The organism is Variovorax sp. TLI9-5A (assembly GCF_056867935.1).
In genome coordinates, this window is sequence record NZ_CP200310.1 from 6,140,872 (window position 1) to 6,196,753 (window position 55,882).

The 55,882-nt window shown below is 68.2% G+C and carries 51 protein-coding genes (2 of these 51 running past the window's edge); 33 read left to right on the forward strand and 18 right to left on the reverse strand.

Annotated features, from left to right (window positions below; translation table 11 throughout):
- Positions 1-481 carry the 5' portion of a 5-formyltetrahydrofolate cyclo-ligase gene (locus AC1VNX_RS29200; RefSeq protein ID WP_483161040.1) on the reverse strand. Its footprint begins 137 nt before the window's first position, so the window shows 481 of its 618 coding nt (coding positions 1-481); it begins with the start codon at positions 479-481; its stop codon lies off the left edge, out of view.
- Positions 482-490: 9 nt separating this feature from the next.
- On the opposite strand from AC1VNX_RS29200, the gene AC1VNX_RS29205 reads away from it, so the two are divergent.
- From AC1VNX_RS29205 to AC1VNX_RS29215, 3 genes are all read left to right on the forward strand, one after another.
- Positions 491-2,533 carry a lytic transglycosylase domain-containing protein gene (locus AC1VNX_RS29205; RefSeq protein WP_483161041.1) on the forward strand — a complete coding sequence of 681 codons (2,043 nt, stop codon included), beginning with the start codon at positions 491-493 and terminating at the stop codon, positions 2,531-2,533.
- A 30-nt stretch (positions 2,534-2,563) separates the two neighbouring features.
- Complete coding sequence (locus AC1VNX_RS29210) at positions 2,564-3,103, forward strand: MgtC/SapB family protein (RefSeq protein WP_483161042.1); 540 nt, start codon at positions 2,564-2,566, stop codon at positions 3,101-3,103.
- A 107-nt stretch (positions 3,104-3,210) separates the two neighbouring features.
- A complete protein-coding gene (locus AC1VNX_RS29215; protein WP_483161043.1) occupies positions 3,211-3,900 on the forward strand; it encodes a glutathione S-transferase family protein in 690 nt (229 codons plus the stop codon).
- 147 nt (positions 3,901-4,047) lie between these two features.
- Here the strand turns inward: AC1VNX_RS29215 and AC1VNX_RS29220 are convergent, their stop codons facing one another.
- Positions 4,048-4,773, reverse strand: a complete 726-nt coding sequence (locus AC1VNX_RS29220; protein ID WP_483161044.1) for an OmpW/AlkL family protein — start codon at positions 4,771-4,773, stop codon at positions 4,048-4,050.
- 161 nt (positions 4,774-4,934) lie between these two features.
- Here AC1VNX_RS29220 and AC1VNX_RS29225 point away from each other — a divergent pair, with 161 nt between their 5' ends.
- The 5 genes from AC1VNX_RS29225 to otsA all read left to right on the forward strand — a co-directional run bounded on the left by AC1VNX_RS29225 (position 4,935) and on the right by otsA (position 12,225).
- Complete coding sequence (locus tag AC1VNX_RS29225; protein ID WP_483161045.1) at positions 4,935-6,125, forward strand: multifunctional CCA addition/repair protein; 1,191 nt, start codon at positions 4,935-4,937, stop codon at positions 6,123-6,125.
- 77 nt (positions 6,126-6,202) lie between these two features.
- Positions 6,203-8,020, forward strand: coding sequence for an ATP-binding response regulator (locus tag AC1VNX_RS29230; protein ID WP_483161046.1), 1,818 nt, complete (start codon positions 6,203-6,205; stop codon positions 8,018-8,020).
- A 91-nt stretch (positions 8,021-8,111) separates the two neighbouring features.
- Entirely contained in the window at positions 8,112-8,915 is an 804-nt protein-coding gene (gene otsB, locus AC1VNX_RS29235; RefSeq protein ID WP_483161047.1) for a trehalose-phosphatase, read from the forward strand.
- On the forward strand, positions 8,912-10,843 hold the full coding sequence (locus tag AC1VNX_RS29240; RefSeq protein WP_483161048.1) for a glycoside hydrolase family 15 protein: 1,932 nt from the start codon (positions 8,912-8,914) through the stop codon (positions 10,841-10,843). Before otsB ends, AC1VNX_RS29240 begins: the two co-directional genes overlap by 4 nt.
- Complete coding sequence (gene otsA, locus AC1VNX_RS29245) at positions 10,840-12,225, forward strand: alpha,alpha-trehalose-phosphate synthase (UDP-forming) (RefSeq protein ID WP_483161049.1); 1,386 nt, start codon at positions 10,840-10,842, stop codon at positions 12,223-12,225. Before AC1VNX_RS29240 ends, otsA begins: the two co-directional genes overlap by 4 nt.
- Positions 12,226-12,241: 16 nt before the next feature.
- Here the strand turns inward: otsA and AC1VNX_RS29250 are convergent, their stop codons facing one another.
- Positions 12,242-12,574 (reverse strand): hypothetical protein, encoded by a 333-nt coding sequence (locus tag AC1VNX_RS29250; protein WP_483161051.1) that lies wholly within the window; start codon positions 12,572-12,574, stop codon positions 12,242-12,244.
- 192 nt (positions 12,575-12,766) lie between these two features.
- Between AC1VNX_RS29250 and AC1VNX_RS29255 the strand changes: the two genes are divergently transcribed.
- Positions 12,767-14,212, forward strand: a complete 1,446-nt coding sequence (locus AC1VNX_RS29255) for an aminotransferase-like domain-containing protein (RefSeq protein ID WP_483161052.1) — start codon at positions 12,767-12,769, stop codon at positions 14,210-14,212.
- Positions 14,213-14,233: 21 nt separating this feature from the next.
- Here the strand turns inward: AC1VNX_RS29255 and AC1VNX_RS29260 are convergent, their stop codons facing one another.
- From AC1VNX_RS29260 to hisN, 5 genes are read right to left on the reverse strand one after another with little or no spacing between them, the layout of a single operon-like run.
- Entirely contained in the window at positions 14,234-14,680 is a 447-nt protein-coding gene (locus tag AC1VNX_RS29260) for a DUF1877 family protein (RefSeq protein ID WP_483161053.1), read from the reverse strand.
- On the reverse strand, positions 14,677-16,215 hold the full coding sequence (locus AC1VNX_RS29265; RefSeq protein WP_483161054.1) for a tetratricopeptide repeat protein: 1,539 nt from the start codon (positions 16,213-16,215) through the stop codon (positions 14,677-14,679). Before AC1VNX_RS29265 ends, AC1VNX_RS29260 begins: the two co-directional genes overlap by 4 nt.
- Positions 16,216-16,262: 47 nt before the next feature.
- Entirely contained in the window at positions 16,263-17,189 is a 927-nt protein-coding gene (locus tag AC1VNX_RS29270; RefSeq protein ID WP_483161055.1) for an ROK family protein, read from the reverse strand.
- Positions 17,190-17,227: 38 nt separating this feature from the next.
- Positions 17,228-17,422, reverse strand: a complete 195-nt coding sequence (locus tag AC1VNX_RS29275) for a DUF2905 domain-containing protein (RefSeq protein WP_093196812.1) — start codon at positions 17,420-17,422, stop codon at positions 17,228-17,230.
- A gap of 12 nt (positions 17,423-17,434) precedes the next feature.
- Positions 17,435-18,211: a histidinol-phosphatase gene (gene hisN, locus AC1VNX_RS29280; RefSeq protein WP_483161056.1), complete on the reverse strand. Its 777-nt coding sequence runs from the start codon at positions 18,209-18,211 to the stop codon at positions 17,435-17,437.
- A 114-nt stretch (positions 18,212-18,325) separates the two neighbouring features.
- Here hisN and AC1VNX_RS29285 point away from each other — a divergent pair, with 114 nt between their 5' ends.
- A complete protein-coding gene (locus AC1VNX_RS29285; protein WP_483161057.1) occupies positions 18,326-18,724 on the forward strand; it encodes a DUF5329 family protein in 399 nt (132 codons plus the stop codon).
- An 8-nt stretch (positions 18,725-18,732) separates the two neighbouring features.
- On the opposite strand, the gene AC1VNX_RS29290 is transcribed toward AC1VNX_RS29285, so the two are convergent.
- From AC1VNX_RS29290 to AC1VNX_RS29310, 5 genes are all read right to left on the reverse strand, one after another.
- Positions 18,733-19,602, reverse strand: coding sequence for an ABC transporter permease (locus AC1VNX_RS29290; protein WP_483161058.1), 870 nt, complete (start codon positions 19,600-19,602; stop codon positions 18,733-18,735).
- Entirely contained in the window at positions 19,599-20,384 is a 786-nt protein-coding gene (locus AC1VNX_RS29295) for an ABC transporter ATP-binding protein (protein ID WP_483161059.1), read from the reverse strand. Before AC1VNX_RS29295 ends, AC1VNX_RS29290 begins: the two co-directional genes overlap by 4 nt.
- Before the next feature lie 134 nt (positions 20,385-20,518).
- Entirely contained in the window at positions 20,519-21,532 is a 1,014-nt protein-coding gene (locus tag AC1VNX_RS29300; protein WP_483161060.1) for an ABC transporter substrate-binding protein, read from the reverse strand.
- A gap of 25 nt (positions 21,533-21,557) precedes the next feature.
- Positions 21,558-22,448, reverse strand: coding sequence for a TauD/TfdA dioxygenase family protein (locus AC1VNX_RS29305; RefSeq protein ID WP_483161061.1), 891 nt, complete (start codon positions 22,446-22,448; stop codon positions 21,558-21,560).
- A gap of 142 nt (positions 22,449-22,590) precedes the next feature.
- Positions 22,591-23,706 carry a class I SAM-dependent methyltransferase gene (locus tag AC1VNX_RS29310; RefSeq protein WP_483161062.1) on the reverse strand — a complete coding sequence of 372 codons (1,116 nt, stop codon included), beginning with the start codon at positions 23,704-23,706 and terminating at the stop codon, positions 22,591-22,593.
- Between the two features lie 27 nt (positions 23,707-23,733).
- Between AC1VNX_RS29310 and AC1VNX_RS29315 the strand changes: the two genes are divergently transcribed.
- Together AC1VNX_RS29315 and AC1VNX_RS29320 are read left to right on the forward strand one after the other, a co-directional pair.
- Complete coding sequence (locus AC1VNX_RS29315) at positions 23,734-24,516, forward strand: SDR family oxidoreductase (RefSeq protein ID WP_483161063.1); 783 nt, start codon at positions 23,734-23,736, stop codon at positions 24,514-24,516.
- 11 nt (positions 24,517-24,527) lie between these two features.
- Complete coding sequence (locus AC1VNX_RS29320) at positions 24,528-24,902, forward strand: dihydroneopterin aldolase (RefSeq protein WP_483161064.1); 375 nt, start codon at positions 24,528-24,530, stop codon at positions 24,900-24,902.
- 23 nt (positions 24,903-24,925) lie between these two features.
- Here the strand turns inward: AC1VNX_RS29320 and AC1VNX_RS29325 are convergent, their stop codons facing one another.
- Positions 24,926-26,158, reverse strand: coding sequence for an MFS transporter (locus AC1VNX_RS29325; RefSeq protein ID WP_483161065.1), 1,233 nt, complete (start codon positions 26,156-26,158; stop codon positions 24,926-24,928).
- Positions 26,159-26,258: 100 nt separating this feature from the next.
- Here AC1VNX_RS29325 and AC1VNX_RS29330 point away from each other — a divergent pair, with 100 nt between their 5' ends.
- The 4 genes from AC1VNX_RS29330 (at position 26,259) to AC1VNX_RS29345 (ending at position 29,586) form a co-directional block, all read left to right on the forward strand.
- A complete protein-coding gene (locus AC1VNX_RS29330) occupies positions 26,259-27,230 on the forward strand; it encodes a LysR family transcriptional regulator (protein ID WP_483161066.1) in 972 nt (323 codons plus the stop codon).
- A 65-nt stretch (positions 27,231-27,295) separates the two neighbouring features.
- On the forward strand, positions 27,296-28,240 hold the full coding sequence (ttcA, locus tag AC1VNX_RS29335) for a tRNA 2-thiocytidine(32) synthetase TtcA (RefSeq protein WP_483161067.1): 945 nt from the start codon (positions 27,296-27,298) through the stop codon (positions 28,238-28,240).
- Between the two features lie 47 nt (positions 28,241-28,287).
- On the forward strand, positions 28,288-28,914 hold the full coding sequence (locus AC1VNX_RS29340) for a DUF4136 domain-containing protein (protein WP_483161068.1): 627 nt from the start codon (positions 28,288-28,290) through the stop codon (positions 28,912-28,914).
- 30 nt (positions 28,915-28,944) lie between these two features.
- Positions 28,945-29,586, forward strand: a complete 642-nt coding sequence (locus tag AC1VNX_RS29345; RefSeq protein ID WP_483161069.1) for a histidine phosphatase family protein — start codon at positions 28,945-28,947, stop codon at positions 29,584-29,586.
- A 45-nt stretch (positions 29,587-29,631) separates the two neighbouring features.
- On the opposite strand, the gene AC1VNX_RS29350 is transcribed toward AC1VNX_RS29345, so the two are convergent.
- A complete protein-coding gene (locus AC1VNX_RS29350; RefSeq protein ID WP_483161070.1) occupies positions 29,632-32,799 on the reverse strand; it encodes an efflux RND transporter permease subunit in 3,168 nt (1,055 codons plus the stop codon).
- On the reverse strand, positions 32,796-33,971 hold the full coding sequence (locus AC1VNX_RS29355) for an efflux RND transporter periplasmic adaptor subunit (RefSeq protein ID WP_483161071.1): 1,176 nt from the start codon (positions 33,969-33,971) through the stop codon (positions 32,796-32,798). Before AC1VNX_RS29355 ends, AC1VNX_RS29350 begins: the two co-directional genes overlap by 4 nt.
- A gap of 251 nt (positions 33,972-34,222) precedes the next feature.
- On the opposite strand from AC1VNX_RS29355, the gene AC1VNX_RS29360 reads away from it, so the two are divergent.
- From AC1VNX_RS29360 to mdoH, 7 genes are all read left to right on the forward strand, one after another.
- Positions 34,223-34,684 (forward strand): hypothetical protein, encoded by a 462-nt coding sequence (locus AC1VNX_RS29360; RefSeq protein WP_483161072.1) that lies wholly within the window; start codon positions 34,223-34,225, stop codon positions 34,682-34,684.
- Positions 34,685-34,776: 92 nt separating this feature from the next.
- The gene (miaB, locus tag AC1VNX_RS29365; RefSeq protein WP_483161073.1) at positions 34,777-36,126 is read left to right on the forward strand and encodes a tRNA (N6-isopentenyl adenosine(37)-C2)-methylthiotransferase MiaB; all 1,350 of its coding nucleotides are present in this window, start codon (positions 34,777-34,779) and stop codon (positions 36,124-36,126) included.
- On the forward strand, positions 36,126-37,553 hold the full coding sequence (locus tag AC1VNX_RS29370) for a sensor histidine kinase (RefSeq protein ID WP_483161074.1): 1,428 nt from the start codon (positions 36,126-36,128) through the stop codon (positions 37,551-37,553). The genes miaB and AC1VNX_RS29370 overlap by 1 nt, the downstream gene beginning before the upstream one ends.
- A gap of 57 nt (positions 37,554-37,610) precedes the next feature.
- Positions 37,611-38,276 (forward strand): hypothetical protein, encoded by a 666-nt coding sequence (locus AC1VNX_RS29375; RefSeq protein WP_483161075.1) that lies wholly within the window; start codon positions 37,611-37,613, stop codon positions 38,274-38,276.
- Positions 38,273-39,661, forward strand: a complete 1,389-nt coding sequence (locus AC1VNX_RS29380) for a sigma 54-interacting transcriptional regulator (protein WP_483161076.1) — start codon at positions 38,273-38,275, stop codon at positions 39,659-39,661. Before AC1VNX_RS29375 ends, AC1VNX_RS29380 begins: the two co-directional genes overlap by 4 nt.
- 193 nt (positions 39,662-39,854) lie before the next feature.
- Positions 39,855-40,058: a hypothetical protein gene (locus AC1VNX_RS29385; RefSeq protein ID WP_483161078.1), complete on the forward strand. Its 204-nt coding sequence runs from the start codon at positions 39,855-39,857 to the stop codon at positions 40,056-40,058.
- A gap of 5 nt (positions 40,059-40,063) precedes the next feature.
- The gene (mdoH, locus tag AC1VNX_RS29390) at positions 40,064-42,076 is read left to right on the forward strand and encodes a glucans biosynthesis glucosyltransferase MdoH (RefSeq protein WP_483161079.1); all 2,013 of its coding nucleotides are present in this window, start codon (positions 40,064-40,066) and stop codon (positions 42,074-42,076) included.
- A 56-nt stretch (positions 42,077-42,132) separates the two neighbouring features.
- Here the strand turns inward: mdoH and AC1VNX_RS29395 are convergent, their stop codons facing one another.
- Positions 42,133-42,270 carry a hypothetical protein gene (locus tag AC1VNX_RS29395; protein ID WP_483161080.1) on the reverse strand — a complete coding sequence of 46 codons (138 nt, stop codon included), beginning with the start codon at positions 42,268-42,270 and terminating at the stop codon, positions 42,133-42,135.
- Between AC1VNX_RS29395 and AC1VNX_RS29400 the strand changes: the two genes are divergently transcribed.
- Positions 42,269-43,285 carry an RNA ligase family protein gene (locus AC1VNX_RS29400; protein WP_483161081.1) on the forward strand — a complete coding sequence of 339 codons (1,017 nt, stop codon included), beginning with the start codon at positions 42,269-42,271 and terminating at the stop codon, positions 43,283-43,285. The genes AC1VNX_RS29395 and AC1VNX_RS29400 overlap by 2 nt on opposite strands.
- Positions 43,282-44,421: an AAA family ATPase gene (locus tag AC1VNX_RS29405; RefSeq protein WP_483161082.1), complete on the forward strand. Its 1,140-nt coding sequence runs from the start codon at positions 43,282-43,284 to the stop codon at positions 44,419-44,421. Before AC1VNX_RS29400 ends, AC1VNX_RS29405 begins: the two co-directional genes overlap by 4 nt.
- Positions 44,422-44,488: 67 nt before the next feature.
- Here AC1VNX_RS29405 and ffh read toward each other — a convergent pair whose 3' ends face one another.
- The gene (ffh, locus tag AC1VNX_RS29410; RefSeq protein WP_483161083.1) at positions 44,489-45,877 is read right to left on the reverse strand and encodes a signal recognition particle protein; all 1,389 of its coding nucleotides are present in this window, start codon (positions 45,875-45,877) and stop codon (positions 44,489-44,491) included.
- Positions 45,878-45,992: 115 nt separating this feature from the next.
- Between ffh and AC1VNX_RS29415 the strand changes: the two genes are divergently transcribed.
- The 8 genes from AC1VNX_RS29415 to AC1VNX_RS29450 all read left to right on the forward strand — a co-directional run.
- Positions 45,993-46,808 carry a cytochrome C assembly family protein gene (locus tag AC1VNX_RS29415; RefSeq protein WP_483161084.1) on the forward strand — a complete coding sequence of 272 codons (816 nt, stop codon included), beginning with the start codon at positions 45,993-45,995 and terminating at the stop codon, positions 46,806-46,808.
- 1 nt (position 46,809) lies between these two features.
- A complete protein-coding gene (locus AC1VNX_RS29420; protein WP_483161085.1) occupies positions 46,810-47,073 on the forward strand; it encodes a PP0621 family protein in 264 nt (87 codons plus the stop codon).
- Entirely contained in the window at positions 47,070-48,767 is a 1,698-nt protein-coding gene (locus tag AC1VNX_RS29425) for a two-component system sensor histidine kinase NtrB (RefSeq protein ID WP_483161086.1), read from the forward strand. The genes AC1VNX_RS29420 and AC1VNX_RS29425 overlap by 4 nt, the downstream gene beginning before the upstream one ends.
- Positions 48,768-48,772: 5 nt before the next feature.
- Positions 48,773-50,356 (forward strand): sigma-54-dependent transcriptional regulator, encoded by a 1,584-nt coding sequence (locus tag AC1VNX_RS29430; protein ID WP_483161087.1) that lies wholly within the window; start codon positions 48,773-48,775, stop codon positions 50,354-50,356.
- On the forward strand, positions 50,343-50,954 hold the full coding sequence (ampD, locus tag AC1VNX_RS29435) for a 1,6-anhydro-N-acetylmuramyl-L-alanine amidase AmpD (RefSeq protein ID WP_301507502.1): 612 nt from the start codon (positions 50,343-50,345) through the stop codon (positions 50,952-50,954). Before AC1VNX_RS29430 ends, ampD begins: the two co-directional genes overlap by 14 nt.
- A gap of 350 nt (positions 50,955-51,304) precedes the next feature.
- Positions 51,305-54,220 (forward strand): ribonucleoside-diphosphate reductase subunit alpha, encoded by a 2,916-nt coding sequence (locus tag AC1VNX_RS29440; RefSeq protein WP_483161088.1) that lies wholly within the window; start codon positions 51,305-51,307, stop codon positions 54,218-54,220.
- A gap of 203 nt (positions 54,221-54,423) precedes the next feature.
- Positions 54,424-55,683, forward strand: a complete 1,260-nt coding sequence (locus AC1VNX_RS29445) for a ribonucleotide-diphosphate reductase subunit beta (RefSeq protein ID WP_483161089.1) — start codon at positions 54,424-54,426, stop codon at positions 55,681-55,683.
- Positions 55,684-55,879: 196 nt separating this feature from the next.
- On the forward strand, positions 55,880-55,882 hold the beginning of the coding sequence (locus AC1VNX_RS29450; protein ID WP_019656794.1) for a histone H1-like DNA-binding protein. It continues 507 nt past the right edge of the window; 3 of the gene's 510 nt are visible here — the first part of the coding sequence; it begins with the start codon at positions 55,880-55,882; its stop codon lies off the right edge, out of view.

Here is a 55,882-nt window from a genome sequence, read left to right on the forward strand (position 1 = left end):
CCAGCGTCCGGTCATAGAAGCCGCCGCCGTAGCCCAGCCGGTAGCCGCCCGCGCTGTAGCCCACGCAGGGCACGAACAGCAGGGTGGGCACGATCAGCTCGGTGTCCTTGGGCTTGGGAATGCCGTAGGCATCCTCTTCCATCTGGCAGCCCGGATACCAGGCGTGGAAGGTCAGGGTCTTGTGAACTTTGTCGATCACCGGCAGTCCGATGCGGCGGCGCTGCGGCTCTTCCATCAGCTCGCCGTCTTCCTTCCAGCGGTGCAGTGCGGGCAGCGGATCGAACTCGCCCTTGATCGGCCAGTAGGCGCCGATCACGGTGTCGGGCCGGCCCACCAGCCAGATCCGCATGACGCGCTGCAGCAGGTCGGCGCGTGTCAGCCGGTCGGGCATCGCAAGACGTTGCTCGATGAGTGCCTTTCTCAACTGTTCCTTAAGAAAACTCGCCGTTGCCGAAGTGTCGGCACCCTTTGACTTGTCCATAATCCCCCGATGCAGTTCCCAAGCATTTTGGCATCCAAGCGCGCCCAACCGCACAGCCGTCCACGCACTGCTGCTCCCGCACTGGTTTTTTCCGCGGTCCTCGCCCTCGCCGCACTGCTCTCGCAGCAGCCCGTAGCGGCCCAGAGCAACACCAATGACGACGTCCTGATCCAGATGAAGCAGGCCTTCCAGCGCGGCGACAAGGCCCGGCTGACGGCCCTGCTGCCGCAGGCCCGCGGCCATGCGCTCGAACCCTGGGCCGCCTACTGGGAGCTCAAGGCCCGCCTGCAGGAAGCCGTCCCCAACGAGGTGCAGGACTTCTACGCCCGCTACCCCGGCACCTACCAGGAAGACCGCCTGCGCAACGACTGGCTGCTGCTGACCGGCCAGCGCCGCGACTGGGACAACTTCTCCGCCTCGCTCGACGGCTTCCGCATGGGTGACGACGCGCAGGTGCGCTGCTACGCGATCCTGGTCGACACACTGCGCACCGGCACCGCCACGCAGGCGCAGGCCGACGAGGTACGACGCAACTGGTTCGCGCAGAAAGACCTGGACGACGGCTGCCTCACCGCCGCCGACCGCATGACCGCCGCCCGCCTGATGTCGACCAACGACGTCTGGAAGAAGGCCCGCCTGGCCATGGAGGCCAACCGCCCGCAGGCCGCGCGCGCCGCCGTCACCATCGCCGCGCCCGACGCGCTGCCGCTCTTCGAGGAGCTCAACGCGAGCTCGGCCAAGTTCCTGACCGGCCGCGCCTTCGTGGCCGCCAAGTCGCGCAAGGAGCTGGTGGTGCTGGCCCTCATCAAGATCGCCATCGCCGACCCCGAGCTGGCCGCCTCGCAACTCGACAGCAAGTGGGGGCCGATGCTTTCCGCCGAGGAGCGCAACTGGCTCTGGGGCACCATCGGCCGCGCCTCCGCCATCAAGCTCTGGCCGCAGGCCGGCAGCTATTTCGCCAACGTCACGAAGAACAGCGACCTCTCCGACGACATGCTCGGCTGGCGCGTGCGCGCCGCGCTGCGCGCCGGCCAGTGGAAGGAGGTGGTGCCCGCCATCAACGCGATGAGCGAGACCGCACAGCTCGACCCCACCTGGGTCTACTGGAAGGCGCGCGGCCTGGCCAATTCCGGCGGCGACGAACGCCGCGCCCAGGCCCGCGAGCTCTACCAGAGCATCGCCGGCTCGCGCGGCTTCTACGAGATGCTGGCGCTCGAGGAACTGGGCCAGCGCACCGTGGTGCCCACGCGCCCCGCCCCGCTCACGCCCGAAGAGAAAGCCGCCGCGCGCAACAACCCGTCGCTGGCGCGCGGCCTCTACGCCATCGCCATCGGCCTGCGCTCCGAGGGCACGCGCGAGTGGAACTACGCCACCAACCTGCACGACAAGGGCGGCATGGACGACCGCGCGCTGCTGGCCGCGGCCGACTTCGCCTGCCAGCGCGAGGTGTGGGACCGCTGCATCAACACCAGCGAGCGCACCAAGGGCGTGGTCGACGTGGAGCAGCGCTTCCCGATGCCATTCCACGACACGGTGCTGCGCAAGAGCCAGGACATCGGCCTCGACCCGGCCTACGTCTACGGCCTGATCCGCCAGGAAAGCCGCTTCATCATGGACGCGCGCTCCGGAGTCGGCGCCTCGGGCCTGATGCAGGTCATGCCCGCCACCGCGCGCTGGACGGCCCGCAAGATCGGCATGACCGACTTCTCGCCCAGCCAGATCAACGACCGCGAGACCAACATCACCATCGGCACCAATTACCTGAAGCTTGCGCTCGACGACTTCGATGGTTCGATGGCGCTGGCGGCAGCCGCCTACAACGCCGGCCCGGGCCGTCCGCGCAGCTGGCGCAACGGCCCGGTGCTCGACGCCGCCATCTGGGCCGAGAACGTGCCCTTCAACGAGACGCGCGACTACGTGAAGAAGGTGCTGGCCAACACCACCAACTACGCCGCCATCATCAGCGGCCGGCCGCAGTCGCTGAAGGAGCGCCTGGGCCGCGTGGGCCCGCGCGATGCTTCCGAGCCCGAGCCGAACAAGGACCTTCCCTGAAGAAGCCAGCGGCCTGACCGAAATGCGGAAATGAGCTGGCGCGACGAGGTCCTCGACACCCTCGCGTCCGAGTTCTCGGACGTGGGCGACGTCGCCCAGCTCACGCGCATCGTGCTGCGCTTGACGCTGGCGGCCGCGCTGGGCTTCGTGCTCGGCTTCGAGCGCGAGCAGCAGGGCAAGGCGGCCGGCGTGCGCACCCACATGCTGGTGGCCATCGGCTCGGCGATGTTCGTGCTGATCCCGCAGCAGACCGGCATCGTGCCGGCCGACATGAGCCGCGTGATCCAGGGGCTGGTGGCCGGCGTGGGCTTCCTGTGCGCCGGCACCATCCTCAAGCAGGGCAAGGACGAGAGCCACGTACAGGGCCTGACCACCGCCGCGGGCCTGTGGATGACGGCCGCCATCGGCATGGCCTGCGGGCTGGGCCGCGAGGTGACCGCCGTGGTGAGCGCGCTGCTGGCGCTCTTCGTGCTGGCGCTGGTGCCACGCCTCGTGAGCCTGATCGAGCGGGTGGCCGGCGCGCCGAAGAGCGGCAACGGCGCCAAGGACGACGACGCTCCCTGTCACTGAACGTCCCCTCGCATCAATTCCGGCCTTGTTCGGCATCAATCGCCGCGCGGCGCACGGCTAGCATCTAAGGCTTTTTTCAGAACCCGCAACGGACCGGAGACCCTCTCATGCGCAAGCTCTACGTCGGCAACAAGAATTACTCGTCGTGGTCCATGCGGCCCTGGGTGCTGATGAAGCAGGCCGGCATCGACTTCGAGGAGGTTGCGGTGCGCTTCGATTCCTTCGAGGCCGACTCGCAATTCAAGAACACCATCGGCGCGCTGAACCCGGTGGCCAAGGTGCCGGTGCTGGTGGAAGACGGCGGCCTCGTCATCTGGGACACGCTGGCCATCGCCGAATACCTCGCCGAGACCTTCCCCGAGAAGCACCTGTGGCCCGGGGCCGCGGCCGACCGTGCACGCGCGCGCAGCGTCTGCGCCGAGATGCATTCCGGCTTCGGCGGCCTGCGCAACCATTGCGGCATGAACCTCGAAGCCTCGCTGCCCGAGGTGGGCGCGCGGCTGATGAAGGAAGTGCCCGAAGTCGCCAGCGACCTCGCGCGCATCGTGCAGATGTGGAGCGGCCTGCTCGAGGCCCATGGCGGCCCGATGCTGTTCGGGCGCGAGTTCGGCATCGCCGACGCCTACTTCGCGCCCGTGGGCACGCGCATCAGGACCTACGGCCTGCCGGTGCCGCCGCAGATCACGGCCTACATCGAGCGCGTGCAGGCGCTGCCGGGCGTGAAGGCCTGGATCGACGCGGGGCTGGCGGAGAAGGATTTCCTGCAGTTCGAAGAGCCCTACCGCACGGGGCGCTAGGGTCTCGGGAAGACCGCAAGGTGCTCAAAGAGAAGGATGCAAGTCGCGGAACACCGCGGAACCGGCTTTGCCGGGCCGCAGGTGTTGCCCCCGGTAGGGGGTTGGCGTAGCGACACGAAGTGCGCGCAGCCTGGGGGCGAGCCCGGTTCAGAACCTGTAGGTTGCCGACACGTAGGTGACGATCGGATTCAGCTTAAGGCTGGCTTCACTGGTGGCAACCGGCAGGCCGTAGACCGAGGTGGTCGTCAGCTTGGCCTTGGTCTTCAGCGGGATGTAGGAGACCGAGAAGGCGACGCCCCAGTGCTTGTCGAACTGGTAGGCCGCGCCCACGTTGATGACCGGCGCGAACTTGCTGTCCAGCTTGGCCGTGGTGTTGACCGCAAAGGGCGACTGGTGGAACTGCGAGGCTAGCGCGCTCTGCAGGTTCGGGGTCAGCTTGACGTCGCTGTACCAGACATAGGTGGCGCCCAGGCCCACGAAGGGACGGAAGGCGTCGTTGCCTTCGTTGAAGAAGTACTTGCCCAGGATCGTCGGGCTCCACTGGCGGGCCTCGCCGAGCTGGCCCACGCGGCCGAGGGTGCCGGTGCCGTTGAGCTTGAACTTGGGCGGCACGCCGAACACACCTTCCACCGCCCAGTGGCTGTCGATGAAGTAGGTGGCGTTGAGGCCCAGGGTGTCGGAATCGCTCACGCTGGCGCCCGAACCGGCCAGAACGCTCTGGACGGGCGAGGTCACGGTCAGCGGCTTGCTCGAATCCTGCGGAGACAGATGGAACCATCCTGCGCCGACGACCCAGTCGCCGGCCTGTTGCGCCATGGCACTGCCCGACGCCAGAGCGCCCAGAGCTGCCAGTGCAATCATTCTTTTCTTCATGATGTGAATCCTTTTGGTTGAATATCCCTCTGCGGATGCGGGCGCCGGCTGTGACCGCCGCTGAAGATCGCCCGAATGACGAACGATTGCCCGGTCTGCGCCGCGGATTATCGAACGACCGTTCTATTTTTTACAGGGGGGAGTATCCCTAAACTGCGGCCATGAAAATTTTTCTCGTCGGTGGCGCACTGCGCGACCGCCTGCTGCAGCGTCCGGTGTCCGACCACGACTGGCTGGTGGTGGGCGCCACGCCCGAGGAGATGGTGGCGCGCGGGTATCTGCCCGTGGGGCGCGACTTTCCGGTGTTCCTGCATCCCGAGACGCGCGAGGAATACGCGCTCGCCCGCACCGAGCGCAAGAGCGCGCCGGGTTACCGCGGCTTCACCGTGCATGCCGCGCCCGACGTCACGCTCGAACAGGACCTGGCGCGCCGCGACCTGACCGTCAACGCCATCGCGCTGCCCGCCGAACTGGTGAGCGCCGACGGCCGTTTCGACCCCACGCCCGAGACCCTGGCCGACCCCTTCCACGGCCAGCGCGACCTGCGTGACAAGGTGCTGCGCCACGTGACCGACGCCTTCCGCGAAGACCCGGTGCGCATCCTGCGCGTGGCGCGCTTCGCCGCCCGCTTCGACGATTTCAGCGTCGCCCCCGAAACCATGGCGCTGATGCGCGAGATGGTCGCGGCCGGCGAGGCCGATGCGCTGGTGGCCGAGCGCGTATGGCAGGAGCTCTCGCGCGGCCTGATGGAAACGCGCCCCTCGCGCATGTTCGACGTGCTGCGCGAATGCGGCGCGCTGGCCGTGCTGCTGCCGGAGATCGATGCAGGCGCGTGGACGTTGCGGGCGATCGACACCGCCGCGCGGCTGAAGGCATCGCTGGCCGTGCGCTTCGCCTGCCTGACCGGGGGCTTCGGCAACAGCAAGCGCAGCGTGGCCTCGCTTCAGGCGGCGTGCGAGCGCTGGCGCGTGCCCGTGGACATCCGCGAGTTGGCCGAGGTGGTGGCGCGCGAGCACGGCCACATCGACGGCAGCGGCGCGCTCGACGCCGCTGGGCTGGTGCGCCTGCTGGAGCGCTGCGATGCCTTCCGCAAGCCCGAGCGCTTCGCCGAGGCGCTGCTGGCTTGCGAGTGCGATGCGCGCAGCCGCCCCGACTTCGACCCCGACGCCGACAGCAGCGCCTTCTATCCGCAGCGCAGCCGCCTGCTCCTTGTATTGAAGACCGCGGCTGCCGTACCCACCGACGTGGTGGCCAAGGCCGCCCAGCAGTCCGGCGCCACCGGCCCGAAGATCGGCGAGGCCATCCACCGGGCCCGCGTCGAGGCCGTCTCGGCGTCGCCGGGCCAGGCTTGAGGTCGACTGAAGCCAGCCCGCCCGGGGCATGACTTACGACACTTCCATGCGCGAACCCGGCCGATAGCATCGGCCGGGTGAATGCCACCGCGCCAAAGCCGTCACACGAATCCGCCGATTTCCCGCGCCTGCCCGGGCCGGACGAGCTGGGCCTGCGCGTGCTGCGCGAGCACGTGGCATCGGTGTACGCGGCCTACAACGCGTCGGTGTTCGTGCACTTCGGCCTGGGCGCGGCGCTGGGCACGGCCATGTACCTGCACGAGCCCCGCACCTGGATTCTTGTGTGGATGGCGGCGCATCTCTCGCTCGGTCTCTTCCTCTTCCTGATGCCGCGCTGGCACCCCGGCGTGCCCCTGGCCGACACAAGGCGCTGGGCGCGCCGGCATTCGCGCACCGTCACCGTGGTGGGCGCGGCCATGGCCAGCGCGCCGCTGCTCTTCATCTCGCCCGGCGACCTGCCTGTGACCTCGGTCATCACGGTGGTCATCATCGGCAGCTGCGCGCGGGCCATGCAGTTGCTGTGGCCGCTCAAGCCGGCGCTGTATGGCTACACGCTGCCGATGATGCTGAGCCTGATCGTCGCGCTGGCCTGGCAGGGCGACGCCCTACACTTCTTCCTCGCGCTCTTCAGCCTGGGCTACCTGCTGTTCACGCTGCGCGTGAGCAACCAGCAGCACAGGCTGCTGACCGACTCGCTGGTACTGCGCTTCGAGAACGAGGCGCTGGCCGGCCAGCTCGGCAGGCAGATCGCCGCGGCCGAGCGTGCCAGCGCCGAGAAGACGCGCTTCCTCGCCACCGCCAGCCACGACCTGCGCCAGCCGCTGCATGCCATCGCCCTCTTCGGCGCCGCGCTGGAGAACGAGCTGCGCGAGCACCATGGCGGGCGCAACGCGCGGCAGCTGATGCGCGCGGTGGACGCGCTGGGCAATTCGCTGGACACCATGCTCGACGTGTCGCGCCTCGACGCCGGCGTGGTCACGCCGGCCATCGCGCCGGTGTCGCTGGACGCGCTCTTCCGCTCCCTCAACCACATGTTCGCGGCGCGGGCCGAGCAGCGCCAGCTGCAGCTGAGGGTGCGCGCCAGCGGCCTGTGGGTGCTCAGCGATGCGCAGCTGCTGTACCGCATGCTTTCCAACCTCGTCGACAACGCGCTGAAGTACACGACGCGCGGCGGCGTCGCGGTACGGGCCCGTTTGCGCGGCGGCATGGTGTGGGTCGAAGTGTTCGACACCGGCATCGGCATCGCGCCCGAGCAGCAGGAGCGCGTCTTCGAGGAGTACTACCAGATAGACAACCCGGGCCGCGACCGCGCGCAGGGGCTGGGCATCGGCCTGTCGATCGTGCAGAGGCTCTCGCGCCTGCTCGCACATCCGGTGCGGCTGCAGTCGCGGCCTGGCCGTGGCAGCCGCTTCCGCCTCGAATTGCCGGCCGCGGCGGAGACAGGGGAAGCGGCGATGTCCGGCACCGGCCTGACCAACCGGGGCCGCGCCGCGCAGGCCGTGCACGGCCGCGTCCTGCTGATCGACGACGAGGCGGAAATCCGCGAAGCCATGGCCGGCCTCTTCCAGGCCCACGACCTCGCTCTGGACGCCGTCGCGAGCGAGGCCGAGGCCGCCGAGCTGCTGGGCCGCCCCGACGCGCACGAGCGCCCCTTCTCTCTTTTGATGTGCGACTACCGCCTCTGCGACGGCGAGAACGGCCTCGACGTGGGCCTGCGCCTGCAGCGCCGCTTCGGGCTGCAGGCGCCGCTGCTGCTGGTGACGGGCGAGACCTCGCCCGAGCGGCTGCAGCGCGTGCGGGCCTCGGGCATTCCGGTGCTGTTCAAGCCGGTGAACCCGGCGATGCTGCTGCGCGCGCTCGCCGAGCTGGCGCCGGGTCCCTCGCCCGCGCACTGACCGACCGATCCCGCCCGCTGCGGAGCGGATCCGGGCACATTGGGCTTTGGCCGACATGCGCCGCGCGCGACGCGTGTTAAGGTTTTCCCCGATGCCAAAGTCCTCCAGCAACTCGCAGTTGCCTCCTCCGTTGGGCCGGGACTCAGCCCTCTTTCTCGACTTCGACGGTACGCTGGTCGGGCTTGCGCCCACGCCTGAAGCCATCGAGATTCCACCGGCCCTCGTGCCCCTGCTGGACGACCTGCGCGACCAGCTCGGCGGCGCGCTCGCCGTGGTGTCGGGTCGCCAGATCGATTCCATCGACCGTTTTCTCGCGCCGCTGCGGCTGCCCGCGGCCGGCGAGCACGGCGTGCAGCGCCGCGATGCCGCGGGCCACATGCAGGAACAGCGCGCGCCCGACCTCGTGCCCATCCTCGATATCGCCAACGAACTCGCGCGCGTGCACGAAGGCCTGCTGGTGGAGCGCAAGCACGCGGCCATCGCCCTGCACTACCGGCTCGCGCCGCAGCTCGAGGCGGTGTGCCGGGATGCGATGTCGCGCGCCATCGCGCACGACCCGATGCTGGAGCTGATGCACGGCAAGTTCGTCTTCGAAGTGAAGCCCGCGGGCATCAACAAGGGCATCGCCATCGACGCCTTCATGGCCGAGGCGCCCTTCGCCGGCCGCGTGCCCGTCTTTCTCGGCGACGACACCACCGACGAGAGCGGCTTTGCCGTGGTGCAGCCGCGCGGCGGCATCGCAGTCAAGGTCGGCTCCGGCCCGAGCCTGGCGCTGCACCGCCTCGAATCGCCGCTGGCCGTCTACGAATGGCTGGTGCAGGCACGCGACCTGCTCGCGGCACGCGACAGCAAGCCGGCCGTCAAGAACACGAAATCTCCGAGGAGCCCCGAATGAGCGCACAAGAAGAACAACAACTGTCGAAGGCCCCCGACGACCGCGCGGGTGCCGCGCTGGCCGGTGCCGCCGGCCCCGATGACAAGGCCCCGGTCGACGCGGCGGCCGCTGCCGCACCGGGCCCGCGCGGCTTCGCGCCGCCGGCCGATCCATCGCTGAACGTGGGCGTGATCGGCAACTGCGCCTACAGCGCACTCATCGACGCGCGCGGCCGTGCCGTGTGGTGCTGCCTGCCGCGCTTCGACGGCGACCCGGTGTTCAACGCCCTTCTGCACCCCGGTGAAGACGCCGGCGCCTGGAGCATCGACATCGAGGACTTCGCCGAAGCGAAGCAGTGGTACGAACCGAACACGGCCGTGCTGCGCACGCAGCTCTTCGACAGCGCGGGGCAGGGCATCGAGATCACCGACTTCGCGCCGCGCTTCTACAGCCGCTCGCGCTACTTCCGCCCGCTGATGATCGTGCGCCGCGTGCGGCCGATTGCCGGCGCGCCGCGCATCCGCGTGTCGCTCGACCCGCGCTTCCAGTGGGGCGCCTCGGCGCCGGTGGAGGTCACGCGCGGCAGCAACCACATCCGCTACGTCGGGCCCGACGTGACGCTGCGGCTGAACACCGACGCATCGATCTCGCACATCCTCTCGCGCCAGCCCTTCGTGCTCTCGCGCGAATACAACTTCATGTTCGGCGTGGACGAGACGCTGCTCGACGGCATTGCCGACACCGCGCGCAAGTTCGAGCAGGAAACCATCTCCTACTGGCGCACCTGGAGCAAGCGCCTGGCCATCCCCTTCGAGTACCAGGAGGCGGTGATCCGCGCGGCCATCACGCTGAAGCTCTCGCTGTACGAGGACACCGGCGCCATCGTCGCGGCCATGACCACCAGCATTCCCGAGGCGCCGGGCAGCCAGCGCAACTGGGACTACCGCTACTGCTGGCTGCGCGACGCCTTCTTCGTGGTGCGCGCGCTCAACTCGCTGAGCGAGGTGGGCACCATGGAGGACTACCTTCGCTGGCTGGGCAACGTGGTGATCGGCTCGCACGGCGAGCACATCCAGCCGCTGTACGGCATCGGGCTGGAGCGCGAGCTGCCCGAGTCTTTTGTCGAGAACCTGGCGGGCTATCGCGGCATGGGCCCGGTACGCGTGGGTAACCAGGCACAAGAGCATTTCCAGCACGACGTGTACGGCAACATCGTGCTCGGCGCGGCGCAGGCCTTTCACGATCACCGGCTGCTCAGCCGCGCGGGGCTCGCGGAGTTTCCGCACCTCGAGGCGGTGGGCGAACAGGCGGTGCGCGTCTACGGCACGCCCGACGCTGGCATGTGGGAGCTGCGCACGCGCGCACGCGTGCACACCAGCTCGGCGCTGATGAGCTGGGCGGCCTGCGACCGGCTCAGCAAGATCGCCCGCGCGCTGCACCTGCCCGAGCGCGCCGCCTACTGGCATGGCCATGCCGCGCGCATGAAGGAAGAGATCCTCGCCAAGTCGTGGTGCGAAGAGCGCCAGGCCTTTGCGGAGAGCTTCGGCGGGCACGAGCTCGACGCGAGCATCCTGCTGATGGTGGAAGTGGGCCTGATCGACGCACGCGACCCGCGCTTCATCTCGACGGTCGACGCAATGGAAAAGTCGCTGTGCGACGGCCCCTACATGCGCCGCTACGAGGCCGCCGACGATTTCGGCAAGCCCGAGACCGCGTTCAACATCTGCACCTTCTGGCGCATCGACGCACTTGCCAAGATCGGCCGCAAGGCCGAGGCGCGCCAGATCTTCGAGACCATGCTCGCGGCGCGCAACCCGCTGGGACTGCTGTCGGAAGACACGCACCCGGTCACGGGCGAGATGTGGGGCAACTTTCCGCAGACCTATTCGATGGTCGGCATCATCAACGCGGCCGTGCGCCTGTCCGCTCCCTGGGATTCGTGCATATGAGCCGTCTGGTCGTCGTTTCAAACCGCGTGGCGGACCCACGCAAGCCGGCCGCCGGCGGACTGGCCGTGGCGCTCGGCGAAAGCCTGCAGCAAAGCGGCGGCCTGTGGTTCGGCTGGAGCGGACAGGTCATCGAAGGCGGCCCCACGGGCGAAGGCGAACTGCACCGGCAGCAGGCCGGCAAGGTAACGCTGGCCACCATCGACCTGAGCCGCGAAGACCACGACAGCTACTACCTCGGCTACAGCAACGACGTGCTGTGGCCGGTGTTCCACAACCGGCTCGACCTGGCGCACTTCGACGCCGGCTTCATCGGCGGCTACCGGCGCGTGAACCAGCTGTTCGCACGCAAGCTGCTGCCGCTGCTGAAGGAAGACGACATCATCTGGGTGCACGACTACCACCTGATCCCGCTGGCAGCCGAGCTGCGCGCCATGGGCTGCAGGCAGCGCATCGGCTTCTTCCTGCACATTCCGCTGCCGCCGCAGATCATCACCGCGGCCATCCCGCAGCACGAATGGCTGATGCGCTCGCTGTTCTCGTACGACCTGATCGGCTTCCAGGCGCAGCAGGACGTGCAGCACTTCGAGCACTACGTGCGCAACGAGGCCCGTGGCGAGTACCTGGGCAACGACATGTACCGCGCCTACGGGCAGACGGTGCGAAGCGCGGCCTTTCCCATCGGCATCGACGTGGACGAGTTCGCGGCACTCACGCACGCGAAGGAATCGCGCGACATGTACGAGACCATGAAGCGCGAGTATTCGAGCCGCCGGCTGCTGCTGGGCATCGATCGGCTCGATTATTCGAAGGGCATTCCGCAGCGGGTGCGTTCGTTCCGCGAACTGCTGGCGAACTACCCCGAGAACCGGCGCAGCGCCACGCTGATCCAGATCGCCTCGCCCACGCGCGAGACGGTCGACGCGTATGCCGACATCCGGCGCGAACTCGAGTCGCTGTGCGGCGCCATCAACGGCGACTACGGCGAGCTCGACTGGATGCCGGTGCGCTACATCCACCGCATGGTGGCGCGCAAGCGGGTGCCGGGGTTGTGCCGCGCAGCGGCCGTGGGGCTGGTGACGCCGCTGCGCGACGGCATGAACCTCGTCGCCAAGGAATACATCGCGGCGCAGGACCCGGCCGACCCGGGCGTGCTGGTGCTGTCGCGCTTCGCCGGCGCCGCCGAGCAGCTGAAGGAAGCGCTGCTGGTGAACCCCTACGACACCCACGGCACCGCCGAGACGGTGCAGCAGGCGCTGCAGATGCCGCTGGAGGAGCGGCGCGAACGGCACCAGAAGCTGCTGTCGCGCATCCGCGAACAGGACATCCACTGGTGGCGGCGCAGCTTTCTCGAAGCGCTGCGCGAGGCGGCCAGCGAGCGCTGACCCCCTCACCGATCGGTCACCAGCCGGTCAGCAGCCGCACGAAGCGCATCACCGGCCGCGCCTGCGCGGGAGCGGCCGCCCTCGCAGCCATGGGCGCATGCACGCGCAGGTGCACCGGCGTCAGCGCCGACACCTCGATCCACCCTCCGTGCGGCAGGCGGTGGATGTCGCCCTCTTCGAGCGGCGTCTCGCTCATGAACACCGTCTCGCCAAACCAGCCCGGCGGCGACACCACCCGGGCGCGGCCCTCGGCCAACTGGAGCCAGGCGCCGGCCTCGACCGAGGTGCGCAGGGACTGTCCGGGTTCGAGAACGATGGAATCGGGCGCTTGGGAGAGTGTGGTGATCATGGCGGCGATGGCGACTATGGCGGCGTAGGTCGGTTGGATGAGGCTTCATCGTAGGAATCCTGCTGCCTGAAAAACAGGCACACGCCATGGCTATTGCGACCGGAACAGCAGGGCTGCGAACGCATCTGTTATGGTCGTTTCCCCAGGCAACTGCATCTGTTTTTGGATGCCCGATGCGGGGAACATCGATCCATGGACTCGCTACCGCTCTACCGCCAGCTTTCCGCGCACTACGTGGATGCGATCCACACCGGCTCGCTCAAGCAGGGCGACAAGCTGCCCTCGCTGCGCAGCCTGATGCGGCTGCACGACATCAGCCTGTCGACCGCGCTGCAGGTCTGCCGCGCCATGGAAAGCGACGGCTGGGTCGAGGCGCGCGACCGCTCCGGGTATTTCGTGCGGCGGCCGCAGCGGCTGGCCATCGCGCCGATGGAAGAGCCGACGGCCGACGTGCCACCCGATCCGGCCCAGTTCGTGAGCATGCGCGAGCGCATGGCCAACTTCATGGCGCGCGGGCGGCACACGGGCGTGAAGCTCAACTTCGCGATCGCCCGCGCGGCCCCCGAGCTGTATCCCGCAGAGGCCCTGCGCAACTCGATGACACGCGCGCTGCGCCAACGGCCCGAACTGCTGACCACAGCATCGTCGCAGAAGGGCCACGAGCAGTTCCGCGAGGCCGTCGCGCAGCGCAGCCTGCGCGTGGGCATGACGGTGGCGCCCGACGAGGTGCTCGTCACCAACGGCTGCATCGAGGCGCTGAACCTCGCGCTGCGCGCCATCGCCAAGCCCGGCGACACGGTGGCCGTTGAGTCGCCCACCTTCTACGGCCTGCTGCAGGTGCTCGAAAGCCTGGGCCTGCGCGCGCTCGAGATCCCGACCAGCCCGCAGACCGGCATCTCGCTGGAGGCGCTGGACCTGGCCATCCACACCTACGACGACATCAAGGCCGTGGTGGTGGTGCCGCACCTGCAGAACCCCATCGGCAGCGTGATGCCCGACAGCCACAAGCAGCGGCTCGCGCACCTGTGCGAGAGCCACGGCATCGCGCTGGTCGAGGACGACACCTACAGCGACCTGGTGGAAACCGATTCGCCGCTGCGTGCGCTGAAGTCGTGGGACCGCACCGGCAACGTGATCTATTGCGCCTCGCTGCACAAGGTGCTGGCGCCGGGGCTGCGGCTGGGCTGGATCACGGCCGGGCGCTGGCACGCGCAGGTGGAGATGCTCAAGTACGCGCAGACCCGCAACAACGAGGCGCTGGCGCAGATCGCCGCGGGCGAGTTCATCGCGGGCGGGCGCTACGACCGCCACCTGCGCCGGCTGCGCGAGCGGCTGCACATGCAGCGCGACCAGACGGCCGACGCCATCGCCCGCTACTTCCCGGCGGGCACGCGGCTGAACCTGCCGCGCGGCGGGCTGCAGCTGTGGGTGGAGCTGCCGCAGCAGCGCTCGTCGGTGAACGTGTTCGACGCCGCGCTGCGCGAGCAGATGCTGGTGGCGCCTGGCGCGCAGTTCTCGAACTCGGGGCGCTTTGACAACTACCTGCGCATCAACTGCGGCTGGCCGTATTCGAAGGCAGTGGACGCGGGGCTGCAGCGGCTGGGCGAGATCGTGTCGGCGGTGCAGCCGCCGCGCTAGCCGCCGGCGCTTCGGCGCGATTCAGACGATGTAGAACACGACGGCGTCGCGCCTTGCGGCCGCGCCGGCGAAGAAGCGCTTGACGCCGTCCATGAAGCCCGCGAGGTCCTGGGCGCCTTCCTGCCAGACCTTGGCCCAGTACAGCTCGCCGAACTTCGCCGGCTCGCCCGTGAAGCGGCCCACCAGCGCCGCCACGTCGCACTGAGCGAGCCGCGCCGCCGCGCGCTCCACGTGGGCGGCCGTGAGGTAAATGCAGCCCAGGCCGTCGGTGCCGTCGAGCTCCTCGCCGTCGACCACCTCGGGCATCAGCGTGCGCACCACGTCCCAGGCCTGCTCCACCGTCTGGCTGTCGTGGGGACCGCCCTGCGCGGCGGGCGAGTGCAGGAAGCCGGAGACGGTGGACGGATCGATCACCAGCGCGCGCAGCCGGTAGCGGTCGAGGGCGTAGAAGGCGGCGCCGATGCTCAAGTGCTGGGCTCCATGCGGGCGGCGCGCGCCACCGCCGCGAGCGCGATGCTCACGCTGTCGATGTTGCGCTGCGCGTTGTCGATGTTCCTGAAGTGGTCGGGCGCGCAGATCTGGTTGAGCAGCAGCGTGCGCTTGAAATGCACCAGCGCCTGGCGCAGCTCGCCCTCTTCCTGCGCGATCAGGCCCAGGTCGTTGTGCGCGTTGGCGGCCGACGACGAGATGCCGCGGCAGCTGCGCTGCTGGATGTCGAGCGAACGCTCGAACAGCTCCCGCGCGCGGGCGAAGTCGCGCCGCGCCATGAACAGGCTCGCGAAGTTGTTGAGCATGTCGGAATGCAGCTCGGCGTCGCCCTCGCCCGGCGGGAGCTTGTCGAGGTGCACCAGGGCACGGGCGTAGCAGAGCTCGGCCTTCGCCTCCTGGCCCGATTCGGCATAGAGGAACGCGAGGTTGTTGAAGGCGCGCACCACGCCGTCGCTGGAGCCGCCCCCGGCCTCGGCCACCGCCATGGCGATGGTCTTCTTGTAGAGCGCCTCCGCCTCGTCGGCGCGACCGGCCGCGGCATGCAGCAGCGCCAGCGTGTTGGTCGGCCCGCGCCGCCAGCTGTCGTCCAGCCCGAGCTCGGCGGCCACGGCCAGGGCCTCGTCGGCCGAGGCCTGGGCCTTCTCGTTCCAGCGCAGCCGGCGGCACAGCTCGGCATGGCTGGACAGGTGCAGCACCACGCTGCGATGCGCCCCGCCATGCAGGCGGCGGCTGGCGGCGATGGCCTGCGCGCAGAGTTTCTCGGCGCTTTGCAGGTCGCCCTGGGCGAGCGCATCGCGGTAGCGGGCCTCGCGGTCTTCGAGCAGGTTCAGCAGCACGCCCTGCTCGTCGGTGGTCGCGCCACGGGCCTTGCGCTGCTCGATGCCCACCAGCGTCAGGTCCAGCGCCTTGCGGGCGACGTCCATGTCCTCCGCGGGCATGCCGAGCTTGCGCCCGATGGACAGGCTCTCCTCGAGGCTGGCGCGCGCCTTGTCGAAGGCGTCGATCTGGTAGCAGGCTTGGCCGAGCATGCAAAGGGTCATGGCGAGGTTCTGATGCGGGCCCTTGAACACGCGGCGCGTGGCAGCGACGATCTGCTCGCCGATGGCGACGGCCTGCGTCCAGTCCCCCGCCTCGGCGGCGGCCACGAAGCGCTCCTGCAGCTTGTTGGCTTCGGCGAGGGCGGAGAGGTCGAAATCCTTGCCGGCCTCCCTCGGGGCGGGGCGGCGGGAAGCGTGGCGCGCTGACGCCGACGGGGCGTCGTCTTCCTCGGCCGGACCCTGCGCCTGCAGCTGGTTCATGCGCCGATGAATCCACCAGAGGTCGAACAGCATCCACGGCAGCAGCACCGCCAGGCAGAAGCGGCTGCCCGGCAGGCCGGCGACTCCGTACACCAGAAGCGCCAGTTGCCCCGCGCCGCCCAGGTAGCTGCCCAGATAGAAGCGGTGCGCGCCGATGAAACCGCCCACCACCCACAGCAGGTAGGCGAACGAGCGGCGGCGAGGCAGGGGGGTCATGGTTCGCCCGGGTGCGTGGGTTGCTTGCCTGTCTGTCTGTTGTCCGGTCAGTCGAGCAGCGCGAGCGCCGCGTAGTCGCCGACCTTGTCGCCCAGGCCGGCTGGCACGAGCATCACACCGCGCGTGAGCGGCAGCAGCTTGCCGTCGATCTGCGCCTGGAGGCGGGGCAGCACGAAGTCGCGGTGGTGCCAGAACACGCTGCCGCCAAGGCTGATGCGCTGCAGGTCGAGGATGATGACCATGTTGTAGAGCATCCGGCCGAACACACGGCACAGGGCTTCCGCCGTTTCCAGAGCCTTGGGGTCGCCGGCAGACGCAGCGGAAAACAGGTCGGCGGCGGATTGTCCGAAACGGTGGCCGATCGAATTCCCCCCGACGAGCGCCTCGACGTCGCCGAAGTTGCCGCAACCGCACAGCGCCCCGGTGGCATCGTCGACCACGAAGCTGTGTCCCGCGTGACCGGCATTCCCGTTCTTGCCGCGCAGGGCCTTGCCGTCGACGCACAGGCCCACGCCCACGCCGGTGCTCCAGGTGGCATAGGCGCAGTTGTCCAGGCCCTTGAGCGCGCCCCAGTGGCGTTCGGCCTCCAGCGCTGCCACGGCATCGTTCTCGACGCGGACGTTGCCGAAGCGCTTGACCAGCGGCGCCTCGATGATCGCGGTCATCCATGAATTGGGCAGGCCGCGCGATGGCCCGGCGATACCGCCGCAGATGTTGGGCGTGGCGAGTTCGACCAGCCCGTCGCGCAGCTCGAAGGGCCCCGTCGACGACACGCCCACACGGTCGATGGTGGCGGGGTCGACGCCCTGCTCCGCACAGATCTCGTCGATCATCCGCATGATCTGCACCGCCACCGCGTCGTTGTCGCCGGTCTTGGCCGTGGGTTCGCTGCGGCGGCCGACCAGCGGCGCGTCGCTCGAAGCGGAAAGGCTCACGGCCACCTTGGTGCCGCCGATGTCTACGCAGGCTCTCATTGCGGTTCGTCTTTTCCTTGTTTGGTTCTCTGCTCTGTCTACAGGAGGCGCGCCACCAGCGCCGCGATCATGCTGAGCACGATGGTGCTGGCGATCGGCAGCTGCCACTCGCGGCCGAAGGCGCGGAACTCGAAATCGCCGGGCAGCCGTCCGAAGCCGAAGCGGCGCAGCCAGGCGGTCAGGCCGCTCATGAGCACCAGCGCGAGGACGACGACGATCAGCCAGCGGAACATATGGGCGACAGTCTAGGCCGAGAGAATCGCCATCGCTTGCCGATGGAGTTCGGGCGTGGCCGCCGCGATCACCCGGCCGTCGGACTTCAGCCCCAGCGGCTGGCCCTGCCAGTCGGTGACCACGCCGCCGGCCGCCTCGATCAGGCCCGCCGGGCCGAGGTAGTCGTAGGGCTGCAGGCCGGTCTCGACCACGAGGTCGATGGTGCCGCCAGCCAGCTGGGCATAGCCGTAGCAGTCGCCGCCGAAGCGGCGCATCGCGCACTGGCGGCTGAGTTTGTCGAAGGCGCTCCAGTCGGCCGGCGCGAAGATGTCGGGCGAGGTGGTGACGATGCGGGCCTTGGCCACTTCGGTGCAGCCGCTCGCGCGCACCGGCTGGCCGTCGCGGCTGGCGCCCTTGCCCGCCACGCCGACCCAGCGCTCCTTGAGCACCGGCATGTCGATCATGCCCAGCACCACGCGCCCGCCCTGCAGCACGCCGATCAGCGTGCCCCACAGCGGCGAGCCGGTGATGAAGCTGCGCGTGCCGTCGATGGGGTCGAGCACCCAGACGCGCTCGGCATCGAGCCGCTCGGGGCCGTGCTCTTCGCCGTAGATGCCGTCCGCCGGGGCGCGCGCGGCGAGGATCTCGCGCATGGCCGTCTCGGCGGCGCGGTCGGCCAGCGTGACGGGGCTTTCGTCCGCCTTGGTGATGATGTCCAGCGGCGTGCGGAAGTAGTGCATCGACTTGGCGGCGGCGGCATCGGCCAGCGCTTGGGCGATCGGCGAGAGGTCGGAAGAGGAGGAGCTCATGAAAGAGTTGGAAACGCTTGCCAAAACCTGCAATTAGACCCGAGCCGGACCCTGTTTGACACAGCGGGGCCGCCAGCCCTAGCATGGCCCGGAAATTGCCACGAACTACGACAAATGGCTTCTTTCACCCACCTGCGCACAGCCCTGCTCGCCCTCGTGCTCGGCGCCTCGGCCCTGCTGGCCCACGCCACGCCCTCCGACACCGAAGACAAGCTGATCGACACGCTTATCCAGCGCGTCTCGAGGATGAGCTCGATGATCTTCCTGCGCAATGGCAGCGAGTACAACGCCTCCGACGCCGCCAAGCACATGCAGGCGAAGTACGACTACTTCAAAAAGGAACTGGTCACGGCCGAGGACTTCATCGAGCGCTGCGCCTCGCGCTCGGAGATGACGGGGCAGGCCTACAAGGTGAAGCTCACCAACGGTACGGTGCGCGACGCCAACGAGTTCCTCAACAGCGAGCTGCGCGCGCTGCGGCAGGCCACTGGCGCGAAGAAGCCCGGCGGCTAGCCAGCTACCTAGCGCTGCTGCCCCCAGCGGCGCACCGTCAGCCGCTCCAGCGTCCTGAAGCCCAGGCTCTCGACCAGCAGGCCGATCAACACCACCAGCGCGAGCCCAGCGAACACGCGGTCGGTATAGAGCTCGTTGCGGTTCTGGAAGATGTACCAGCCCAGGCCGCCCTTGCCCGAGGACGCCCCGAACACCAGCTCCGCCGCGATCAGCGTGCGCCACGCGAAGGCCCAGCCGATCTTCAGCCCCGACAGGATCGACGGCAGCGCCGCCGGCACCAGTATCTGCAGCACGTAGCGCAGCCCCCGGAGCCCGTAGTTGCGTCCGGCCATGCGCAGCGTGTCGGGCACGCCCTGGAAGCCCGCGTAGGTGTTGAGCGCCAGCGGCCACAGCACCGAATGGATCAGCACGAACACGAGGCTGCCGCGCCCCAGCCCGAACCACAGCAGCGCCAGCGGCAGCAGCGCGATGGCCGGCAGCGGGTTGAACATCGACGTGAGCGTGTCCAGCAGGTCGCGGCCGATGCGCGTCGACACTGCCAGCGTGGTGAGCGCGAAAGCCAGCAGCACGCCAGCGACGTAGCCCTGCAGCAGCACGGCCAGCGAGATGCGCACCTTCTCGATCAGCTCGCCGCTGGCAAGCCCCTCGAACAGCGCCGCCGCGGTGGCGGTGAAGGTGGGCAGCAGCAGGTCGTTGTTCTGCCGCCGCGCCGCCAGCTCCCACAGCACGGCGATGACGGCGAGGATCAGCCCCTTGCGCAGCCAGGCCTGCGACCAGATGCGCTCGCCCAGCGGCAGCGAACGCTCCACCGGCACCTCGATGAAGGGCTCCAGCGTGCGCTCGTACTCGGGGCGGACCGGCGGCACGACGGCGCTCATGCGACGGCCTCCTCTTCGAACAGCATGTCGTGGATGCGCTGCGCCGTGCCCTGGAATTCGGCGCCGCCCAGGCTATCGAGTGTGAAGGCGTGGCTATTGATCTCGGCGCGCATGCGCCCCGGATGCGGCGACAGCAGCGCGATGCGGTTGCCCACCACCAGCGCCTCCTCGATGGAATGGGTGACGAACAGCAGCGTGAAGCGCACCTCGTCCCACAGCTCGAGCAGCTCCTGCTGCATCCTGCGGCGGGTGAGCGCATCGAGCGCGGCGAAAGGCTCGTCCATCAGCAGTACGCGAGGCTGCATCGCCAGCGCGCGGGCGATCGCCACGCGCTGCTTCATGCCGCCCGAGAGCTGGTGCGGATGCACGTCAGCGAACTTCGACAGGCCGACCTTGTCGAGGTAGTGCAGCGCGCGCTCGGCCGCTTCCTTCTTCCCGAGCGTGCGCGAGGCCAGCAGCGGGAACATCACGTTCTGCTTCACCGTCTTCCACGGCGGCAGCTGGTCGAATTCCTGGAACACGACGATGCGGTCGGGGCCGGGCTGCGCCACGCGCCTTCCGTCGAGGCGGATCTCGCCCTCGACCGGTGGGATGAAGCCCGCCACTGCCTTCAGCAGCGTGGACTTGCCACAGCCCGAGGGGCCGAGCAGCACGAAGCGGTCGGCGGCATGGACGTCGAAGCTCACGCGGTGCGTGGCGCGGACCACGCGCTCGGGGGTGCGGTATTCGAGGCTGACGTTGTCGACCTGCAGCAGCGGCGCGCCGTCTTGCCCCCTCTCCATCTCCCTCTCCCGCTCGCGGGAGAGGGTTGGGGTGAGGGCCGGTGGCGATGCCAGAGGCTCCCCCCTCACCCCTGCCCTCTCCCGATGGGAGAGGGAGTCACCCCGCGAATCGAGGACCGCCGCCGTGCCGCTCATCAGTTCCCCGACACGTTCTGCGCGTCGTCGAAGAAATAGTCCTTCACCGAAGCCGGCTTGTTCTTGATCGCGCCCACGCGGTGCATGAACTCCGCCAGCGGATAGGTGTTCTGCGGCGTGGTCTTGAACTGCACCTCGGGGTTCTTGATGATCTTCAGCAGCAGCTCGCGGTCGAGCTTCGCGTTGCTCACCTTCAGGTAGATGTCGGCCGCCTTTTCAGGATTGGCCGTGACGAACTTCGCCGCCTCGTCGAGCGCGTCGACGAAGGCCTTGTACGTCTTCGGGTTCTCGCTGCGGAATTTCTCCGTCGCGTAGAGCACCGTCGCCGACGACGGCCCGCCCAGCACCTGGTACGAGTTGAGCACGATGCGCGCATTCGGATTGCCCGCGAGCTCCTGCTCCTGGAACGGCGGATTGCCGAAGTGCGCCGAGATCTCCGTGCCGCCCTTGATGATGGCCGCAGCCGCATCGGGGTGCGGCAGCGCCACGCTGATCCTGTCGAGCTTGTTGAACTCCTTGTCGCCCCACAGCTTGGCCGAGGCGAACTGCAGCACGCGCGACTGCACCGACACGCCCACGGCGGGCAGCGCGATGCGGTCCTTGTCCGTGAAGTCGGCGATCGTCTTCACGTTCGGGTTGTTGCTCACCAGGTAGTACGGGAAGTTGCCCAGCGAGGCCACGCCCTTCACGTTCTGCTTGCCCTTGGTGCGGTCCCACAGCGTGAGCAGCGGGCCCACGCCGGCGCCCGCGATCTCGATGTTGCCCGACAGCAGCGCGTCGTTCACCGCCGAGCCGCCCGAGAGCTTGACCCACTCGACCTTGGCGTCGATACCTGCAGCCTTCGCGTGCTTCTCGATGAGCTTCTGCTCCTGCGCCACATTGAGCAGCAGGTAGACGATGCCGAACTGCTCGGCGATGCGGATCTGGCCTTCTGCTGCATGCGCGGAAAGACTGCCGGCCAGGAGGCCAAGGCCGGCGGCGAGCGCGGCGGCTTTGCGGGTGAAACGGTTCATTGGAAGGAGGCTGGGAAGGAAGGAGTCAGAAAGGCGTGTCGCCGACGATGGTGGTGCGGTTGAGGCGCCGGCGCAGGTGATCGGGCGTGCCCGCTGCCAGGTGCATCAGCGAGCGGTTGTCCCAGAACACCAGGTCGTGCGGCGCCCACTGGTGGCGATACACGAACTCGGGCTTCACGCTGTGCGCAAACAGCTCTGCGAGCAGCGCGTCGCTTTCTTCCTTGGGCAGCCCGACGATGCGCGTCGTGAAATGCTCGCTGACGAAGAGCGCCTTGCGCCCCGTTTCCGGATGCGTGCGCACCACCGGTTGCACGGCGGGCGCGACCTGGTCGATCTGCGCCTGCGAGAGCTTCGGCCGCCATGGGTTCTTCGCGCGCAGCTCCTCGTACTTGGCGAGGTAGCTGTGCTCGGCCTTCAGCGGCAGGATGCGCTGCTGCAGCTCGGGGCTCAGCGACTCCCAAGCCAGATGCTGGTCGGCGAAGAGCGTGTCGCCGCCTTCGCTCGGCAGTTCCTGGGCGTGCAGCAGCGAGCCGAGGCTTGGTTTGGGCTTGTAGGAGATGTCGGAGTGCCAGTAGACGCCTGCATCGCCGAGGCCGATGGGCTCGCCGTTCTCCTTGATGTTGGAGACGATCAGGATCTCGGGGTGGTTCTTCAGCTGGAACTGGTGGAGGACGTGGATCTCCAGGGGGCCGAAGCGGCGGCTGAAGTCGATGTGTTCCTGGGGGGTGATCTGCTGGTTGCGGAAGATCAGGACGTGATGGTCGAGGTGGGCCTTGTGGAGGCGGGTGAAGTCTTCGGTGTTGATGGGCTTCGAGATGTCCAGGCCTACTACCTCGGCGCCGACCGGGGCATCGAAAGGGCGCACTTCGAAGTGCTGCGAAGGAGCATTTACCTCGCTGGTGGGGGCGGCTGTCATGCCGGGAATGTAGGGGGCGGGATTTGGATCGCCAACGAACTCTTTGTTGCTAGCTTATGACTTTGTTTTTAGGGGTGATGAGGGTTTGCTTTCCGGGGCCGGGTCTCGGCCCGGCCCCGGGAAGCAAAGCACCAACAGTCACTCAAAGCGCATGACTGCGATCCCCCTCCCTGAACCCCATCGCCTCCCAAGCCTCCCCCACAGCAAACCCCACAACCTTGAACAACTCCCCCATCTCATGCTCATGAATCAACCGAGCCGCCATCCCCCTCTCAGCAACAGTCCCCTTCTCCATCAAACCAAGTAGTCCGCAATTCAGCAGAAACCGCGCCTGACTCGTATACCCCAGCACAGCCAGCCCAGCATCCTGCCCAGCCAGCGCAACCCCGGTGAAGTCCACATGCGCAGTGATGTCCTTGTACCCAACATCGGACAAAGGGTCCCCATCAGCCTTGTGCCCCCGATGACACATCACAGTCCCCATATGCCTCTGCGGGTGGTAGTACTCAGCCTCGGGAAACCCGTAGTCGATGAGAAAAGCCGCCCCCTTCTCCAACCGATCCGCCAGCGTCGCAACAAACGCCTTGGCCTGCGGATGAATCTCCGTGAGGTAGTCGTGCTCTCCGGGCACATCAACCGGCGGCCGCAGTTCAGTCACACGATCGGCCCACGCCCACCCATCGTCCGAAGCGTTACGCACCACGCCCCGCTCGAACCACTTCCCACCCACACGCGCCAACAACTGCACCGGCATCGCATCGAGCACTTCATTCCCGACAACAACCCCCTGCATGGATTCAGGCAGTTCGTTGAGCCATTCAACGCGCCCCGCATGCCCCGCAAGCGCCTGCTGCTGCCGCTCCCTCAAGGTCCCCGACAGGTCGACGATGCGGTAGCGCACGTCGGTGCGCCCCATCTCGTCGAGCGCATGCAGCAGCTGCACAGCCAACGCACCGGAGCCCGCACCGAATTCCCAGACCGTATCGGTCCCGGTCTTCTCCAGCGCCTCGGCGACTTGCGCCGCCAGCGTCTGGCCGAACATGGGCGTGAGTTCAGGCGCGGTCACGAAGTCGCTGCCCGAGGAAGGCATGTGCCCGAACTTGGCCGATGTGTTGGCGTAGTAGCCGAGGCCGGGCGCATAGAGCGCGAGGGCCATGAAGCGGTCGAAGCCTATCCACCCACCCGCGCGCTCGACGGAACGCGCGATGAGGTGGTCGAGGGCGGTGGGTAAACTGCTGGGGGTCGTCTTTGTCGTCACAGCGCCATTCTCCCTCCCCCTGCCCGCATGAGCCCCGCAGCCCCCCAGCATTCCACCTCCCGCCGCACCGTTCTCGTCACGGGCGCCGGGCGAAGGCTGGGCCGCGAGATCGCGCTGGCGCTGGCCGCGGGTGGCTGGCAGGTGGCGGTGCATTACCGGAACTCGCGCGCCGAGGCCGAGCAGACGGTTGCCGACTGCGCCGCGCTCTCGGGCGACTCGGCCCTGTTCTCGGCCGACCTCGACGACGAACAGGCCACGCGCGCGCTGCTGCCCCGCGTGGTGGCGCGCTTTCGCAGCGTCGATGCGGTGGTGCACAGCGCCGCCCTCTTCGAGCACGACGAGGCCGCCACCTTCGGCTACGCGCTCATGGAGCGCCATGCGCGCAGCAACACCGGCGCGGCGATCCTGCTGGCGCAGGCACTGCACGAGCACGTGACCGCGCGCGATGCCCACGGCGCCGTCGTCCACCTGCTCGACCAGAAGCTCTGGAACCCGAACCCCGACTTCCTGAGCTACACGCTTTCCAAGGCCGCGCTCGAAGCCGCGACGCCCATGCTGGCGCTGGCCCTTGCGCCGCGCGTGCGCGTGGTGGGCGTGGCACCCGGCCTCACGCTGGCGAGCCACATGCTGGACGACGACAAGTTCGCCCAGCTGCACAAGCTCTCGCCGCTGGGCCGCTCGTCCACACCTGACGACGTGGCCGCCACGGTGAAGTTCGCGCTGGAGAACCGCTCGATCACCGGCACCACGCTGTTGGTGGACGGCGGCCAGCACCTGATGAAATTCGAGCGCGATTTCTCGCTCATGTGAGCCCATCCATCATGTCCACACCCTCGCACGGCCACCAGACACTCACCCTCCAGGGCCTGCGCTTCGACGCCACCCTGGGCATCCTCGAGCAGGAGAAGAAGGCGCCCCAGCCGATCCTGGTCGACGCCGAACTCAACCTCGGCCCCCAGCCGCTGCTGCCTCAGGACGACGACATCTTCCACGTGCTGGACTACCGCAAGGTGCGCCGCATCATCATCGACGAGTGCACCGCCGAGCACGTCAACCTGCTCGAAAGCCTGATCGGCAAGCTGGTGCAGCGGCTGCTGCAGCTGCCCGGCGTGCTGGGCGTGCGCGTGAAGATCGCCAAGCTGGAGATCTTCGACGACTGCGAAGTGGCGATCCGCATGGAAGCCGGGCAGTGGTGAAGCAGCTCGAACGCTGAACTTCCTCAGGCCGCCGAGCCACAGGCCACGGCGGCCTTCTTCTTCGAGCCGGCCGGCCACATGCGCACTGCCAGCGCGCCGAGCGCCGACACCGAGGCCATCGCCGCCACGCCGGACCATCCCCACTGCGCCAGCGCCAGGGCGCCGAGCGCGGAGCCGGTGGCCATGCCGACGAACACGCCCGTGAAGAACACCGCGTTGAGCCGGCTGCGCGCGCCGGGGTCGATGCCGTAGACCACCGTCTGGTGCGCGATCAGCGCGGCCTGCAGGCCGAAGTCGAAGCCGATGGCGGCAACCACGATCAGCCCCAGCCGCGCGGCGGGCGTCGCCAGCAGCGGCGCGAACAGCATCGCGGCGAACGAGACGGCGACCAGTGCGGCGCCCATGCGGATCACCAGTTCGGGGCCGCGACGGTCCGCGAGGCGCCCGGCGATGGGCGCGGCCAGCGCACCCGCCGCGCCGGCGAGCCCGAAGGCGCCGGCGGCGGCGCTGCCCAGGTGGAAGGGCGCGCCGTGGAGCATCACGGCCAGCGTCGACCAGAAGGCGCTGAAGCCCACCGACAGAAGAGCCTGCGCGAAGGCGGCGCGGCGCAGCGCGCCATGGCGCTTCCACAGCCCGGCCAGCGAGCCCAGCAAGGCGCCGTAGCCCAGGTGCGTTGTCGGGCGCAGGCGCGGCAGGCCGCGCGCCGCCGCCACGCCGATGAACGCAATGCTCGCGGCCGCGACGACGAACATCGCGCGCCAGCCGAAGTGCTCGGCCACGAAGCCGGCGAGCACGCGCGACAGCAGGATGCCCAGCAGCAGCCCGGTCATCACCGTGCCGACGATCCGGCCGCGGTGCGCCTCGGGCGCCAGCGTGGCGGCCGCCGGCACCACATCCTGCGCCAGCGTCGCCGCCAGGCCGATGACGAGGCTGGCCACCAGCAGCGGCGCGACCGAGGGCGAGAGCGCCGCGCCCAGCAGCGCGAGCACCAGCACCGAGGCCTTCGCGAGGATGATGCGGCGCCGGTCGAAACGGTCGCCCAGCGGCGCGAGCAGCAGGATGCCCAGCGCATAGCCGAGTTGAGTGAGCGTGGGCACGAAACCCACCGAACGCGCCGAGGCGCCGATGTCGGGGCCCAGCACCCCCAGCATGGGCTGGCTGTAGTACAGCGCGGCCACGCCGAAGCCGGCACTGGCGGCCAGCAGCAGGATCAGCGAGCTTGGCAGCTTTTCATGCGCATTTTGAATGGAAGACATGGTGTAAACCCTTGGTTTCGAGAAGTCAGGGCCGGAGTTTGCGGGCCAACCTCCTCCGAAGGTAGCCCTGAGCATCGAACAATTGATATACGCTTGACGTATGGAAACGCCTCTTCCTCTTCCGTCACCGCCCACGGCCGACCGCATCGAGCTGATGCAGACCTTCGTGCGCATCGTCGAGGCCGGCAGCCTGTCGGCCGCCGCGGCCCGGATGGGCACCACCCAGCCCACCGTGAGCCGCCGCCTGCAGGCGCTCGAACGCTCGCTGGGCGTGCGGCTGCTGCAGCGCTCCACCCACGCAATGAAGCTCACCGAGGACGGCGAGCGCTGCTTCGACCGCGCCAGGGAGCTGATCCTGAGCTGGAGCGCCTTCGAGGCCGAGCTGCGCGGCGTGGGCGACCAACCCGAGGGCCGGCTGCGCGTGGTGGCGCCGCACGCCTTCGGCCAGCAGTTGCTGGTCGGCCCGCTGGCGGCCTACCTGCAGCGCCATCCGCAGGTGACGGTCGAATGGCTGCTGCACGACAGCCCGCACGACGAGACACCCGACTTCATCGCCGAAGGCGTGGACTGCGCGATCCGCGTCGGCGAGGTGACGGACCCCAACGCCGTGGCGATCCGGCTCTTCGAGGTGCCGCGCATCGCCGTGGGGGCGCCGTCGCTTTTCGGCGCGGGCTCGCCACCGCCGGCGCATCCCCGCGAGCTCGAAGCCCTGCCCTGGCTGGCCGCGCGCAATTTCTACCGGACCGAAGTCGTGTTCACGCACGAAGGCACGGGCGAGGTGTACCGGGTGCCGATACGTCCGCGCATGATCACCGACAGCCTCTACGCCCTGCGCAGCGCGGCCGTGCTGGGCGTGGGCGTCGGGGTGTCGTCGGCCTGGATGCTGACCGAGGAACTGCAGGCGGGCCGGCTGGTGCACCTGGCGCCGCAGTGGCGCGGGACGCCCGCGCCGGTGTACGTGGTGTACCCGTACGCGCGCTTTTACCCGGCAAGGCTGCGGCTCTTCGTGGAGGCGATGCGCACGGCCTTCCCGGTTTCGCCCATGTCCGGAAACGGGCTGGTCGGCGGGTAATGGCGGGCGAAATGGGGATCGGGGACAATCACCCCCTTCCCCCGACTCCCCGAAGCAGCCTGCCCATGAACGCCGTCTGGATCGACGAGGCGCCCGCCGCCGCCGACGCCACCGCCCCCTCTGCCGCCAATTCCATGAAGATCGAGCGCGAGACGCACAAGCTCGAGAAGCGGCTGTGCCGCGAGGTCGGCAAGGCCATCGTCGACTACAACATGATCGAGGAGGGCGACAAGGTCATGGTGTGCGTCTCGGGCGGCAAGGACAGCTATGCGCTGCTCGACATCCTGCTGAAGCTGAAGGCGCGCGCGCCGATCCACTTCGACATCGTCGCGGTCAACCTCGACCAGAAGCAGCCCGGCTTTCCCGAGGAGGTGCTGCCCAAGTACCTGAGCGAGCTGGGCGTGGACTTCCACATCGAGAACCAGGACACCTACAGCATCGTCAAGCGCGTGATTCCCGAGGGCAAGACCACCTGCGGCCTGTGCAGCCGGCTGCGCCGCGGCATTCTTTACCGGGTGGCCGACGAGCTGGGCGCCACCAAGGTCGCGCTGGGCCACCACCGCGACGACATGCTGCAGACCTTCTTCCTCAACATGTTCTTCGCCGGCAAGCTCAAGAGCATGCCGCCCAAGCTGGTGAGCGACGACGGCAGGCATGTCGTGATCCGTCCGCTGGCCTACGTGTCCGAGAAGGACACCATCCGCTGGGCCCAGCACCGCGAATTTCCGATCATTCCCTGCACGCTGTGCGGCAGCCAGGAGAACCTGCAGCGCAAGCAGGTAGGAGAAATGCTGCGCGAATGGGACAGGAAGTATCCCGGCCGCGTGGAGAACATGTTCACCGCGCTGCAGAACGTGGTGCCATCGCACCTGCTCGACGGAACGCGGCACGACTTCAAGGGTCTGAAGGCGACCGGCGTGGCGGACGACGAGGGCGACAAAGCCTTCGACCCGCCTTCCTTCGATCTGCTCTCCCAGGCACCTGCCGCCCTGCGCATCGTCCAGGGCTGAACGGGCAACCCAGGGGAATTTGGGGCACCCCGTGCCCGGAGACCCTCATGAAATCTGCGTTCTCGGCTCTTCTTCTCGCCGCCAGCCTGACGGGCTGCGCCACCTCCTGGGTGGTCGACAGCGACGTGAAGAGCTTCTCTTCCATCGGCGCCGTGGCGCCCGGCGCCACCTACCGCTTCGACCGCCTGCCCTCGCAGCAGGCCGACGGCGCGCGGCAGGAATCACTCGAAGCCATGGCCGGCGCGGCGCTTGCCCAGGTCGGCTTGCGCCGCGACGACGCCAAGCCCCAGTACACCGCGCAGATCGGCGCACGCGTGACGGCCGGCCTCTCGCCCTGGGCCGACCCGTGGCTCTACAACGGCCCCTGGGGCTACGGCTACGGCGGCTATGGCTACTACGGCCGGCGCTGGTACGGCGGCGGCTGGTATGGCGGCCCGGTGTTCGCGCCGCCGGCCAACCCCTGGTACGAGCGCGAAGTGAGCATCGTGCTGCGCGAGACGGGCTCCAACCGCGTGGTCTACGAGACCCGTGCGCGCAACGACGGCCCGTATACGTCGAGCGCGGCGATCCTGCCGGTGATGTTCCAGGCCGCGCTGCAGGGTTTCCCGAACCCGCCGCAGGGCGAGCGCCGGGTCAACATCGAGCTGCAGACGGGGCAGCAGGCCAAGAAATAGCCACAAGTAGCGCCTTCTAGAATTCCCCGGATGGAAGAACCCACCCGCCTGATCGCCGTCCGCCACGGCGAGACCGCCTGGAACGTCGACACCCGCATCCAGGGCCAGCTCGACATCGAGCTCAACGCCACCGGCATCTGGCAGGCGCGGCGCGCGGGCGCGGCGCTGGCCGACGAGCCCATCGGCGTCGTTTATGCCAGCGACCTCTCTCGCGCCTGGCAGACCGCCCAGGCCATCGCCGAGCCCCACGGCCTGGCCGTGCAGCCCGAACCGCGCCTGCGCGAACGGGCCTTCGGAACCTTCGAGGGTATGAGCTTCGCGGAGATCGAGGCCACGCTGCCGGTGCAGGCCAAGCTCTGGCGCGAGCGCGATCCCGAATTCGAGCCCGAGGGCGGCGAAAGCCTGCTGACCTTTCGCGACCGCGTGACCGGCGTGGCCGCCGAGCTGGCGGCGCGCCATCCGGGCGAACTGGTGGTGCTGGTCGCGCACGGCGGCGTGATGGACGTGCTCTACCGCGCCGCCACCCGCCAGGAACTGCAGGCGCCGCGCACCTGGCAGCTCGGCAACGCTGCCATCAACCGCATGCTGTGGACGCCTGGAGGCTTCAGCCTCGTGGGCTGGAGCGACACCGCCCACCTGGTGGACGGCGCGCTGGACGAAACCACGACCTGAGAACCTGAGAAGGCGCGGGCCCGGAGCCAGCGCCCGGCCCCGGCTTCAGGCGTGCGAGTGCTGGGAGCCCTGCGAGTGCGAGGCCTCGGCCTGCGCCTCGCCCGGCAGGTCGACCATCGGCCCCGTACCGCTGTAGCGGTCCAGCGCGAGGTAGATCGCCGGCGTGATGTACAGCGTGATCACCTGCGAGAAGATCAGCCCGCCGACCACCGCCACGCCCAGCGGCTGGCGCAGTTCGGCACCGGCGCCAAGGCCCAGCGCCAGAGGCAGCGCGCCCATGAGCGCTGCCAGCGTGGTCATCAGGATCGGGCGGAAACGCAGGCGGCAGGCTTCGCGGATCGCATCCACCGGCTTCATGCCCTCGGTGCGCTGGGCCTCCAGGGCGAAGTCGATCATCATGATCGCGTTCTTCTTCACGATGCCGATCAAGAGCAGGATGCCGATGGTGGCAATGAGCGTGAGGTCGAAGCCGAAGAGCTTCAGCGAGATCAGCGCGCCCACCGCGGCCGAGGGCAGGCCCGCCAGGATGGTGATCGGGTGGATGTAGCTCTCGTAGAGCACACCCAGCAGCACGTAGATGACCAGCACCGCCAGCACCAGCAGCACGGCCTGGCTCGACTGCGAGCTCTGGAACACCGCTGCGTCGCCGCCGTAGGTGGTGATGATCGACTGCGGCATCTTCAGCTCGTCCTTGAAGCGGTCGATCTTCGCGGTCGCGTTGCCCAGCGGCACGTCGGGCGCGAGGTTGAACGACACCGTCACCGCCTGCAGCTGGCCCTGGTGATTCACCGCCGTCGGCCCCACGGTGCGCTTGACGGTCGAGAAGGCCGACAGCGGCACCAGCTTGCCGGTGGTGCTGCGCACCGACAGGCGCGAGACGTCTTCCTCGAACTGCCGGTCGTCGTCGGCGGCCGAGAGGATCACCTGGTAGGTATTGCTCGCGCCGTAGATGCTGCCGATCTGGCGGTCGCCGTAGGCGTTGTAGAGCGCGGTGCGCAGGTCGCCCACCGCCACGCCGAGCACGCCGGCCTTGTCGCGGTCGATGTCGAGCGTGGCCTGCAGGCCGCGGTTCTGCGAGTCGCTGGTCACGTCGCGGAAGTCGGGGTCGGCGCGCATGCGCTCCATGAGGCGCGTGGCCCAGGGCACCATCTCGCCCGCGTTCACGCTCTGCAGCGTGTACTGGAAGCGCGCCTTGCTCTGGCGCCCGCCCAGTCGCAGGTTCTGCACCGGCTGCATGTAGACGGCGATGCCCGGAATCTCGCGGAAGCGCTGGCGCAGCGATTCGAGCACCTTCGACATCTGCGGACGCTCGCTGCGCGGCTTGAGCACGGCGAACAGGCGGCCCGAGTTCTGCGTGGCGGTGGGGCCGCCCACGCCGACGAAGGAGCTCACGTAGTCGACGCTCGGGTCATCCTTGAGCGCTGCGGCCACGCGGTCCTGCAGCGCCTTCATGGCGGTGAAGGAGATGTCTTCGGCGGCCTCGGTCGTGATCTGGATCTGGCCGATGTCTTCCTCGGGGAAGAAGCCCTTCGGGATGGTGGCGAAGAGCCAGCCGGTGATGACGAAGGTCAGCGCCGCCGCCAGCAGCATCACCTTGCGGTGCACCAGCGTCCAGTCGAGCGTGCGCATGTAGGTCGCGTGCACCGCGCGGTAGCCGCGCTCGAAGGCACGGCCGATGGCAGTGCCGGGCTCGGGGTGCTCTTCCTCGTGGTCGAGCGCGCCTTCCTTGCGCGGCACCTGCTTGAGCAGCCGGCTCGCGAGCATCGGCACCAGCGTGAGCGACACCACCGCCGACACCAGCACCGCCAACGCGACCACCACGGCGAACTCGTGGAACAGCAGGCCGATCACGCCCGGCATGAAGAAGATCGGGATGAACACGGCCACCAGCGAGATCGAGATCGACACGATGGTGAAGCCCACCTCGCGCGCGCCGCGCAGCGCCGCCGCGAACGGGTCCATGCCCTTCTCCACGTAGCGCATGATGTTCTCGAGCACCACGATGGCGTCGTCCACCACTAGGCCCACTGCCAGCGTGATACCGAGCAGCGAGATGTTGTCGAGGCTGTAGCCGAAGGCGTAGAGCAGCGCCACCGCGCCGATCAGCGAAATCGGAATGGTCGCGGCCGGAATCAGCGTGGCCACCAGCCGGTGCAGGAACAGGAAGATCACCAGCACCACCAGCGCGATGGTGCCCAGCAGCGTGAGCTGCACGTCGTGCACCGCCTCGCGGATGGAGATGGAGCGGTCGTTCACCATCTGGATCTCGACCGACTGCGGCAGCTCGGCCTTGAAACGCGGGATGAGCGCGCGCACCGCGTCCACCACCTGCACGGTGTTGGCGTTGGGCTGGCGCTGCACGGCGAGCGAAATCGAGTCCTGCCCGTTGAAGCTGCTGGCGGTCTTGACCGACTCGAAGCTGTCTTCGATGGTGGCGACTTCGTCCAGCCGCACCGGCGCGCCGTTGCGCTGGCCGACGATCAGCTTGGCGAAGTCGGCCGCCTTCATGAGCTGGCGGTTGGCCTGGATGGTGAGTGTCTGGCGCGGGCCGTCGAGCACGCCGACCGGCGTGTTGGCGTTGGCCGAGTTCACCGCCTTGGCGAGTTCGTCGAGCGTGATGTTGCGCGCGTTGAGCAGGTCGGCGTTGGCCTTGATGCGCACTGCGAAGGCCTTGCGGCCATACACGCCCACCTGCGCCACGCCGTCGATGGTCGAGAGCGTGGGCGAGATCAGGTTCTCGGCGTAGTCGTTGAGCTCCGACGGATTCATCGACGGCGAGATCAGCGCGATGAACAGCACCGGCGCGTCGGCCGGATTCACCTTGCGGTACGAGGGCAGCTGTGTCAGCTCCTGCGGCAGCTGGCGCTGGGCGCGCAGCAGCGCGGCCTGCACGTCGACGGCGGCGGCGTCGATGTCGCGGCTGCTCACGAACTCGAGCGTGAGCGAGGTCACGCCCTGCGTGTTCACCGAGCTGATGGTCTGCAGGCCGGGGATGGTCGAGAACTGCTTCTCCAGCGGCAACGCCACCGAAGACGCCATGGTGTCCGGACTGGCGCCCGGCAGCTGCGCGTTGACGTTGATGACCGGCGTGTTGTAGCTGGGCAGCGCGGCGACGGGGATGCTGAAGTACGCGAAGATGCCGATGACCACCACGGCGGCGGACAGCAGCACCGTCATCGCCGGACGTCGGATGCAGAGCTCCGAAATGTTCATGCGCGTTCCTGGCGCGGCGGCTTGATGTCGGTGCCGTCGGTGGACGCGGCGCTGCCGGGCGTGACGCCCGTGGTGCCCTTCGCCGGAGCGCCTGGCGCAGTGGCAGGCGCCTTCGCATCCACGCGCACCTTGCCGCCCGGGCGCACGTTCTGGCTGCCCTCGATCACCACCTGCTCACCGGGCTCGAGGCCGCTCACGGCCACCTGCGTGCCGAAGGTGTGCAGCGCCTTCACCTTGCGGCGCGTGGCGGTCTTCGCCTCGTCGACCACGTAGAGCGAGGCGCCGTCGGACAGCATCATCAGCGCCGCGGCCGGCACGACCGTGACGCCGTTGAGCGTGCGCACCGTGATGCGCGTGCCCACGAACTGCCCCGGCCACAGGCTCTGGTCGGCGTTGGCGAACACGGCCTTGGCGCGCACCGTGCCGATCTGCGGATCGACGGTGTTGTCGACGAAATCGAGCGTGCCGGTCAGCGGCTCCTTGCGGCCGGTGACAGCGGCCTCGACCTTGGAGCGCGAGCGCGCGGCCTCCAGCAAATCTTGCAGGTTGCCTTCGGGCACGGGGAAGCTCACGGCGATCGGGTCGAGCTGGGTCACGGTCACCAGCGACAGCGTCGGCTGCACCAGCGTGCCCGGGTAGATGTTGACCGCGCCGATGCGCCCCGCGATGGGCGCGCGCAGCGTGGCATAGCCCAGCGCCACCTGCGCCGACTGCACGGCCGCGCGGTCGGCGGCCACCGCCGCGCGCTGCGCCTCGAGCTGCGAGAGCGTGGCGTCGGCCGCGCTCTTGGCGATGAAGTTCTGCGCCACCAGTTCCTGGCTGCGCCTGTACTGGCGCTCCAGGTCGGCCAGCGTGGCCTCGTCCTTCTGCTGCTGCGCCCTCGCGCGCGCGAGGTTGGCCTGGTCGTTGCGGTCGTCGAGCGAGAAGAGCAGCTGGCCGGCCTTGACGAACTGGCCTTCCTTCACGTGCACCGCGCTCACCGTGTTGGTCACCTGCGGGCGCAGGTCGACGCTGTTGAGGGACACCACGCTGCCGTTGACCTGCACGGTCACGGGCACGTCCTGCTTCTTCGCCGTGGCCAGCGTCACGAGCGCCGGAGCGCCACCGCCCGCCGGTGCGCCGCCAGCGGCCGGGGCCTTGGCGTTCTTCGCGGCGAACTTGTCTGCGGACATGCTCCACCACCCGCCCGCGACGGCTACGATCAACACGCCCGCAAGGGCGACGGCGACATTTTTCTTCATGGGTTCTTGTGCACTTTGGGCTGACAGCGACTATTGGATCAGCGGCCGACTCCTGGTGTTCATGGTCACCGTAAAGAAATGTAAAGCAGGTCAACCGAAAGTCGCACTACCTGCTGTGGCTGGCCAGAGCGAAGAAGACCCCCTCGCTAAAATCGCCGGTCCACAGCCTCTGGATAAACCCCATGAACCGCTGCAAGAAACAATCCACGAATGCTCTCACTTTCATAGCGCTTTGCACAGCAGCCATTGCGGCCGCAGGCCTTTTCCCGATTGCCGCCAGCGCGCAGGACGAAGTCCCCCGTCCCCAGACCCAGAACGAGTCGCTCGTGGGCGGCCGCACCTTCCCCATCGGCACCCTGCGCGGCAAGTTCATGGTGACCAACGCGCCCGACGTCGAGCTCGACGGCAGGCCTGACCGCCTGGGCGCAGGCGCCCGCATCCGCAGCGGGCAGAACATGCTGGTGATGCCCGGTGCCATCGTCGGGCAGAAGTACCTCGTCAACTACACGCGCGACGCCGCCGGGCTGCTGCGCGAGGTGTGGATCCTCACGCCCGACGAAGCCACCGCCAGCCGCGAATCGCTGGACAAGCCATTCCTGAACATCTGGCCGTTCACCTCGAACGACACCGTCAACACGCAGTAAGCAAGCAAGAAAGAACGGCCGGCGCGGCGGACTCCCGCGCGCCTTGCCGCCGTGCCCACACCTTCGCGCAGGGCCACGAGAGAGAGCTCCCCATGAAAAAAGTATTCATCAAGACCTTCGGCTGCCAGATGAACGAGTACGACTCGGACAAGATGGCCGACGTGCTCAACGCCGCCCAGGGCTACGAGCCCACGCAGAACGTGGACGAGGCCGACCTCATCCTGTTCAACACCTGCTCGGTGCGCGAGAAGGCGCAGGAGAAGGTGTTCTCCGACCTCGGCCGCGTGAAGCACCTGAAGGCCAAGGGCGTGAAGATCGGCGTAGGCGGCTGCGTGGCCAGCCAGGAGGGCCAGGCCATCATCGCGCGCGCGCCCTACGTCGACATCGTGTTCGGCCCGCAGACGCTGCACCGCCTGCCCGAGATGCTGAACGACCGCGAGCGGCTGGACCGCCCGCAGGTGGACATCAGCTTCCCCGAGATCGAGAAGTTCGACCACCTGCCGCCCGCGCGCGTCGAGGGCGCGACCGCGTTCGTGTCGATCATGGAGGGCTGCTCCAAGTACTGCAGCTACTGCGTGGTGCCTTACACCCGTGGCGAGGAAGTGAACCGCCCGCTCGACGACGTGCTGGTCGAGATCGCCGGCCTGGCCGACCAGGGCGTGCGCGAGATCACGCTGCTGGGCCAGAACGTGAATGCCTATCGCGGCAGGATGGGCGACACGGCCGAGATCGCCGACTTCGCGCTGCTCATCGAGTACGTCGCCGAGATCCCCGGCATCGAGCGCATCCGCTACACCACCAGCCATCCGAACGAGTTCACGCCGCGCCTCATCGAGGCCTACGCGAAGGTGCCTCAGCTGGTGAGCCACCTGCACCTGCCGGTGCAGCACGGCAGCGACCGCATCCTGATGGCGATGAAGCGCGGCTACACCGCCATGGAATACAAGAGCACGGTGCGCAAGCTGCGCGCCATCCGCCCCGAACTCGCGCTGAGCAGCGACTTCATCGTCGGCTTCCCCGGCGAGAGCGACGACGACTTCAACAAGATGATGAAGCTGATCGACGACTGCCAGTTCGACGCCAGCTTCAGCTTCATCTTCAGCCCGCGCCCCGGCACGCCCGCCGCCGCGCTGCACGACGACACGCCGCACGAGGTGAAGCTCGCGCGCCTGCACACGCTGCAGTCCGTGATCGACGCCAACGTCAAGCGCTTCGGCCAGGCCCTGGTCGGCACCACGCAGCGCGTGCTGGTGGAAGGCGCCTCGCGCAAGGACGCGAACGAGCTCATGGGCCGCACCGCCTGCAACCGCGTCGTCAACTTCGAGGGTGATGCGCGCCTCGTCGGACGGATGGCCGACCTGCGCATCACGCGCTCGCTGGCGTACACGCTGCGCGGCGAAATCGTGACGAACGAATCGCCGATGGCGCTCGCGCACCACTGATGGCGAAGCGGCCATCCATACGGGGCTCGTTCCAGCAGCTCCTGCTCTTCGCCTTCCTGCTGATCACCGCACTGCTGGTCGGCGTGGCGCTGCGCTCGGTGCTGCAGTACGACGTGCTCATGACCCAAAGCCGCGACGCGGCCGCGCGCGCGCTGCGCCTGTCGGGCGCGTCGCAGTCTCTGGCCGAGCGCAGCGCGGCGATGGAGCGCGCGGGGCGCCAGTCACTGGTGCTGAACGATGCGGTGCTGCGCCGCCGCTTCGACGAAGCGGCGCGCGAGGCGCACCAAGTGCTGGACCGGCTGGAGAAGAACGGCCTGCCGCCCGCCGGCATCGAGATGTGGCGCACCCAGCTCGGCGTGATCGAGGGGCTGATGAGCGGCAGCGCCGACAGCGCGCTCACCCGCGAGAGCACAATGGCGATGCAGTTCCGCGAACTCGACGCGCTCAACACCAACCTGGCGCAGCAGGCGCAGTTCCTCATCGAGACGCAGAACGACGCGCTGGCCAGGCGCATCGAGAACGCGCGCCGCCGGCTGATGCGCGAGGTGGTGGCCGCCAGCGTGCTGGCCGCGGCGCTGGCGCTGGCCTTCGGCATCTGGCTCGCGCGGCCCTTCAAGCGGCTGGAGCAGGCCATCGTCGGCCTCGGCCAGAACCGGCTCGACGAGCCCATCGACATCCGCGGCCCGGCCGACGTGCGGCGCGTGTCGCAGCAACTCGAATGGCTGCGGCTGCGCCTGACCGAGCTCGACGCCGACAAGGCCCGCTTCCTGCGCCATGTGTCGCACGAGCTGAAGACGCCGCTGGCCGCGCTGCGCGAGGGCGTGTCGCTGCTCGAAGACGGCGTGACCGGGCCGCTGAACCCGGCGCAGCTCGAAGTCGCGCAGATCCTGCAGCAGAACACCGTCGCGCTGCAGGGCCAGATCGAGGCGCTGCTGCGCTTCAACGCCGCCGCCTTCGAGGCGCGCGAGCTGCGCCGCGAGCGCACGGAACTACTGCCGCTGATCGAGGAGCAGATCGAGGCCCAGCGCCTGCAGTGGCAGTCGCACGGCCTGCGCGTGCGCGCCGAGGGCGAGCCGATCGCCGTCACGGTCGACCGCGCCAAGCTCGGCACCGCCATCGCCAACCTGCTGAGCAACGCCATCCGCTTTTCGGTAACGGGTGGTGTCATCACGCTGGCGGTGTCGGGCACGCCCGAGGCGGTGCACATCGACGTGAACGACGCCGGCCCGGGCATCGCCGAGGGCGACCGGGACCGGATCTTCGAACCCTTCTTCCGCGGCGAGCGCCAGCCCGAGCACACGGTGAAGGGCACGGGCATCGGACTTTCCATCGTGCAGGAGTACATTGCAGCCCACGGGGGCCGCATCACTCTGCAGCCCGGCGGTCCCGGTGCCCACTTCCGCATCGAGCTGCCGCGCACGGCCTGACCTCCCCGGCACCCCCTCCAAATACTGTCCGAACGCCTCGCGTCCTTTCTTCGACCCATGTCTTTTCCGTTCGTCCGCCGTTCCTCCTTCGTCGGGGCGATGACCGTGCCTTTCGTCCTGCTGCTGGCCGCCTGCGCCTCGCAGCCCAAGCCGCCCGCGGAGGCCGACGCGCTGCCGCCGCCCCCGGTCGTGCCGCGCGTGATGCCGGTGGAGGCCGAACCCAAGGCGCCGGCCACGCAGCCCGCCGCTTCGCTCTTCACGATGCTGACGCAGGGGCCGGTGTCGTCGATGCTGACGTACGCCGACAAGGTGCGCCCGCTCAACGGCGCCGACCTGAACGCCGAGATCGCCCGCGTGGGCGACCCCGGCGATTCGCCCACCGCGCAGATGCAGCTGGCGCTGTTGCTCTCGCAGACCCGCGTGCCGGCCGACCTGGCGCGCGCGCTGGGCCTGCTGCAGCGGGTGATCGCCAACCCCGCGCCCGAGGCGCAGGCGCTGCAGCCGCTGGCGCGCGCGCTCGCCGCCCGCTACGTGGAGCAGCGCCGCGTGGAAGACGACCGCGACAAGCAGGTGCAGCAACTGCGCGACAGCCAGCGCCGCATCGACCAGCTGAACGACCGCATCGAAGCCTTGCGCGCCATCGAGCGCAGCTTCGCGCGGCCCAACAACCCGGCGTCGGCCGTGCCTGCCGCGCCGCCCAACGCAAGCAAGCCCAATCAATGAGCACTACTGGCGCCCGCCTCCTCGTGGTCGATGACGACCCGGACATGCTGCGGCTGCTCTCGATGCGGCTGAGCTCGGCGGGCTACCAGGTCACGGCCGTCACCTCGGCCGAGACAGCGCTCACGCAGCTCGAAATCGAGCATCCGCAACTGGTGCTGAGCGACGTGCGCCTGCCAGGGCGCGATGGCCTGCAGCTCTTCGACGAGATCCGCAAGCGCCATCCCTCGCTGCCGGTGATTCTGCTGACCGCGCATGGCACCATTCCCGACGCGGTGGAAGCCACGGCGCGCGGCGTCTTCACCTACCTCACCAAGCCCTACGACGGGCGCGAGCTGCTCGAGAAGATCGCACAGGCGCTGGCGCTCGGCGCCCCCGCCGCCACGCCGAGCAAGGCCGGCGACGACAGCTGGCGCTCCGAGATCGTGAGCCGCAGCAACCGCATGGCCGAGCTGCTGGCCGAAGCGCGCATGGTCGCCAAGTCGGACGCCTCTGTGCTGCTGCGCGGCGACTCGGGCGCTGGCAAGGAAATGCTGGCGCGCGCCATCCACAAGGCCAGCGCGCGCGCCGACAAGCCCTTCGTGGCGGTCAACTGCGGCGCCATTCCCGAGGCGCTGCTCGAATCGGAACTCTTCGGCCACATGAAGGGCGCGTTCACCGACGCCCACGCGAATCACAAAGGCCTGTTCCAGCAGGCCGACGGCGGCACGCTGCTGCTCGATGAAATCGGAGACATGCCGCCTGCGCTGCAGGTCAAGCTGCTGCGCGTGCTGCAGGAGCGCGCGGTGCGGCCGCTGGGCGCGAGCCAGTCGATCCAGGTCGACGTGCGCATCGTCTCGGCCACCCACCGCGACCTCGACGCCGCAATGGAGGCGGGCCAGTTCCGCGAGGACCTGTACTACAGGCTGAACGTGGTGACGCTCACGCTGCCGCCGCTGTCGGCACGCCGCGAAGACATCCCGCTGCTGGCCAATCACTTCCTGCAGCGCCTGTCGGCCAAGTACGGCAAGCGGCTCTCGGGCTTCGCGCCCGAGGCGCTGAAGGCGCTGACCATGGCCGCCTGGCCGGGCAACGTGCGACAGCTCTACAACGTGGTGGAGCAGGTCTGCGCGCTGTCGAGTTCGCCGCTGATCCCGCTGGCGCTGGTGCAGCGGGCGCTGCGCGTGCCGACGGTGGAGGTGCAGACCTACGCCGAGGCCAAGCAGCGTTTCGAGCGCGACTACCTCGTCGGCCTGCTGAAACTGACGGACGGCAACGTGGCCGACGCGGCCCGCCTGGCTGACCGCAACCGCACCGAGTTCTACCGGCTTTTGCAGAAGCACGAGCTCACTCCGGGCCACTTCAAGGCCGACGCTGTCGCTGGCGGTGGAGATGCTGTCGCCGAGTAGCGACGCTGCTAAGTCGTTGATTTATATGGCCTATCCCTACCCGCCCTCGCGGCTTGTCGGGATTCGGCGACAAAAACAGGGGTTTTGAGGCCATCCGGCGGCCTCGGGCCCCGAAAAATGCCTTCGGATCGCTCCAAGTTGTTGATTTGAAAGCATTTTCCCAGCCTGGCACAGGGTTTGCCCCTGTACAGGCATGACAGCACTTACCAGCCCATCTTTCGCACTGCGCCAGCAGCGCGACGGCCTGCGTCAAAAGCAGTTTTCCCCCTCGCGGCCCCGCGCCGTGGGTCATTCGCTGGCCGCGCTCGCAAGCGCCGGCGGCGCTGAACCGGATTGCGTGATCAAGCGCTTTCCTGCCATTGGCGACACCCCTTCCCTCGACAAGCAACGTTGGTAAATCACATGAAGCCGAACGACTTCTCCCAACTGAATGTGCTGGCCGATACCGATTTCTCGCGCCGGAGCCCGGTTCGCGAAGAACGCCATCCCAACTCGGTCACCGCCCCCCCGGTCAACCGCGGCTCCATGACGCCCCGCCCCTGGCGCGGTTTCTGGAACAGCCTCGGCACTGCCGCGCTGGTCAAGCTCGGCGCGGGCCGTGACGCCGAAGCCGGCGCTCACCCCGCCAACGAAGCGAAGCAGCCCTGGCAGCGCGCCGCAGCCCGCCGCCGCTTCGCCTTCATGATGCTCACGCTGCTGAGCACCGTGATCGCGTCGTCGCTCTTCGCCAGCGTGCAGCCCGACTACGACAACCTCTGGCTCGAATACGGCCAGATCGGCCTGTACGGCCTGCTGTCGGGCTGGGTCGTCACCGGCTTCGTGACCGCGCTCATGGGCTTCTACGTCTCCGTGCGCGGTGACAAGCACTCCCTCTCGGCGAAGCAGGTGGCCCACCACCCGATGAACCCAGAGGCACGCACCGCGATCATCATGCCGATCTGCAACGAGGACGTGGCCACCGTGTTCGCCGGCCTGCGCGCCACCTGCGAATCGGTCGCGGCCACCGGCCACGCGAAGCAGTTCGACGTGTTCGTGCTGTCCGACAGCTACAACCCCGAGACCGCCGCCGCCGAGCGCGCCGCCTGGGAAGACCTGCGCGCCGCGCTCGCCGAGAGCCCGAACCAGCCGCAGGTCGAGGTGTACTACCGCCTGCGCACCCGCCGCACGCACCGCAAGGCCGGCAACGTCGCCGACTTCTGCCGCCGCTGGGGCAAGGACTACCGCTACATGGTCGTGCTCGACGCCGACTCGGTGATGAGCGGCGACTGCCTGACCTCGATGGTCAAGCTGATGGAAGCCAACCCCACCGCCGGCATCATCCAGACCGCGACGCAGGCCATCGGCCACGTCACGCTGCACGCCCGCGCACAGCAGTTCGCTTCCCGCGTGACGGGCCGCCTGTTCACGCTGGGCATGCAGTTCTGGCAGCTGGGCGAATCGCACTACTGGGGCCACAACGCGATCATCCGCGTCGAGCCCTTCATGAAGCACTGCGCGCTGGCCCCGATCAAGGGCACCGGCGGCATGTCGGGCGGCATCATGTCGCACGACTTCGTCGAAGCCGCGCTGATGCGCCGTGCCGGCTATCACGTGTGGCTGGTGTCCGACCTGGTCGGCAGCTACGAGCAGCAACCGCCGGACCTGCTGGCCGAGCTGCAGCGCGACCGCCGCTGGTGCCAGGGCAACCTGCAGAACGCCCGCCTGATGGCCGAGCCCGGCATCCACTCCGTGCACCGCGCGATGTTCGTGACCGGCACCATGGCCTACGTCTCCGCTCCGCTGTGGCTCGCGTTCCTGACGCTGGGCACGGCCCTGTGGCTGAGCGGTTCGAGCCTGGTCTCGAGCTGGAGCGTGCTGCCCGCCGAACTGGCCGGCCTGTGGATCTGGACCCTGTGCCTGCTGTTCCTGCCTCGCGTGCTGGGCATCGCCGCCGTGCTGATGCGCGGCGAGCAACGCCAGTACGGCGGTGTGTGGGGCCTGGTGAAGAGCTCGGTGATGGAAAGCGTGCTCGCCATCGTGCAGGCGCCCGTCCGCATGCTGGCCCACTCGCTCTTCGTGCTGGTCGCCCTCACCGGCATCAAGCTCGACTGGAAGTCGCCCCCGCGTGAAGCCGCCGCCGTGCCGTGGAAGGTCGCTGCATCGCAGCTGGCGCCCATGACGCTGGTGATCGCGATGCTGGCCGTCGGCGTCGCGATGATCGACCCGAGCGCTCTGATCTGGCTCATGCCTGTCGGCCTGCCGCTGCTGCTGGCGATCCCGCTGACCGTGCTGACCAGCCAGATCGCGCTGGGCACCACGCTGCGCGACCGCGGCTACCTGCTGATTCCCGAGGAATCGCGTTCGCCGGCCGTGCTGCGCCGCGCCTGGATGCACGCGCTGCGTCTCGCCCGCCCTGCGGCTCTGGCTGCAGCCTGATGCGCTGAAGCTGAAACTCAGCCCCCGAAAGAAGCCGGCCGCTGCGCCGGCTTTTTTCATGGCGCGCGCATCGCTAGAATCGCGCACTTCTTTTTCATCCACCCACGGATCTCCTCGATCCACAGGAGCGCCAAGTGCCCCGTCTCGCCGTCATCACCCTCTGACGCCGACAACGCCGCTTCATTGCTGGTCATGTCGGGCGCCAAGCTGCGCTTTCCGCTGACCGCAATCCGTTCCCCGCTTTCCAGCTCCCAGCTTCGCTCCCGCACGTTGTCGGTCTTTCCTGATTCGCATCCGGAGAACCAACGTGTTTCCTCTTCCTCCTCTTCTCTTTCATCGATCCCGCTGCTCAAGTACCCGCGTACTGCGCACCTGGAAGGCTCCCGGCTGCAGGCCGGGGACAGCGACGACGGCCAGACGCCGCTGTCGGAACTGCAAGGCATGCACGTCGTCATCGAGGAAAAGCTCGATGGCGCCAATGCAGCCGTATCGTTCACCTCCGCCGGCGAGCTGCTGCTGCAGTCGCGCGGCCACTATCTCGCGGGCGGCGCGGGCGAGCGCCAGTTCAACCTGTTCAAGCACTGGGCTGCCGCGCATGAAGCGGCACTGCTGGAGCGGCTCGAAGACCGCTACGTGATGTACGGCGAGTGGTGCTTCGCCAAGCACAGCTGCTGGTACGACCGGCTGCCGGCCTTCTTCCTCGAGTTCGATCTCTACGACCGGCAGGCGCAGTGCTTTTTGTCGACGCCGGCGCGGCATGCGCTGCTCGCCGGAAGCCCGGTGCTGCCGGTGCCCGTGCTCTACGAAGGCGAAATGCCACGCAGCGCGAAGGCATTGCAGACGCTGGTGCGGCCCTCGCTGGCACGCAGCGCGGACTGGAAGCCCGCCTTCGAGGCCGCCGTGGCGCAGGAAGGCCAGCCGCTCGACCTGGTGCGGCAGCAGACCGACCTGTCCGACCTCGCCGAGGGCCTGTACCTCAAGACCGAGTCGGACCGCCGGGTGACGGGCCGCTACAAGTGGGTGCGCCCGGATTTCGTCCAGACCATCCTCGACTCGGGCTCGCACCACAGCCGCCGGCCGGTGCTGCCCAACCAGCTCGCGCCAGGCGTGGACCTCTACGCGCCGACGCCGCTGGTGACATGGCAGGACCTGGGCCTGCGCACCTTGCGCGACCCGGCCGGGCTGACAACCACGGGGAGGAAGCGATGAACTTCGACGATCTGCGCGCCCTGGTGCCCGAGCCCGGCAAGGACACCGACTGGGCGCAATGCTGCGACCTGCTGCCGGCCCTGCTGTGCCTCGAAGAGACGCCGCAGGACCCGTACTACCACGCCGAAGGCAACGTCGGAATCCACACGCGCATGGTGCTCGACGCCCTGATGCAGGACGAGCACTACCGCCGCGCCGATGCCGACGGCCGCTTCGTGCTGTTCATGGCCTGCCTGCTGCACGACATCGCCAAGCCCGACACCACGGTGATCGACGAAGCCAGCGGCCGCATCGGCCAGCCGGGCCACTCGCGCCGGGGCTCGGTCGACGTGCGCGTTCTGATGTGGAAGGCCCGCGTGCCCTTCGCGCTGCGCGAGGCGGTGTGCCGGATCATCGCGGTGCACCAGGTGCCGTTCCACGCCTTCGCCTCGCGCAAGGGCGTTCGGCCTGAGTGGCTGGTTCACAAGCTCTCGTGGGAGCTGAGCCTGCCCGACCTGTGCTGCGTGGCGCGCTGCGACATGCTCGGGCGCCACTACGAGAAGCGCGCGGACAGCATGGCCGACATCGCGCTCTTCGAGCAGCTGGCGCAGGAGGAAGGCTGCTGGAGCGGCCCGAGGAAGATGGCCGACGCCCACACGCGCCTGGCCTACTTCCGCGGCGCCGACACCAGCCCCGACTACCCGCTGTTCCAGAACGCCGGCTCACAGGTGACGGTGATGTGCGGCCTGCCCGCCAGCGGCAAGAACCACTGGGTGGCGCAACATCGCAAGGACTGGCCCGTGGTGTCCTTCGACGATGCCCGCGCCGAACTCGGCCTGAAGCACGGCGAGAACGACGGGCTCGCCGCGCACCATGCGGTCGATCAGGCGAAGGCGCTGCTGCGCAGGCAGGAGCGCTTCGTCTGGAACGCCACGCACCTGAGCCAGCAGATGCGCACCAAGACGCTCGACCTGCTGTGGGCCTACCACGCGCACATCGAGCTGGTGTACCTGGAAGTGCCGCACCCGGAGCTGATGCGCCGCAACCGCGAGCGCGACACCACGCTGTCGAACGCGGGCATCGAGCGCATGCTGCACCGCTGGGAGCTGCCGGCGCCGGTGGAAGCGCACGAGACGGTCTACGAGGTTCAGACCTGAAAGACAGAGGGCCCGCCGGTTCGCACCGGCGGGCCCTCTATATATATGTGTGCGTGGAGCGCGCCGCTCAGAACGGCAGCTTCGGGCCGCCGGGACCACCCATTCCACCCAGGCCCTTCATGCCGCCCATGCGCTTCATCATCTTCATGAGGCCGCCGCCCTTCATCTTCTTCATCATGCCCTGCATCTGCTCGAACTCGTTGAGCAGGCGGTTCACTTCCTGGACCTGTACGCCGGCACCAGCGGCAATGCGGCGCTTGCGCGTGGCCTTCAGCAGCTCGGGCTTGCGGCGCTCCAGCGGCGTCATGCTGTTGATGATGCCTTCCTTGCGGCGGATGTCGCGCTCGGCACGGCTCAGGTCGGCCTCGCTGGCCTTGGCGGCCATCTGCGTGGGCAGCTTGTCCATGAGGCTGGAGAGCCCGCCCATCTGCTTCATCTGCTGCAACTGGCCGAGAAAGTCGTTGAGGTCGAAGCCCGCGCCGCTCTTGACCTTGGCGGCGAGCTTCTGCGCCGCCGCCACGTCGACGCCAGCCGTGACCTGCTCGACCAGCGCGACGATGTCGCCCATGCCGAGGATGCGGCCCGCATGGCGCTCGGCGTCGAACACTTCCAGGCCGTCGATCTTCTCGCTCACGCCGGCGAACTTGATCGGCACGCCCGTGACCTGGCGCACCGACAGCGCCGCGCCGCCACGCGAGTCGCCGTCGGTCTTGGTCAGGATGATGCCGGTGAGCGGCAGCGCTTCCTTGAAGGCCCTGGCGGTGTTGATCGCGTCCTGGCCCTGCATGGCATCGACCACGAACAGGGTTTCGACCGGGTCGAGCGCGGCGTGCAGCTGTTTGATTTCGGCCATCAGCACTTCGTCGATGGCCAGGCGGCCGGCCGTGTCGACCAGCAGCACGTCGAAATAGTGGCGCTTGGCGTGGTCGAGCGCGGCGCGCGCGATGTCCAGCGGCTTCTGGTCGGGCGTGCTCGGGAACCACTCGGCACCGGCCTGCTTCGTCACAGTCTTGAGCTGCTCGATGGCGGCGGGGCGATACACGTCGCCCGACACCGTGAGCACCTTCTTCTTGCGCTTCTCGATCAGGTGCTTGGCCAGCTTGGCGGTGGTGGTGGTCTTGCCGGCGCCCTGCAGGCCGGCCATCAGGATCACCGCCGGCGGCTGGGCCGCGAGGTTGATGTCCGAGACGCCCTCGCCCATGGTGGCGGCGAGTTCGCGGTTGACGATGCCGACCAGCGCCTGGCCCGGCTTGAGCGAGCCCAGCACTTCCTGGCCGAGCGCTTTTTCCTTCACGCGGGCGACGAAGTCGCGCACCACGGGCAGCGCCACGTCGGCTTCCAGCAGCGCCATGCGCACCTCGCGCAGCATGTCCTGCACGTTGCTTTCGGTGATGCGGGCCTGGCCGCTCATCGTCTTGACGAGGCGGGAGAACTTTTCTGTGAGGGCGGTGGCCATGAGGGGGATGCCTTGCTGCCCGCTGCGGTGCGGGCCGGATGAGAAGCCTGGGAGACGGGAAAGAACTTGAAGCCGGGCGCCGGGAACGCAAGAGCGAGACGCTAAACTCCGGCCGATGATTTTAGCGATCCCCTCCCCGCTCGGCGTGGCGCTGGGCATCGCCACAGCGGTTGCCTACGGTTTTGTCGCCGCCGCCGGCGCCAGATTCAGCCGCCAATCAGCCCAATGGGCACTCGGAATCGCATGGCTGCTGCATGCCGCGGTGCTGGCCCACGGCCTCATCGGCAGCGAGCCGCGCTTCGGTTTCGCGCCCGCGCTGTCGGTCACGGCGTGGCTGGTGCTCACGGTCTATGCGGTCGAAAGCCGCATGTATCCGCAGCTGAAGGTGCGGCGTGCGCTCGCCTGGCTGGGCGCGGCCGCCGTGCTGCTGGCCATCCTGTTTCCGGGCACGCCGCTGCACGTGACGGCCTCGCCGTGGCTGCCGCTGCACCTGGCGCTGGGCATCGCGTCGTACGGGTTGTTCGGCGCGGCCGTGGTGCATGCCTGGCTGATCACCCGCGCAGAAAAGCAGATCCGCCTGGCCGCCGCCGCCGAGCCTCAGGGCGGCGTGCCGCTGCTCACGCTCGAACGGCTCACCTTCCGCTTCGTCACCGCCGGCTTCGTGCTGCTGTCGGCCACGCTGCTGGCCGGCCTGCTGTTCAGCGAGCAGCTGTACGGCGCCGCCGGCCGCGTCTGGAAGTGGGACCACAAGACCACTTTCTCCGTGCTCGCCTGGCTCACCTTCGCGATCCTGCTGATCGGCCGGGCCCGCTTCGGCTGGCGCGGCCGCACCGCTCGCCGCGTGCTGTACGCCGGCTCGGCGCTGCTGCTGCTGGCCTACGTGGGTTCGCGCTTCGTGCTCGAAGTCGTGCTGGCACGCCCTCCCGTCTGAAATGAAATACCTCCTCGTCCTCGCGGTGCTCTGGGTCGCGATCTGGCTCTGGCGCAAGAACCGGCGCGAAGAAATGCAGGACGCCATGCGCGAGCGCGCGGCCAAGCAGGCGCAGCAGCGCACGCCCGCGCCGGCCGGAGCGCCGCAGGCCATGGTGCGCTGCGCCCATTGCGGCCTGCACCTGCCGGCAACCGAAGCCATCGCCGGCCCCGGCGGCGCGGTCTACTGCAGCACCGCGCACCGCGAAGCCGCCACGCAGCAATGAGCACGCCCCTCTGGTCGCGCGGCGAGCCGGTCACAGACTGGGACGTGCTCGACCAGGGCCCGGGCGACAGTTCGGCGCTGGTCCGGCTCTGGCGCGGCTTCATGGGCGCGCGCTGCTTCGTCGCGCTGGTGCTGGTGCTGCTGCAGGGCGTAGCCTTCGCGATCGGGCAGACGATGCAGACGGCAGCCATCGCGGTCTCAGCCCTCTACTTGGCCGCGACCTGGCTGGGCATGCGCTACTCGCGCTTCCAGCCGCCGATCCGCGGCTTCACCACGCCGTGGCTGATGACCATCGGCATCGACCTGGCGGCCTTCACCGCTCTGCAGGTGCTGCAGGGCGGCAACGTCAACTACACGCCGCTCTTCGCGCTGCCGGTGCTCATGAGCGCGGTGCTGGGCAGCATGATCGTGAGCCTGGGCACCACCGCCACCGTCACGCTGCTGCTGCTGGCCGACGCGGGCTGGCACTGGCTGCAGCAGCCGGTCGATTCGTCGCCGCGCTTCGTGCAGGCGGCGCTCACTGGCACCGGCTTCTTCGTGGTGGCGCTGCTCGCCCACGAAATGGCCCGCCGGCTCGCACGCGAGGAAGCGGTGGCGCAGCGCAACCGCAGCAGCGCGCAGATGCAGGCGCAGGTCAATGACCTGGTGATCGAGACGCTGAGCGAAGGCGTGCTGGTGATCGACGCCGAAGGCCTGGTGCACGCGGCGAACCCGGCGGCCGACGCCATCCTCGGCCAGGGCCTGGCCAGGCTGACGCTGCCCTTCCCGCTGCATGCCCAGCCGGCCTGGCATGCACTCGCAGCTCTGGCGCGCCAGACCTTCGCGCGCCGGGCGCCGCAGACCGAGGAAATCCCCGTGGCGCAGGCGCGCGGCGCGGCGCGCGAGGTGCGCGTGCGCACACGGCTCACGCCCACCAGCGAGAAGCGCGCGGACAGCCTGTGCGTGATGTTCCTGCAGGACCTGCGCGAGCTCGAGGCCCGCATCCGCACCGAGAAGCTGGCGGCGATGGGCCGCATGTCGGCGGCCGTGGCCCACGAGATCCGCAATCCGCTGGCCGCCATCACGCAGGCCAGCGCGCTGCTCAACGAAGACCTGACCGACCCGGCGCACCGCAAGCTCACGAGCATGGTTCAGCACAACGCGCAGCGCCTCGCGCGCATCGTGGACGACGTGCTCGACGTTTCCCGCGCGCGCCAGCAGCGCGTACTCTCACTCGGCGAGCAGCTGGTGCTCGACCCGGCGGTGCAGGTGCTGGCCGAGGAATGGGTGCGCCAGACGCAGCGCAAGGGCGTGCTGATGTCGCTCGACGCACCCGCGAGCGAAGTGCGCTTCGACGCCGAGCACCTGCGCCGGCTGATCGTGAACCTGCTGGACAACGCATCGCGTTACGCCAGCACGCGCGAAGGCGCGATCCAGGTGCTGACCGCGATGCAGCGAAGCGGCGTCGCCCGGCCGAGCCTGATGGTATGGAGCGACGGCGCGCCGCTCGAACCCGCGGTGCAGCGGCACCTGTTCGAGCCCTTCTTCTCCTCCGAAAGCCGCTCCAGCGGACTGGGTCTCTTCCTGTGCCGCGAGCTTTGCCGGCGGCACGGGGCCACCATCGGCTACGAACGCCGCGCGCTGGTGCCGGGCGGGCCCGAGGGCAACGAATTCTTCGTCAGCTTTGCCCCCAGCGAAAACCGGCTGACACAATAGCGCCCGTGAGCACCTCCCCCTCTTCTTCCACCCAGCGGCCGGCGCAGATCCTGGTCATCGACGACGAGCCCGACCTGCGCACGCTGTACGAACTGACGCTGCTGCGCGAAGGCTATCGCGTGGAGGCGGCGGGCAGCGTCTCGGAAGCCTGGCAGCACCTGGAGGCCGCGCGCTTCGACGCGGTGATCACCGACATGCGGCTGCCCGACGGACAGGGCATGGAGATCATCCACCGCATCCAGAAAGACCAGCGCAGCGAGCGCTGCGTGGTGATGACGGCCTACGGCTCCGCCGAGAACGCGGTCGAAGCGCTGAAGGCCGGCGCCTTCGACTACCTCACCAAGCCGGTCGACCTGAAGCAGTTCCGCGCGGTCGTGGCTTCCGCCGTGCAGGCGCGGTCGGCGCCGCAGCCGGTGGCCAAACCCGCTCAGACCGCACCCGCGAACTCCGGCAGTGCAGGCAGCGAAATTGCGGCGCCCACATCCGGCACCGGCATCGCCGCGCTCGACCGGCTGGTGGGCGAATCGGAGCCGATGCGGCTGGTCAAGTCGCGCATCGCCAAGGTGGCGCGCGGCATGGCGCCGGTGCTGGTACGCGGCGAATCGGGCACCGGCAAGGAGCTGGTCGCGCGCGCGGTGCATGCCTGCAGCCAGCGCAGCGAAGGCCCATTCGTCGCGGTGAACTGCGGCGCGATTCCCGAGAACCTGCTCGAGGCCGAGTTCTTCGGCGCGAAGAAGGGCTCCTACACCGGCTCCTCGCAGGACCGCGACGGCTACTTCCAGGCCGCGCGCGGCGGCACGCTCTTTCTCGACGAGATCGGCGACCTGCCGCTGGCCATGCAGTCGAAGCTCCTGCGCGCGATCCAGGAGCGCAGCGTGCGCTCGATCGGCTCGACGCAGGAAGATGCCGTCGACGTGCGCATCGTCAGCGCCACCCACAAGGACCTGCACTCCGAGGTGCAGGCCGGGCGCTTCCGGCAAGACCTTTTCTACCGCCTCAACGTGATCGAGATCGCGGTGCCCGCGCTGCGCGACCGCCGCGAGGACTTGCCCGCGCTGTGCAGCGCGCTGCTCTCGCGCATCGCACAGGACGGGGGCCTGCCGGTGCCGCACCTGTCCGACGAGCTGCTGCGCCGCCTCGCGCAGCATCCGCTGAACGGCAACGTGCGCGAACTCGAAAACCTGCTGCACCGCGCGGTGGCGCTGAACGATGGCGACGAGCTGCATCTGGATTTGATGGGCGGCTTCACGGCCGCGGCCGAAGCCGCTGCGTCTTCCGCGCCGGCGCCGCTGTCGCCCATCGGTGCCGAAGCACTGGCGGTGCCGGCACCGGCACCGGCGCCGAGCGCACCAGTGGTGGCACCTCCCAAGGCCGCACCGCCGCCGCTGCCTTCCGACCTGCAGGCCTACCTCGACCAGCAGGAGCGCGAAATTCTCGTGCGCGCGCTGCACGAGAGCGGCTTCAACCGCACCGCGGCCGCCGCACGGCTCGGCATGAGCCTGCGCCAGATCCGCTACCGCATCGCGCGGCTGGGCATCACCACGCCCAACGGCGACGATGGCGCGAGCAGCAGCCATGCCGACGAGTGAAGAAGCCCCCGCGGCGCCCGGCGACGCACTCTGGCAGGCCGGCTGGTACCGCTTCGCGAAGGCGCTGCCCTCACCCAATTTCGGGCCCCGGCCGCAGGGCGCTCAGATCGACCTCATCGTGCTGCACTCGATCAGCCTGCCACCCGGCGAGTACGGCGGCGATGCGGTGCAGCGGCTCTTCACCAACCGGCTCGACTGGGACGCGCACCCCTACTTCCAGTCGATTCGCGGGCTGGAGGTTTCGTCGCATTTCTACGTGCGGCGCAACGGCGAACTCTGGCAGTTCGTGAGCTGCGACGACCGCGCCTGGCATGCGGGCGTGTCGTCCTGGCGCGGCCGCGGCAACTGCAACGACGACTCCATCGGCATCGAGCTCGAGGGCCTGGAAGGCCAGCCCTTCGAGGAGCCGCAATACGAGACGCTCGCCAGCCTGTGCGCCGCCGTCGCGCAGCACTTTCCTGTCGCGCACATCGCCGGCCACGAGCACATCGCGCCGGGCCGCAAGCAGGACCCGGGCACCGGCTTCGACTGGCGCTTGCTGCGCGAACAGCTCGGCTGGAATCCACAGATGTTTCCCGAGCAGGTGATCCGGCGCTAATTTTTTTCAATCGCGCAACGCCTTGCGATGCGCCGCTCCCGCGCCGCAGCAAAGAGAAAGTTTCAGGCGCGCAATGCAGCAACCATGCGCCCTGCAGGCCCAAATCGGCCTGCAAGCCACGGCCCATGCGGGTTGCGGGACCATAGGCCAGTATTCATGGGGCATCTCTGCAGGTGTTCTATTGCGGAAGTAATACCGGCAATCCTTGTATCCATTGGAAAACGCTACATCTAGTGGGTTGTATGCCCCCTGCACCCTAGATATAGTGTCCTCCGTCCGGTCCCGTACACCGGTGCGGCGCCGGCCCAGGTGCCGCCATCCAACAAGAATTGCCAACCGAGAGGAAGCGAATGCAAACAGCCCTGAACCCCCAATCGACCCCGCGTGCCGTTCCCTCCACGCCATTGCAACAGCAGCGAGACACTGCTGGCTCCCCCACCAGCCAGAACCTGGCCCACTACCAGATCATCCGCCGCAACGGCGCCGTCGTTCCCTTCGAGCCGAACAAGATCGCCATCGCGATGATGAAGGCCTTCCTGGCCGTGCACGGCACCCAGGGCGCGGCCTCGGCCAGCGTGCGCGAAACGGTCGACACGCTCACGCAGGGCGTGATCCGCGCGCTGGTGCGTTCGCGTCCGGGCGGCGGCACCTTCCACATCGAGGACGTGCAGGACCAGGTCGAACTCGGCCTGATGCGCGGCGGCCACCATGAGATCGCCCGCGCCTACGTGCTGTACCGCGAACGCCGCACGCAGGAGCGCTCGAAGCAGGGCGAGCAGGAAGTGCCGGCCGCTCCCGCGCTGCACGTGCTGGACAAGGGCGAGCTGGTCGCGCTCGACCTGAACGAGCTCAAGAGCCTGATCGAGTCGGCCTGCGAAGGTCTGGGCGACAGCATCACGGCCGCCCCCATCGTCGCCGAGACGATGCGCAACCTGTACGACGGCGTGCCGCTCGACGAGGTCTACAAGGCCTCGATCCTGGCGGCCCGCACGCTGATCGAGAAGGACCCCGACTACACCTTCGCCACCGCGCGCCTGCTGCTGCACACGATCTTCAAGGAGATCGTCGGCCGCGAAGTGATGCCGGCCGAGCGCGCCACCGCGTACGCCGACTACTTCCCGCAGTTCATCAAGAAGGGCGTGGACAACGACCTGCTCGACGAGAAGCTGCTGCAGTACGACCTGCCCCGCCTGGGCGCGGCGCTGAAGGCCGAACGCGACAACCAGTTCGACTACCTCGGCCTGCAGACCCTGTACGACCGCTACTTCCTGCACGTGCGCAAGACCCGCATCGAGCTGCCGCAGGCTTTCTTCATGCGCGTGGCCATGGGCCTGTCGCTGAACGAAATCGACCGCGAAGCCCGCGCCATCGAGTTCTATGAAGTGCTCTCGTCGTTCGACTTCATGTCGAGCACGCCCACGCTGTTCAACGCCGGCACGCTGCGCTCGCAGCTGTCGAGCTGCTACCTGACCACCGTGCCCGACGACCTGGACGGCATCTACGAGTCGATCAAGGAAAACGCGCTGCTGTCGAAGTTCGCCGGCGGCCTGGGCAACGACTGGACCCGCGTTCGCGCGCTCGGCAGCCACATCAAGGGCACGAACGGCGAATCGCAGGGTGTGGTGCCCTTCCTGAAGGTGGTGAACGACACGGCCGTGGCCGTGAACCAGGGCGGCAAGCGCAAGGGCGCCGTCTGCACGTACCTGGAAACCTGGCACCTCGACATCGAGGAGTTCCTGGAGCTGCGCAAGAACACCGGCGACGATCGCCGCCGCACGCACGACATGAACACGGCCAACTGGATCCCCGACCTGTTCATGCGCCGCGTGATGGAAAAGGGCACCTGGACGCTGTTCTCGCCCTCCAACGTGCCCGACCTGCACGACCTGTTCGGCGCCGAGTTCGAGAAGGCCTACGTCGCCTACGAAGAGAAGGCCGCCCGCGGCGAGATCAAGCCGAGCCGCACCATCCAGGCGACCGACCTGTGGCGCAAGATGCTCACGATGCTGTTCGAGACCGGCCACCCCTGGATCACGTTCAAGGACGCCTGCAACGTGCGCTCGCCGCAGCAGCACGCCGGCGTGGTTCACTCGTCGAACCTCTGCACCGAGATCACGCTGAACACCAGCGACACCGAAACCGCCGTGTGCAACCTGGGTTCGGTGAACCTGCTGCAGCACCTGAAGGACGGCAAGGTCGACCAGGAGAAGCTGAAGAAGACGATCTCCACGGCGATGCGCATGCTCGACAACGTGATCGACATCAACTACTACGCCGTGAAGAAGGCGCGCGACTCGAACCTGCGCCACCGTCCGGTCGGCCTGGGCCTGATGGGCTTCCAGGACGCGCTGTACGAACTTCGCATTCCCTACGCCTCGCAGGAAGCCGTGCAGTTCGCCGACGAGTCGATGGAAGCCATCTGCTACCACGCCTACTGGGCCTCGACCGAGCTGGCGCGCGAACGCGGCAAGTACTCGAGCTACAAGGGCTCGCTGTGGGACAAGGGCGTGCTGCCGATCGACTCGCTCGACCTGCTGGAGAAGGCACGCGGCGGCTACGTCGAGGTCGACCGCTCGGCCACCCTCGACTGGGACGCGCTGCGCTCGAAGATCAAGGCCGACGGCATGCGCAATTCGAACTGCGTGGCCATCGCCCCGACCGCGACCATCTCGAACATCATCGGCGTGGACGCTTCGATCGAGCCCTGCTTCGGCAACCTGTCGGTCAAGTCGAACCTGTCGGGCGAGTTCACCGTGATCAACCACTACCTGGTGCGCGACCTCAAGCGCCTGGGCCTGTGGGACGACGTGATGGTGATGGACCTGAAGCACTTTGACGGCTCGCTGCGCCCCATCGACCGCGTGCCGCAGGACGTGAAGGCGCTCTACGCCACCGCGTTCGAGATCGAGACCACGTGGCTGGTGGAAGCCGCAGCACGTCGCCAGAAGTGGATCGACCAGGCGCAGTCGCTGAACATCTACATGGCCGGCGCATCGGGCAAGAAGCTCGACGACACCTACAAGCTCGCATGGGTGCGCGGCCTGAAGACCACGTACTACCTGCGCACGCAGAGCGCGACGCACGCCGAGAAGTCGACGGTGCAGTCGGGCCGCCTCAACGCGGTGTCGTCGGGCAGCGATGCACCTTCGGGCATGAGCGCGCTCGAAGCCGCTGCTGCAGCAGCAAAAGCACAGATGAACGCGATTCCCGCGACCGACATCGCGTTCTGCGGTGTGGACGATCCGACCTGCGAAGCGTGCCAATAAATGCGTCGATCAACGCGTCGATGCTCGCGACAGTGAGTCAGTGAGGTGCATGCGAAATCGCGCGACGTTCAATCAATCAAGGCATTGACTGACATCGCGCGATGCATGCGAGCAACATAACAACCACATAAATGGCGTGCGATGTGAACGAGCACTTTGCAACTCACATCGTTACTCCGATAATTTGAGCATTGGATTTTTCTATGTTGACCTGGGACGAAGAAGTCAAGCCCTCCTTACCAAAGGATATGCAACAAGGTTTGCAGCACCACAACGCATCGACCGGCGGATTGCCCGCAGGCCGTTCGGTGGACGCTCCGGCTTCGTCTTCTATCGCGCAACCCGCCCTCCGCACCTTCAGCACGCTCGATGACGGCGCTCAGGTGCGCCCGGTTGCCACCGCCGCTGCCGCAGCCTCAACGCCTGCAGTCGCCGCCCAATCCACGCAGCGCGTCAAGGCTTCCGACAAGCGCATCATCAACGGCCAGACCGACGTCAACCAGCTGGTGCCGTTCAAGTACAAGTGGGCGTGGGAAAAGTACCTCGCCACCTGCGCCAACCACTGGATGCCGCAGGAAGTGAACATGACGCGCGACATCGCGCTCTGGAAAGACCCGAACGGCCTGAGCGAAGACGAACGCCGCATCGTCAAGCGCAACCTCGGCTTTTTCGTGACCGCCGACTCGCTGGCCGCCAACAACATCGTGCTGGGCACCTACCGCCACATCACGGCGCCCGAATGCCGCCAGTTCCTTCTGCGTCAGGCCTTCGAGGAAGCGATCCACACGCACGCGTACCAGTACATCGTCGAGTCGCTCGGCCTGGACGAGAGCGAGATCTTCAACGCCTACAACGAAGTGCCATCGATCCGCGAGAAGGACCAGTTCCTGATCCCGTTCATCGATGCCATCAGCGACCCCAACTTCCACACCGGCACGCCCGAGGCCGACCAGAAGCTGCTCAAGTCGCTCATCGTGTTCGCCTGCCTGATGGAAGGTCTCTTCTTCTACGTCGGCTTCACGCAGATCCTCGCGCTGGGCCGCCAGAACAAGATGACCGGTGCCGCCGAGCAGTACCAGTACATCCTGCGCGACGAGTCGATGCACTGCAATTTCGGCATCGACCTGATCAACCAGCTCAAGCTCGAGAACCCCGGCCTCTGGACGGCGGAGTTCAAGGCGGAGATCAAGGCGCTCTTCCTGCGCGCCGTCGAGCTCGAATACAAATACGCCGAAGACACGATGCCCCGTGGCGTGCTCGGCATGAACGCCTCCATGTTCAAGGGCTACCTGCGCTACATCGCCAACCGGCGTGCACAGCAGATCGGCCTCGAAACGCTCTTCCCGAACGAAGAAAATCCGTTCCCGTGGATGAGCGAAATGATTGACCTGAAGAAAGAGCGCAATTTCTTCGAAACCCGCGTGATCGAATACCAGTCGGGTGGCGCGCTCTCCTGGGATTGAATCTTTCGACAAGAATTAATGAATTCAAGAATTGCCCTTGCCACCGATCGCGCCGAAGAGCGCGGCATGGACGAGGGCTCAGGTGTTCATGGTGCTGGAGCAAAGATTCCAACACCATGAATCGCTTCACGTTACCCAACGTGCGTGGAGTGCTTCAATAGGTTGATTTTTTCAACTTGATCAAGGAGAAATAGAAATG

What these genes read in the sequence shown, in the direction of transcription:
- AC1VNX_RS29205 (WP_483161041.1), top strand. Translation starts at nt 491, where the DNA reads ATGCAGTTCCCAAGCATTTTGGCATCCAAGCGCGCCCAACCGCACAGC.
- AC1VNX_RS29210 (WP_483161042.1), top strand. Translation starts at nt 2,564, where the DNA reads ATGAGCTGGCGCGACGAGGTCCTCGACACCCTCGCGTCCGAGTTCTCG.
- AC1VNX_RS29215 (WP_483161043.1), top strand. Translation starts at nt 3,211, where the DNA reads ATGCGCAAGCTCTACGTCGGCAACAAGAATTACTCGTCGTGGTCCATG.
- AC1VNX_RS29220 (WP_483161044.1), bottom strand. Translation starts at nt 4,773, where the DNA reads ATGAAGAAAAGAATGATTGCACTGGCAGCTCTGGGCGCTCTGGCGTCG.
- AC1VNX_RS29225 (WP_483161045.1), top strand. Translation starts at nt 4,935, where the DNA reads ATGAAAATTTTTCTCGTCGGTGGCGCACTGCGCGACCGCCTGCTGCAG.
- otsB (WP_483161047.1), top strand. Translation starts at nt 8,112, where the DNA reads ATGCCAAAGTCCTCCAGCAACTCGCAGTTGCCTCCTCCGTTGGGCCGG.
- AC1VNX_RS29240 (WP_483161048.1), top strand. Translation starts at nt 8,912, where the DNA reads ATGAGCGCACAAGAAGAACAACAACTGTCGAAGGCCCCCGACGACCGC.
- otsA (WP_483161049.1), top strand. Translation starts at nt 10,840, where the DNA reads ATGAGCCGTCTGGTCGTCGTTTCAAACCGCGTGGCGGACCCACGCAAG.
- AC1VNX_RS29250 (WP_483161051.1), bottom strand. Translation starts at nt 12,574, where the DNA reads ATGATCACCACACTCTCCCAAGCGCCCGATTCCATCGTTCTCGAACCC.
- AC1VNX_RS29255 (WP_483161052.1), top strand. Translation starts at nt 12,767, where the DNA reads ATGGACTCGCTACCGCTCTACCGCCAGCTTTCCGCGCACTACGTGGAT.
- AC1VNX_RS29265 (WP_483161054.1), bottom strand. Translation starts at nt 16,215, where the DNA reads ATGACCCCCCTGCCTCGCCGCCGCTCGTTCGCCTACCTGCTGTGGGTG.
- AC1VNX_RS29270 (WP_483161055.1), bottom strand. Translation starts at nt 17,189, where the DNA reads ATGAGAGCCTGCGTAGACATCGGCGGCACCAAGGTGGCCGTGAGCCTT.
- AC1VNX_RS29275 (WP_093196812.1), bottom strand. Translation starts at nt 17,422, where the DNA reads ATGTTCCGCTGGCTGATCGTCGTCGTCCTCGCGCTGGTGCTCATGAGC.
- hisN (WP_483161056.1), bottom strand. Translation starts at nt 18,211, where the DNA reads ATGAGCTCCTCCTCTTCCGACCTCTCGCCGATCGCCCAAGCGCTGGCC.
- AC1VNX_RS29285 (WP_483161057.1), top strand. Translation starts at nt 18,326, where the DNA reads ATGGCTTCTTTCACCCACCTGCGCACAGCCCTGCTCGCCCTCGTGCTC.
- AC1VNX_RS29290 (WP_483161058.1), bottom strand. Translation starts at nt 19,602, where the DNA reads ATGAGCGCCGTCGTGCCGCCGGTCCGCCCCGAGTACGAGCGCACGCTG.
- AC1VNX_RS29295 (WP_483161059.1), bottom strand. Translation starts at nt 20,384, where the DNA reads ATGGAGAGGGGGCAAGACGGCGCGCCGCTGCTGCAGGTCGACAACGTC.
- AC1VNX_RS29300 (WP_483161060.1), bottom strand. Translation starts at nt 21,532, where the DNA reads ATGAACCGTTTCACCCGCAAAGCCGCCGCGCTCGCCGCCGGCCTTGGC.
- AC1VNX_RS29305 (WP_483161061.1), bottom strand. Translation starts at nt 22,448, where the DNA reads ATGACAGCCGCCCCCACCAGCGAGGTAAATGCTCCTTCGCAGCACTTC.
- AC1VNX_RS29315 (WP_483161063.1), top strand. Translation starts at nt 23,734, where the DNA reads ATGAGCCCCGCAGCCCCCCAGCATTCCACCTCCCGCCGCACCGTTCTC.
- AC1VNX_RS29320 (WP_483161064.1), top strand. Translation starts at nt 24,528, where the DNA reads ATGTCCACACCCTCGCACGGCCACCAGACACTCACCCTCCAGGGCCTG.
- AC1VNX_RS29325 (WP_483161065.1), bottom strand. Translation starts at nt 26,158, where the DNA reads ATGTCTTCCATTCAAAATGCGCATGAAAAGCTGCCAAGCTCGCTGATC.
- AC1VNX_RS29330 (WP_483161066.1), top strand. Translation starts at nt 26,259, where the DNA reads ATGGAAACGCCTCTTCCTCTTCCGTCACCGCCCACGGCCGACCGCATC.
- ttcA (WP_483161067.1), top strand. Translation starts at nt 27,296, where the DNA reads ATGAACGCCGTCTGGATCGACGAGGCGCCCGCCGCCGCCGACGCCACC.
- AC1VNX_RS29340 (WP_483161068.1), top strand. Translation starts at nt 28,288, where the DNA reads ATGAAATCTGCGTTCTCGGCTCTTCTTCTCGCCGCCAGCCTGACGGGC.
- AC1VNX_RS29345 (WP_483161069.1), top strand. Translation starts at nt 28,945, where the DNA reads ATGGAAGAACCCACCCGCCTGATCGCCGTCCGCCACGGCGAGACCGCC.
- AC1VNX_RS29350 (WP_483161070.1), bottom strand. Translation starts at nt 32,799, where the DNA reads ATGAACATTTCGGAGCTCTGCATCCGACGTCCGGCGATGACGGTGCTG.
- AC1VNX_RS29355 (WP_483161071.1), bottom strand. Translation starts at nt 33,971, where the DNA reads ATGTCCGCAGACAAGTTCGCCGCGAAGAACGCCAAGGCCCCGGCCGCT.
- AC1VNX_RS29360 (WP_483161072.1), top strand. Translation starts at nt 34,223, where the DNA reads ATGAACCGCTGCAAGAAACAATCCACGAATGCTCTCACTTTCATAGCG.
- miaB (WP_483161073.1), top strand. Translation starts at nt 34,777, where the DNA reads ATGAAAAAAGTATTCATCAAGACCTTCGGCTGCCAGATGAACGAGTAC.
- AC1VNX_RS29370 (WP_483161074.1), top strand. Translation starts at nt 36,126, where the DNA reads ATGGCGAAGCGGCCATCCATACGGGGCTCGTTCCAGCAGCTCCTGCTC.
- AC1VNX_RS29375 (WP_483161075.1), top strand. Translation starts at nt 37,611, where the DNA reads ATGTCTTTTCCGTTCGTCCGCCGTTCCTCCTTCGTCGGGGCGATGACC.
- AC1VNX_RS29380 (WP_483161076.1), top strand. Translation starts at nt 38,273, where the DNA reads ATGAGCACTACTGGCGCCCGCCTCCTCGTGGTCGATGACGACCCGGAC.
- AC1VNX_RS29385 (WP_483161078.1), top strand. Translation starts at nt 39,855, where the DNA reads ATGACAGCACTTACCAGCCCATCTTTCGCACTGCGCCAGCAGCGCGAC.
- mdoH (WP_483161079.1), top strand. Translation starts at nt 40,064, where the DNA reads ATGAAGCCGAACGACTTCTCCCAACTGAATGTGCTGGCCGATACCGAT.
- AC1VNX_RS29400 (WP_483161081.1), top strand. Translation starts at nt 42,269, where the DNA reads ATGTCGGGCGCCAAGCTGCGCTTTCCGCTGACCGCAATCCGTTCCCCG.
- AC1VNX_RS29395 (WP_483161080.1), bottom strand. Translation starts at nt 42,270, where the DNA reads ATGACCAGCAATGAAGCGGCGTTGTCGGCGTCAGAGGGTGATGACGGC.
- AC1VNX_RS29405 (WP_483161082.1), top strand. Translation starts at nt 43,282, where the DNA reads ATGAACTTCGACGATCTGCGCGCCCTGGTGCCCGAGCCCGGCAAGGAC.
- ffh (WP_483161083.1), bottom strand. Translation starts at nt 45,877, where the DNA reads ATGGCCACCGCCCTCACAGAAAAGTTCTCCCGCCTCGTCAAGACGATG.
- AC1VNX_RS29415 (WP_483161084.1), top strand. Translation starts at nt 45,993, where the DNA reads ATGATTTTAGCGATCCCCTCCCCGCTCGGCGTGGCGCTGGGCATCGCC.
- AC1VNX_RS29420 (WP_483161085.1), top strand. Translation starts at nt 46,810, where the DNA reads ATGAAATACCTCCTCGTCCTCGCGGTGCTCTGGGTCGCGATCTGGCTC.
- AC1VNX_RS29425 (WP_483161086.1), top strand. Translation starts at nt 47,070, where the DNA reads ATGAGCACGCCCCTCTGGTCGCGCGGCGAGCCGGTCACAGACTGGGAC.
- ampD (WP_301507502.1), top strand. Translation starts at nt 50,343, where the DNA reads ATGCCGACGAGTGAAGAAGCCCCCGCGGCGCCCGGCGACGCACTCTGG.
- AC1VNX_RS29440 (WP_483161088.1), top strand. Translation starts at nt 51,305, where the DNA reads ATGCAAACAGCCCTGAACCCCCAATCGACCCCGCGTGCCGTTCCCTCC.
- AC1VNX_RS29445 (WP_483161089.1), top strand. Translation starts at nt 54,424, where the DNA reads ATGTTGACCTGGGACGAAGAAGTCAAGCCCTCCTTACCAAAGGATATG.